57 protein-coding genes, 1 tRNA gene and 2 pseudogenes (1 of these 60 running past the window's edge) are annotated in these 55,226 nt (G+C 63.7%); 35 read left to right on the top strand and 25 right to left on the bottom strand.

The annotated features are described in order from the left end of the window. The 3 genes from hflC to AC1D0I_RS13580 form a co-directional block, all read left to right on the top strand. Window positions 1–462 carry the final stretch of a protease modulator HflC gene (hflC, locus tag AC1D0I_RS13590; protein ID WP_477395649.1) on the top strand. Its footprint begins 528 nt before the window's first position, so the window shows 462 of its 990 coding nt (coding positions 529–990); the start codon falls outside the window, past its left edge; its stop codon occupies window positions 460–462. 6 nt (window positions 463–468) lie between these two features. After that, window positions 469–657, top strand: coding sequence for a DUF2065 domain-containing protein (locus AC1D0I_RS13585; RefSeq protein WP_477395648.1), 189 nt, complete (start codon window positions 469–471; stop codon window positions 655–657). Between the two features lie 214 nt (window positions 658–871). Then, a complete protein-coding gene (locus tag AC1D0I_RS13580) occupies window positions 872–2,389 on the top strand; it encodes a DegQ family serine endoprotease (RefSeq protein WP_457153337.1) in 1,518 nt (505 codons plus the stop codon). A 47-nt stretch (window positions 2,390–2,436) separates the two neighbouring features. On the opposite strand, the gene AC1D0I_RS13575 is transcribed toward AC1D0I_RS13580, so the two are convergent. Both AC1D0I_RS13575 and serB read right to left on the bottom strand, forming a co-directional pair. After that, window positions 2,437–3,009 (bottom strand): GNAT family N-acetyltransferase, encoded by a 573-nt coding sequence (locus AC1D0I_RS13575; protein WP_477395646.1) that lies wholly within the window; start codon window positions 3,007–3,009, stop codon window positions 2,437–2,439. After that, entirely contained in the window at window positions 3,006–3,893 is an 888-nt protein-coding gene (gene serB / locus AC1D0I_RS13570) for a phosphoserine phosphatase SerB (protein ID WP_477395644.1), read from the bottom strand. The genes AC1D0I_RS13575 and serB overlap by 4 nt, the downstream gene beginning before the upstream one ends. Here serB and miaA point away from each other — a divergent pair. After that, on the top strand, window positions 3,883–4,827 hold the full coding sequence (gene miaA / locus AC1D0I_RS13565) for a tRNA (adenosine(37)-N6)-dimethylallyltransferase MiaA (protein ID WP_477395720.1): 945 nt from the start codon (window positions 3,883–3,885) through the stop codon (window positions 4,825–4,827). The genes serB and miaA overlap by 11 nt on opposite strands. Window positions 4,828–4,956: 129 nt before the next feature. Next, a complete protein-coding gene (locus AC1D0I_RS13560; protein ID WP_095087133.1) occupies window positions 4,957–5,748 on the top strand; it encodes a GGDEF domain-containing protein in 792 nt (263 codons plus the stop codon). A 220-nt stretch (window positions 5,749–5,968) separates the two neighbouring features. Here the strand turns inward: AC1D0I_RS13560 and AC1D0I_RS13555 are convergent, their stop codons facing one another. Next, on the bottom strand, window positions 5,969–7,801 hold the full coding sequence (locus AC1D0I_RS13555; RefSeq protein ID WP_477395642.1) for an ATP-binding protein: 1,833 nt from the start codon (window positions 7,799–7,801) through the stop codon (window positions 5,969–5,971). A 155-nt stretch (window positions 7,802–7,956) separates the two neighbouring features. On the opposite strand from AC1D0I_RS13555, the gene AC1D0I_RS13550 reads away from it, so the two are divergent. The 3 genes from AC1D0I_RS13550 to AC1D0I_RS13540 are packed head-to-tail and all read left to right on the top strand — an operon-like array spanning window position 7,957 to window position 9,405. After that, a complete protein-coding gene (locus tag AC1D0I_RS13550; protein ID WP_477395641.1) occupies window positions 7,957–8,520 on the top strand; it encodes a helix-turn-helix domain-containing protein in 564 nt (187 codons plus the stop codon). Window positions 8,521–8,524: 4 nt separating this feature from the next. Beyond that, window positions 8,525–8,833 carry a hypothetical protein gene (locus tag AC1D0I_RS13545; RefSeq protein ID WP_477395639.1) on the top strand — a complete coding sequence of 103 codons (309 nt, stop codon included), beginning with the start codon at window positions 8,525–8,527 and terminating at the stop codon, window positions 8,831–8,833. Between the two features lie 44 nt (window positions 8,834–8,877). Then, the gene (locus tag AC1D0I_RS13540; RefSeq protein ID WP_477395638.1) at window positions 8,878–9,405 is read left to right on the top strand and encodes a GNAT family N-acetyltransferase; all 528 of its coding nucleotides are present in this window, start codon (window positions 8,878–8,880) and stop codon (window positions 9,403–9,405) included. Window positions 9,406–9,409: 4 nt separating this feature from the next. Here AC1D0I_RS13540 and AC1D0I_RS13535 read toward each other — a convergent pair whose 3' ends face one another. Further along, entirely contained in the window at window positions 9,410–10,294 is an 885-nt protein-coding gene (locus tag AC1D0I_RS13535) for a LysR family transcriptional regulator (protein WP_477395636.1), read from the bottom strand. A 119-nt stretch (window positions 10,295–10,413) separates the two neighbouring features. Here AC1D0I_RS13535 and tmpA point away from each other — a divergent pair, with 119 nt between their 5' ends. The 3 genes from tmpA to AC1D0I_RS13520 all read left to right on the top strand — a co-directional run bounded on the left by tmpA (window position 10,414) and on the right by AC1D0I_RS13520 (window position 13,878). Then, window positions 10,414–11,565 carry a 2-trimethylaminoethylphosphonate dioxygenase gene (gene tmpA, locus AC1D0I_RS13530; protein ID WP_477395634.1) on the top strand — a complete coding sequence of 384 codons (1,152 nt, stop codon included), beginning with the start codon at window positions 10,414–10,416 and terminating at the stop codon, window positions 11,563–11,565. Beyond that, window positions 11,562–12,146, top strand: a complete 585-nt coding sequence (gene tmpB, locus AC1D0I_RS13525; RefSeq protein ID WP_477395632.1) for a (R)-1-hydroxy-2-trimethylaminoethylphosphonate oxygenase — start codon at window positions 11,562–11,564, stop codon at window positions 12,144–12,146. Before tmpA ends, tmpB begins: the two co-directional genes overlap by 4 nt. 571 nt (window positions 12,147–12,717) lie before the next feature. Continuing rightward, window positions 12,718–13,878, top strand: a complete 1,161-nt coding sequence (locus AC1D0I_RS13520) for a PcfJ domain-containing protein (RefSeq protein WP_477395630.1) — start codon at window positions 12,718–12,720, stop codon at window positions 13,876–13,878. A 64-nt stretch (window positions 13,879–13,942) separates the two neighbouring features. Here AC1D0I_RS13520 and AC1D0I_RS13515 read toward each other — a convergent pair whose 3' ends face one another. Beyond that, entirely contained in the window at window positions 13,943–15,745 is a 1,803-nt protein-coding gene (locus tag AC1D0I_RS13515; protein ID WP_477395629.1) for an NAD(P)-binding domain-containing protein, read from the bottom strand. A 443-nt stretch (window positions 15,746–16,188) separates the two neighbouring features. Between AC1D0I_RS13515 and AC1D0I_RS13510 the strand changes: the two genes are divergently transcribed. The 9 genes from AC1D0I_RS13510 to AC1D0I_RS13470 all read left to right on the top strand — a co-directional run bounded on the left by AC1D0I_RS13510 (window position 16,189) and on the right by AC1D0I_RS13470 (window position 27,021). Continuing rightward, window positions 16,189–17,985 carry an acetolactate synthase 3 large subunit gene (locus tag AC1D0I_RS13510; RefSeq protein ID WP_457151508.1) on the top strand — a complete coding sequence of 599 codons (1,797 nt, stop codon included), beginning with the start codon at window positions 16,189–16,191 and terminating at the stop codon, window positions 17,983–17,985. 84 nt (window positions 17,986–18,069) lie between these two features. Continuing rightward, window positions 18,070–18,645 carry an acetolactate synthase small subunit gene (ilvN, locus tag AC1D0I_RS13505; RefSeq protein ID WP_013894763.1) on the top strand — a complete coding sequence of 192 codons (576 nt, stop codon included), beginning with the start codon at window positions 18,070–18,072 and terminating at the stop codon, window positions 18,643–18,645. Between the two features lie 120 nt (window positions 18,646–18,765). Beyond that, window positions 18,766–19,362, top strand: coding sequence for a LysE family translocator (locus tag AC1D0I_RS13500; RefSeq protein WP_477227053.1), 597 nt, complete (start codon window positions 18,766–18,768; stop codon window positions 19,360–19,362). A gap of 241 nt (window positions 19,363–19,603) precedes the next feature. Continuing rightward, complete coding sequence (locus AC1D0I_RS13495) at window positions 19,604–20,875, top strand: efflux RND transporter periplasmic adaptor subunit (protein WP_477395627.1); 1,272 nt, start codon at window positions 19,604–19,606, stop codon at window positions 20,873–20,875. After that, window positions 20,872–24,033, top strand: a complete 3,162-nt coding sequence (locus tag AC1D0I_RS13490) for an efflux RND transporter permease subunit (protein ID WP_477395625.1) — start codon at window positions 20,872–20,874, stop codon at window positions 24,031–24,033. Before AC1D0I_RS13495 ends, AC1D0I_RS13490 begins: the two co-directional genes overlap by 4 nt. Before the next feature lie 73 nt (window positions 24,034–24,106). After that, complete coding sequence (gene nthA / locus AC1D0I_RS13485) at window positions 24,107–24,718, top strand: nitrile hydratase subunit alpha (RefSeq protein WP_477395623.1); 612 nt, start codon at window positions 24,107–24,109, stop codon at window positions 24,716–24,718. Further along, window positions 24,715–25,374 (top strand): nitrile hydratase subunit beta, encoded by a 660-nt coding sequence (gene nthB, locus AC1D0I_RS13480; RefSeq protein WP_477395621.1) that lies wholly within the window; start codon window positions 24,715–24,717, stop codon window positions 25,372–25,374. Before nthA ends, nthB begins: the two co-directional genes overlap by 4 nt. After that, on the top strand, window positions 25,361–25,750 hold the full coding sequence (locus AC1D0I_RS13475; RefSeq protein ID WP_477395619.1) for a nitrile hydratase accessory protein: 390 nt from the start codon (window positions 25,361–25,363) through the stop codon (window positions 25,748–25,750). Before nthB ends, AC1D0I_RS13475 begins: the two co-directional genes overlap by 14 nt. A 143-nt stretch (window positions 25,751–25,893) precedes the next feature. Continuing rightward, window positions 25,894–27,021 carry an ATP-dependent DNA helicase gene (locus AC1D0I_RS13470; RefSeq protein ID WP_477395617.1) on the top strand — a complete coding sequence of 376 codons (1,128 nt, stop codon included), beginning with the start codon at window positions 25,894–25,896 and terminating at the stop codon, window positions 27,019–27,021. A gap of 34 nt (window positions 27,022–27,055) precedes the next feature. On the opposite strand, the gene AC1D0I_RS13465 is transcribed toward AC1D0I_RS13470, so the two are convergent. Beyond that, window positions 27,056–27,472, bottom strand: coding sequence for a SpoIIAA family protein (locus AC1D0I_RS13465; RefSeq protein ID WP_477395615.1), 417 nt, complete (start codon window positions 27,470–27,472; stop codon window positions 27,056–27,058). Between the two features lie 113 nt (window positions 27,473–27,585). On the opposite strand from AC1D0I_RS13465, the gene AC1D0I_RS13460 reads away from it, so the two are divergent. From AC1D0I_RS13460 to AC1D0I_RS13450, 3 genes are all read left to right on the top strand, one after another. Beyond that, window positions 27,586–28,326, top strand: coding sequence for a pyridoxine 5'-phosphate synthase (locus AC1D0I_RS13460; protein ID WP_477395613.1), 741 nt, complete (start codon window positions 27,586–27,588; stop codon window positions 28,324–28,326). A 97-nt stretch (window positions 28,327–28,423) separates the two neighbouring features. Next, window positions 28,424–30,337, top strand: coding sequence for a potassium transporter Kup (locus AC1D0I_RS13455; RefSeq protein ID WP_477395612.1), 1,914 nt, complete (start codon window positions 28,424–28,426; stop codon window positions 30,335–30,337). 35 nt (window positions 30,338–30,372) lie between these two features. Then, window positions 30,373–31,413 carry an SDR family oxidoreductase gene (locus AC1D0I_RS13450; protein WP_477395610.1) on the top strand — a complete coding sequence of 347 codons (1,041 nt, stop codon included), beginning with the start codon at window positions 30,373–30,375 and terminating at the stop codon, window positions 31,411–31,413. A gap of 43 nt (window positions 31,414–31,456) precedes the next feature. On the opposite strand, the gene AC1D0I_RS13445 is transcribed toward AC1D0I_RS13450, so the two are convergent. Then, window positions 31,457–32,347, bottom strand: coding sequence for an SDR family oxidoreductase (locus tag AC1D0I_RS13445; RefSeq protein WP_477395608.1), 891 nt, complete (start codon window positions 32,345–32,347; stop codon window positions 31,457–31,459). A 134-nt stretch (window positions 32,348–32,481) separates the two neighbouring features. On the opposite strand from AC1D0I_RS13445, the gene AC1D0I_RS13440 reads away from it, so the two are divergent. Both AC1D0I_RS13440 and AC1D0I_RS13435 read left to right on the top strand, forming a co-directional pair. Then, entirely contained in the window at window positions 32,482–32,892 is a 411-nt protein-coding gene (locus tag AC1D0I_RS13440; protein WP_477395606.1) for a winged helix-turn-helix transcriptional regulator, read from the top strand. 63 nt (window positions 32,893–32,955) lie between these two features. Continuing rightward, entirely contained in the window at window positions 32,956–34,221 is a 1,266-nt protein-coding gene (locus tag AC1D0I_RS13435) for an FAD-dependent oxidoreductase (protein ID WP_477395604.1), read from the top strand. Here AC1D0I_RS13435 and AC1D0I_RS13430 read toward each other — a convergent pair. Further along, window positions 34,184–34,897 carry a glutathione S-transferase family protein gene (locus AC1D0I_RS13430; protein WP_477395602.1) on the bottom strand — a complete coding sequence of 238 codons (714 nt, stop codon included), beginning with the start codon at window positions 34,895–34,897 and terminating at the stop codon, window positions 34,184–34,186. The two genes, AC1D0I_RS13435 and AC1D0I_RS13430, sit on opposite strands and share 38 nt — an antisense overlap. 1 nt (window position 34,898) lies before the next feature. Next, on the bottom strand, window positions 34,899–35,204 hold the full coding sequence (locus AC1D0I_RS13425) for a Rieske (2Fe-2S) protein (RefSeq protein ID WP_477395600.1): 306 nt from the start codon (window positions 35,202–35,204) through the stop codon (window positions 34,899–34,901). Window positions 35,205–35,300: 96 nt separating this feature from the next. Here AC1D0I_RS13425 and AC1D0I_RS13420 point away from each other — a divergent pair, with 96 nt between their 5' ends. After that, window positions 35,301–35,759 (top strand): MarR family winged helix-turn-helix transcriptional regulator, encoded by a 459-nt coding sequence (locus AC1D0I_RS13420; protein ID WP_477395599.1) that lies wholly within the window; start codon window positions 35,301–35,303, stop codon window positions 35,757–35,759. A gap of 35 nt (window positions 35,760–35,794) precedes the next feature. Here the strand turns inward: AC1D0I_RS13420 and AC1D0I_RS13415 are convergent. Next, a pseudogene (locus tag AC1D0I_RS13415) lies at window positions 35,795–36,208 on the bottom strand (anthrone oxygenase family protein); the annotation flags it as partial. Window positions 36,209–36,381: 173 nt separating this feature from the next. Between AC1D0I_RS13415 and AC1D0I_RS13410 the strand changes: the two are divergent. Then, complete coding sequence (locus AC1D0I_RS13410) at window positions 36,382–37,035, top strand: TetR/AcrR family transcriptional regulator (protein WP_477395597.1); 654 nt, start codon at window positions 36,382–36,384, stop codon at window positions 37,033–37,035. Window positions 37,036–37,059: 24 nt separating this feature from the next. Continuing rightward, on the top strand, window positions 37,060–38,079 hold the full coding sequence (gene ilvC, locus AC1D0I_RS13405) for a ketol-acid reductoisomerase (protein WP_095087167.1): 1,020 nt from the start codon (window positions 37,060–37,062) through the stop codon (window positions 38,077–38,079). Window positions 38,080–38,275: 196 nt separating this feature from the next. Here ilvC and AC1D0I_RS13400 read toward each other — a convergent pair whose 3' ends face one another. Beyond that, window positions 38,276–38,833, bottom strand: a complete 558-nt coding sequence (locus tag AC1D0I_RS13400) for a BA14K family protein (RefSeq protein ID WP_457150243.1) — start codon at window positions 38,831–38,833, stop codon at window positions 38,276–38,278. 186 nt (window positions 38,834–39,019) lie between these two features. Here AC1D0I_RS13400 and AC1D0I_RS13395 point away from each other — a divergent pair, with 186 nt between their 5' ends. Together AC1D0I_RS13395 and AC1D0I_RS13390 are read left to right on the top strand one after the other, a co-directional pair. Beyond that, entirely contained in the window at window positions 39,020–40,132 is a 1,113-nt protein-coding gene (locus AC1D0I_RS13395; protein ID WP_477228784.1) for an endonuclease/exonuclease/phosphatase family protein, read from the top strand. 7 nt (window positions 40,133–40,139) lie between these two features. Further along, window positions 40,140–40,856 (top strand): hypothetical protein, encoded by a 717-nt coding sequence (locus tag AC1D0I_RS13390; RefSeq protein ID WP_477395595.1) that lies wholly within the window; start codon window positions 40,140–40,142, stop codon window positions 40,854–40,856. Here the strand turns inward: AC1D0I_RS13390 and AC1D0I_RS13385 are convergent. Continuing rightward, window positions 40,853–41,095, bottom strand: a complete 243-nt coding sequence (locus tag AC1D0I_RS13385; RefSeq protein WP_477395593.1) for a hypothetical protein — start codon at window positions 41,093–41,095, stop codon at window positions 40,853–40,855. The two genes, AC1D0I_RS13390 and AC1D0I_RS13385, sit on opposite strands and share 4 nt — an antisense overlap. A 165-nt stretch (window positions 41,096–41,260) precedes the next feature. On the opposite strand from AC1D0I_RS13385, the gene AC1D0I_RS13380 reads away from it, so the two are divergent. After that, window positions 41,261–41,629: an ArsR/SmtB family transcription factor gene (locus AC1D0I_RS13380; RefSeq protein ID WP_477228792.1), complete on the top strand. Its 369-nt coding sequence runs from the start codon at window positions 41,261–41,263 to the stop codon at window positions 41,627–41,629. A gap of 4 nt (window positions 41,630–41,633) precedes the next feature. After that, on the top strand, window positions 41,634–42,122 hold the full coding sequence (locus tag AC1D0I_RS13375; protein ID WP_477228781.1) for an SRPBCC family protein: 489 nt from the start codon (window positions 41,634–41,636) through the stop codon (window positions 42,120–42,122). A gap of 101 nt (window positions 42,123–42,223) precedes the next feature. On the opposite strand, the gene AC1D0I_RS13370 is transcribed toward AC1D0I_RS13375, so the two are convergent. Genes AC1D0I_RS13370 through AC1D0I_RS13360 form a run of 3 tightly spaced genes read right to left on the bottom strand, consistent with a single transcriptional unit; the run spans window position 42,224 to window position 45,448 of the window. Next, window positions 42,224–43,441 (bottom strand): ABC transporter permease, encoded by a 1,218-nt coding sequence (locus tag AC1D0I_RS13370; protein ID WP_477228780.1) that lies wholly within the window; start codon window positions 43,439–43,441, stop codon window positions 42,224–42,226. Between the two features lie 2 nt (window positions 43,442–43,443). Further along, a complete protein-coding gene (locus AC1D0I_RS13365; protein ID WP_477395592.1) occupies window positions 43,444–44,151 on the bottom strand; it encodes an ABC transporter ATP-binding protein in 708 nt (235 codons plus the stop codon). A 4-nt stretch (window positions 44,152–44,155) separates the two neighbouring features. Further along, window positions 44,156–45,448 (bottom strand): efflux RND transporter periplasmic adaptor subunit, encoded by a 1,293-nt coding sequence (locus AC1D0I_RS13360; protein WP_477395590.1) that lies wholly within the window; start codon window positions 45,446–45,448, stop codon window positions 44,156–44,158. 101 nt (window positions 45,449–45,549) lie between these two features. On the opposite strand from AC1D0I_RS13360, the gene AC1D0I_RS13355 reads away from it, so the two are divergent. Next, window positions 45,550–46,458, top strand: a complete 909-nt coding sequence (locus AC1D0I_RS13355; RefSeq protein ID WP_477395588.1) for a PhzF family phenazine biosynthesis protein — start codon at window positions 45,550–45,552, stop codon at window positions 46,456–46,458. Between the two features lie 106 nt (window positions 46,459–46,564). Further along, window positions 46,565–46,640 (top strand) — tRNA-Lys (locus tag AC1D0I_RS13350). Between the two features lie 147 nt (window positions 46,641–46,787). Here the strand turns inward: AC1D0I_RS13350 and AC1D0I_RS13345 are convergent. From AC1D0I_RS13345 to cbiE, 8 genes are all read right to left on the bottom strand, one after another. After that, window positions 46,788–47,057, bottom strand: a complete 270-nt coding sequence (locus AC1D0I_RS13345) for a hypothetical protein (RefSeq protein ID WP_477395586.1) — start codon at window positions 47,055–47,057, stop codon at window positions 46,788–46,790. Window positions 47,058–47,149: 92 nt separating this feature from the next. Beyond that, the gene (cobT, locus tag AC1D0I_RS13340) at window positions 47,150–48,160 is read right to left on the bottom strand and encodes a nicotinate-nucleotide--dimethylbenzimidazole phosphoribosyltransferase (protein ID WP_477395584.1); all 1,011 of its coding nucleotides are present in this window, start codon (window positions 48,158–48,160) and stop codon (window positions 47,150–47,152) included. 41 nt (window positions 48,161–48,201) lie between these two features. After that, window positions 48,202–49,020, bottom strand: coding sequence for an adenosylcobinamide-GDP ribazoletransferase (locus AC1D0I_RS13335; protein ID WP_477395582.1), 819 nt, complete (start codon window positions 49,018–49,020; stop codon window positions 48,202–48,204). A gap of 3 nt (window positions 49,021–49,023) precedes the next feature. Next, window positions 49,024–50,337 (bottom strand): cobyrinate a,c-diamide synthase, encoded by a 1,314-nt coding sequence (locus tag AC1D0I_RS13330; RefSeq protein WP_477395580.1) that lies wholly within the window; start codon window positions 50,335–50,337, stop codon window positions 49,024–49,026. Further along, a complete protein-coding gene (gene cobA, locus AC1D0I_RS13325; RefSeq protein ID WP_477395578.1) occupies window positions 50,334–51,152 on the bottom strand; it encodes a uroporphyrinogen-III C-methyltransferase in 819 nt (272 codons plus the stop codon). Before cobA ends, AC1D0I_RS13330 begins: the two co-directional genes overlap by 4 nt. Then, window positions 51,149–51,913: a precorrin-4 C(11)-methyltransferase gene (cobM, locus tag AC1D0I_RS13320; protein ID WP_477395576.1), complete on the bottom strand. Its 765-nt coding sequence runs from the start codon at window positions 51,911–51,913 to the stop codon at window positions 51,149–51,151. Before cobM ends, cobA begins: the two co-directional genes overlap by 4 nt. After that, window positions 51,910–52,296 carry a cobalamin biosynthesis protein gene (locus AC1D0I_RS13315; RefSeq protein ID WP_457150227.1) on the bottom strand — a complete coding sequence of 129 codons (387 nt, stop codon included), beginning with the start codon at window positions 52,294–52,296 and terminating at the stop codon, window positions 51,910–51,912. Before AC1D0I_RS13315 ends, cobM begins: the two co-directional genes overlap by 4 nt. After that, on the bottom strand, window positions 52,293–53,534 hold the full coding sequence (gene cbiE / locus AC1D0I_RS13310) for a precorrin-6y C5,15-methyltransferase (decarboxylating) subunit CbiE (protein ID WP_477395574.1): 1,242 nt from the start codon (window positions 53,532–53,534) through the stop codon (window positions 52,293–52,295). The genes AC1D0I_RS13315 and cbiE overlap by 4 nt, the downstream gene beginning before the upstream one ends. Window position 53,535: 1 nt before the next feature. On the opposite strand from cbiE, the gene AC1D0I_RS13305 reads away from it, so the two are divergent. Further along, on the top strand, window positions 53,536–54,288 hold the full coding sequence (locus AC1D0I_RS13305) for a cobalt-precorrin-6A reductase (protein ID WP_457150225.1): 753 nt from the start codon (window positions 53,536–53,538) through the stop codon (window positions 54,286–54,288). Here the strand turns inward: AC1D0I_RS13305 and AC1D0I_RS13300 are convergent. Together AC1D0I_RS13300 and AC1D0I_RS13295 are read right to left on the bottom strand one after the other, a co-directional pair. Beyond that, a complete protein-coding gene (locus tag AC1D0I_RS13300) occupies window positions 54,276–55,040 on the bottom strand; it encodes a precorrin-3B C(17)-methyltransferase (RefSeq protein ID WP_477395572.1) in 765 nt (254 codons plus the stop codon). The two genes, AC1D0I_RS13305 and AC1D0I_RS13300, sit on opposite strands and share 13 nt — an antisense overlap. After that, window positions 55,037–55,226 (bottom strand): annotated as a pseudogene (locus AC1D0I_RS13295) (precorrin-2 C(20)-methyltransferase); the annotation flags it as partial. The gene AC1D0I_RS13300 and the pseudogene AC1D0I_RS13295, both read right to left, overlap by 4 nt.

Below are 55,226 nucleotides of genomic sequence, written 5' to 3'. Positions count from 1 at the left end.
ACCGCGGAAGTCTCGCAGCAGACATACGACCGCATGAAGGCCGAACGCCTGGCAGAGGCTGCGCGGCTGAGGGCACGCGGCAACGAAGCGGCACAGCGCATCACGGCTCGCGCCGATCGCGAAGTGGTCGAGATCGTTGCCGAAGCGCGCAAAGAGTCGGAAATCCTGCGAGGCGAGGGCGAAGCCCAGCGCAGCGCCACCTTCGCGGAAGCGTATAAGCGCGACCCGGCCTTCTTCGATTTCTATCGGTCGATGAACGCCTATGGCACGGCGCTGGACAACACCGGGACGACCATGGTGCTGTCGCCGAACTCCGAGTTCTTCCGGTTCTTCCGCGATCCTGATGGCAAGGAGGCGCCGGCGAAGCCGGTTTCACCGGCACCTGCCGCGCCTGCGACGGCACCTGCCGCGCCTGCGACGGCACCAGCCGCGCCGGCGGCACAGCCCAGCACCAGCCCGTAGCGGCAGGTGCAGGACTTTCTCGCCGCCATGGGCCTTGTCCTTGTGATAGAAGGTCTGGTCTATGGCGGCTTTCCAGGCCTTGCCAGGAAGCTCGCCACTGAAGTGTTGTCGCTGCCCGAGAATGCGTTGCGGATCGCCGGGCTGGCGGCGATTGCCGTCGGTGTCGGCATCGTCTGGCTGGTGCGAAGCGGGTGAGGGCGGCGAGCTTCGATCCCGGGGATACGAACTTCGATCCTGGGGGATACGAGCTTCGATCCTGGGGGATACGAGCTTCGATCCCGGGATAACGGATGATTTATCCTCTGCCGATAGTCATAGCCGCAAACGTGCCGTATTTTTTGCCAACATGGCGCGACGCGGCGTTTTCGTCGAAGCGCTTTTCTTTTCAAGAATACCGGGAGGCTTCTCGATGACATCCAATACCCTTTTGCGCGCGGCACGGCGGACGCTCATCGCCGGTGCGGCAGCCCTTCTTGTCAGCGCCGTCGCTGCCCCGTCCTTCGTGACGCCGACATTGGCCGCCGACGGCCCTGCTTCGGTCGCCGACCTGGCGCAAGGCCTGCTCGGCGCGGTGGTCAACATCTCGACCTCACAGACTGTGAAGGGTACGGAAGGTCCGGGAGCGGTGCCGATGCCGCAGTTGCCCGAGGGTTCGCCTTTCCAGGATTTCTTCGACGATTTCTTCAAGAACCGTGGCGGCGACAAGGACAATGGCGGGCAGAAAGTGCAGTCGCTGGGTTCCGGCTTCGTCATCGACGCGGAGCAAGGCATCGTCGTCACCAACAACCACGTGATCGCCGATGCCGACGACATCGAGGTCAATTTCTCGGACGGCATCACCTTGAAGGCGACGTTGGTCGGCACCGACACCAAGACCGATGTCGCGGTGCTGAAGGTCGACCCGAAGGGCCACAAGCTGACGGCAGTGAAATTCGGCGATTCCACGAAGATGCGCGTCGGCGACTGGGTCATGGCGATCGGCAATCCGTTCGGCCTCGGCGGCACGGTGACGGTCGGCATCGTTTCGGCCCGCAACCGCGACATCAATTCCGGCCCCTATGACGATTTCATCCAGACCGACGCCGCGATCAACCGCGGCAATTCCGGCGGTCCGCTGTTCAACAGCGCCGGCGAGGTTATCGGCATCAACACCGCGATCATCTCGCCGTCGGGCGGTTCTATCGGCATCGGCTTCTCCATCCCCTCGCAACTCGCCTCCGGCGTCGTCGACCAGTTGCGCCAGTTCGGCGAGACCCGGCGCGGCTGGCTCGGCGTGCGCATCCAGCCCGTGACGGACGACATTGCCGAGAGCCTCGGCATGGCCACCGCCAAGGGCGCGCTGGTCGCCGGCGTCATCAAGGGCGGCCCGGTCGACAACGGCACCATCCAGGCCGGCGATGTCATCCTTAAGTTCGACGGCAAGGACATCCATGAAATGCGCGACCTGCCGCGCGTGGTCGCCGAAAGCCCGGTCGGCAAGGCGGTCGACGTGCTGATCGTGCGCAAGGGCGTCGAGCAGACCGTGAAGGTCACGCTCGGCCGGCTTGAGGATGGCGAAAAGCTTGCCAGCGGCGAGGACGGCAGCAACACCGACCAGAACAAGGGCGACAAGGCTCCGGCGGTCTCGACGGCTTCGGTGCTGGGCATGACCGTCGGCGAACTGAACGACGAGACACGCAAGAAGTTCAGCATTGCCGCCGATGTCTCCGGCGTCGTCATCACCGATGTCACCAAGGATTCGGCTGCCGCCGAACGCGGCATCCAGCCGGGCGAGGTGATCACCGAGATCGCACAGGAATCGGTCGCCACGCCCAAAGACGTCATGGACCGGATTGGCGCCTTGAAGGAGCAAGGGCGCAAGAACGCGCTGCTGATGCTGGCGTCGAAGACCGGCGAACTCAGGTTCGTGACGATCCGGATGGACTGAAGTCCGGAAAGGCTTGTAGTGCCCTGATTTTGAGACGAAAAAGGCGGCTATTGAGCCGCCTTTTTTCTTGCCTGCCAGTCCTTGCGCGACAATCTGTAGAGGACATGCCGCTTGAGCGCCGGGTGGCTGTCAGGGACGTCGGGATGGTCGAAGTCGCCAGCCGGGTCGACCCTCATGCCGAGGCGTTTCATGACGGCGGTGGAGCGATGGTTTTCGTAAACCGCGAAAGACACGATTTCGTCCAGGTCGAGCGTTTCGAAACCGTAGGCGAGCCAGGCCTCGGCCGCCTCGGTGACGTAGCCCTTGCCCCAGAATTCGGGGGCGAGACGCCAGCCTATCTCGATCGTGCCGGCGGGCAGGACGTCGATGTCTTCTGTCCCGGTTATCCCGACAAAGCCAATGCACTCGCCGGTGGCCGCAATCTCGGCCGCGGCGAAGCCATAGCCGTCCTCATCGACCCAGGCGCGGACCTCGTCCATCTTGGCGTCCGCCTCCGCGCGGGTGCGGCGGAACGGAAAGAATTCCATGACCTGTTCGTCGGAGTTGATCCGGTGGAACAGTTCGCGATCGCGATCCTCCCAGTTGCGCAGGATCAGGCGCTCGGTACGCATTGGTTTCATTGCACAAACTCTTCCTGTCTGTAGCCTTGCACATAGAGCAATGCTGTCAGGTCGCCATGGTCGATGCGAACCTTTGCCTGTGCCGCCACCGTCGGCTTGGCATGGAGGGCGACACCGGTGCCAGCCAGCCGGATCATGTCGAGATCATTGGCGCCGTCGCCGACAGCAATGGCGTCAGTCGGCGTCAGGCCGAGGCGTGTGGAAATCTCGATCAGCGCATCGGCCTTGGCGGCGCGGCCGAGTATCGGTTCGCCAACCAGCCCGGTGAAGCGGCCGTCCTGTTCGAGCAGGCGATTGGCGCGATTCTCCTGGAAGCCAAGCATGGCTGCGATGCGCGTCGTGAACACCTCGAACCCGCCGGACACCAGTGCCGTCCAGGCGCCATGGGCCCGCATGGTGCGCACCAGCGCGCCGCCGCCGGCGGCCAGCGTCAGGCGATTGGCGACGATGCGGTCGACCACGGCGGCGTCGAGGCCCTTCAACAACGCCACCCGCTCGCGCAAGGCCGGTTCAAACGCGATCTCGCCGTTCATCGATCGCGCGGTGATGGCGGCGACATGATCCTTGACGCCGATCTCGTCGGCCAGCTCGTCGATGCATTCCTGGTCGATCATGGTCGAATCCATGTCGGCGATGAGGATCTTCTTGCGGCGGGTTTCCGCCTGCTGGACGATCACGTCGACCGGTTCGGTGGCGAGTGCTGTACGCAGGGCGGCACTTGTCTCGGCGGCGTCAGCCTCCTGCGACAAGGCAAGATCGCAGGCAATCCCGTCGGCAAGCCAGACAACAGTGCTTGCGCCGACCGACCGTGACGCCATATTCGCAAGCGACTGCGACAAAGCGCGATCGGCGGGACGGGAAAYAAGCGTGGCGATGAGCGGCATGGACAATTCCGGCGGACAAGCGGGCGAGGGCCGCGTGAAGGACGCGATCCTGATAGCCGGGCCGACCGCCAGCGGCAAGTCGGCCCTTGCCTTGGAGCTGGCCGAGCGCAAGGGCGCCGTTGTCGTCAACACCGATTCCATGCAGGGCTATTCGGTGCTCGACGTGCTGACCGCCCGGCCGGGGGCGGCCGACCTCGCCCGCGCGCCGCATTTTCTCTATGGCCATGTCCACCCGGCCACAGCCTATTCCACCGGCGCCTGGCTGCGCGACGTGATGAAGCTGATCGATCAAGGTACGCTCTCCGGACAGCCTGTTATTTTTGTCGGCGGCACCGGGCTCTACTTCCGTGCGCTTGCCGAGGGCATTTCGGAAATGCCCGACATTCCTCAGCGAATTCGTGACCGCTGGCGCTATGAGTTGAAGGAGCAGGGCGCCGTCAAGCTGCACAGCCTGCTGCTGCGCGAGGATTCGGCGGCTGCCATGATGCTGAAGCCGACCGACAGCCAGCGCATCGTGCGGGCACTGGAGGTGCTCGATGCATCGGGCCGTTCGATCCGAGAATGGCAGGCGGAACGCGGCCGGCCGCTCATCGACAGGCAGAGCGCGCGTTTCTTGGTCATCGAGCCGGACCGGGCGGCGCTGGTCGACCGCATCGAAAAGCGCTTCGACCAGATGCTGGACAAGGGGGCACTGGACGAGGTCAAGCGGCTATCGGCGCTCGGCCTCGACCCCGAATTACCGGCGATGAAAGCGATCGGTGTTCGCGAACTGCAGGCCGCGATGGCTGGAGAGATTGGCTTTCCCGAGGCGATCGAGCGCGCCAAGATCGCAACCAGGCAATATGCCAAGCGGCAAACGACCTGGTTCAGGCACCAACTGGGCTCGGAATGGCAAAGATTGCGGCCCGGTGACGATCTGGAAACCACGATTTGATCGCCTGTTTCCATTGCAACCTAAAAAGTTTATCTGCAAGGTAAGGTTCCCGTTGCGGTTGTCCTAATTAACCCTCCGTAAGCCCGCCCATGCCATAAGGTCAGTGGGCACTTTTCCATTGGGGAGCAGATGCGTTTCCATAAGGCGGAATCAGCATTTTTCGTCTTTATCTTCGTGATCCTGGCCGCCGGCCTGGTGACGCTGCATGCCTATGGACTGCTGCAATCCTTCGCCACCGAGCTGCATACGGCTTCGGGCATGGACAAGGTCATCTATCTCAACAAGCTGCTGTTCGCGACCGGCGTGCTTTTGGCCACTGCGCTGTTCTTCGGCATTTTCTTCATCTATCCGCTGATCCGCAAACAGGCGACGGAGGAAGGCAAGCTGCGCGCCATGACGGTATCGCTCAGTGCCCGCTCCGAGACACTCGAGCATGCCGCGCTGACCGACGGCCTGACCGGCATGCAGAACCGGCGCTATTTCGACGACGCGCTGAAGGAATATCTCGAGGAGTTCCGGCGCATCGAAAAGCCCGTCGGGCTGATGATCCTCGACCTCGACCATTTCAAGCAGGTCAACGACACCCATGGCCATGATGTCGGCGACGAGGTGCTCAAGGCCGTCGCGAGCTGCCTCAAGGACATGACACGCTATCACGACGTGGTGGCGCGGCTGGGCGGCGAGGAATTCGCCGTGGTCACGCCCAACATGGACTCCGAACTGCTGGGCAAGTTTGCCGAGCGCATCCGCAAGGCGGTCGCCAACATGTCGGTGCTCTCCGGCAATGTCCGGCTCAAGATCACCACCAGCGTCGGTCTGGCTGTCTGGGACCGCAAGGAAACGGCGGAGGAGTTCTATCGCCGCGCCGACCGCCAGCTCTACGAGGCGAAGAGGCAAGGCCGCAACCGCGTCTGCGCCTAAAATCCCGAAGAAGAATTCATGAGGCCGGTCGCCTGACGCGGCTTTCTCGACTTCCGGTGCTCACGGACTAAATGTCCGCTCCGCTCCGGCTTCTCGAAACCCACGTCATTCAACTCGGCCTGATGAATTCCCTTTCGGGATTTACCCCCGGCATACCAACGAAGCAGGAAGCCTGACGTGGCTTCCCAGTCGGTCGGCCGAATGGCGTAACGTTGCCGGCTCAGTCGTTTTGCGGGCGCAGGCCGAAGGTCGCGGGCTTGAGGCCGTAGCGCATGTCGAAATCGTCATCCGATTGCACCCGGCTGGTGGCCGGCGGCTTGCGGTAGTCGGGATCGCCGGCCTGGCGGCTTGAATCGACGACTTCGGCGAAGGCCATCGCCTGCTGCGTTGATTTCGGCACGTTGCGCAGCCGCTCGACGATCGCCACCAGGTCGACATCCTCGCCGGCTTTCGACTCGGCCTCTTCGCGTTTGTTGGTGCCGGGGATCAATTCCGAGGATAGTTTCTCGAATTTCAGCCGCATCGTCGTCGCCACGCCTTCGCCAAAGGCAATGGCCTCGCGCTGGCCCATGGACGACAGGAAAGCCAGCGTCGAGGCCGAGGAGTCGGCAATCGCCGAACGGATGATCGCCTGGTCCTGCTCGTTGGCAAGTCGCATGGCGAAGAAGGTCGAACATTGCGACAGGATGGTCGGGTCGAGTTCGCCCGGTCGCTGGGTGACGACGCCGAGATAGCAGCCATATTTGCGGCCTTCCTTGGCGATGCGCGACAGCGCGTGCCTTGTCGGCGCAAAGCCGAGACGCGGATCGGCCGGCATGTAGCGGTGAGCTTCTTCGCACAAAAGCAGAAGCTGCAGCTTGCCCTCGCTCCACAAAGCGAGGTCGAAGGCCAGGCGCGCCAGCACCGAACAGACGGAATTGACCACTTCGGACGGCATGCCGGCCATCTCGAAGCAGGTCACCGGGCGGCCATGATGCGGCACGCGAAAGAGGTTGCCGATCGTTTCGTGGATGGTGTCCTCGATCAGGCGCGAGTTGAACATGAAGCGGTAGCGTGGGTCGGCAGCCGCCGATTCGACGCGCGTCTTCAGGGATTTCAGCGTCGGGCGGTCGGTCTTGCTTTCGAGCATGCCCATACGCTCGTCGATCTGCTTGATAAGGTCGGCGATGCGGTAAGGCACCGGCGTATCGGCGGTCAGCGCATCGCTGCCGCGCCTGATGTAGCTGCCCGAATTCGGGTTGCGGTAAAGGTTCTTGGCGGCGGGGATGAGGTCGCGCAAGGCGTCGATCTCTTCCGGCACCGTCTCGCGGCCGCGGAACAGCACCTCGGCGAACTCCTCCAGCCTGAACATCCAGAACGGAAGGTCGAGCGTCTTGGAATCGACCCTGACGCAATATTCGGGCAGCGACGCTGCGAACTCGTTGTGCGGATCGAGGATCAGGATGCGCAGGTCCGGCCGCGCCGCAATCGACTTGCGCAGCAGCAACGAGACGGCGGTGGATTTGCCGACACCGGTGGTGCCGACCACGGCGAAGTGACGCGCCAACGTATCGTCGATGGCGATGTTGGCGGCGATCGTCTCGTCCTGTGAGAGTGTGCCGATGGTGATCGAATGACGCCCGGCGAGATCATAGACCGCCTGCAGGTCACGGGTGCGGATACGATGGGCGATGGCGCCGATATGCGGATAGGTGGTGATGCCGCGATCGAAGATCGGCTTGGCGCCCGGCTCTGCTCCGTCGCGGACTTCGCCGATCAACTCGATGCTGACCTCGATCGGGTTTTGACCTTCATTGCTCCAGGCGCGGTCCGACTTGCCGATCCCGTAGACCAAGCCGACGGTTCGCGTGGATCCCAGATTGATGGAAATCATCTTGCCGACTGTCCACAGGCCGGTCACCGCGCCGTCAACATCGTCCGCAAAGGCGCCGATGGTGGCGCGCGCACCGTCGCATTGCACGACGTTGCCCAGAATGCGCCTGTCGTTCTGCTCCGCGTTGCGACGCTCCTGCGATGTCGGTTCTCCAACGGAGGCTTCGCGTTCGACATACATGGACAGACCAACCCCCATTTTCCCTGGAGCATCGACCCTACAGGAACGGGGTTAAGGCTGGATGAGGTCGGATGGTGTAGAGACGATTAAGGGGTCCGTGAAAATTGTCGCGAGAGGGCTCTTCTCCATCGCCGGCATTTCGCTATAATGGACATATGGATGATATAGCGAACGATATTTCCTCGACCATCGGCAGAAGAATACACGCCGAAAGGACCATGCGGGACTGGTCGCTGGCCGAGCTTGCGGGGCGCTCCGCCGTGTCGAAGGCGATGCTGAGCACGATAGAGCGCGGCAAAACCAGCCCGACGGCGGCCCTCCTGGTGCGCATCGCGTCGGCCTTCGGCATGACGCTATCGACGCTCATCGCGCGCGCCGAGTTGCAAGGCGGCGGGCTGCTGCGCGAGGCCGATCAACCGGTGTGGCGCGACCCTGGTACGGGCTATGTCAGGCGGCATCTGTCGCCCGCCTCGGACATGCCGCTGGACCTGATCAGGGTTCAGTTGCCGGCGGGCGCCAGGGTCAGCTTTCCCGCCTCGTCCTATGCTTTCATCAAGCAGCAGATATGGCTGATTTCGGGGCGGCTCGAGTTCGCCGAGGGCGATGTGGTGCACCGGCTCGACCCCGGCGATTGTCTGGCGCTCGGCGCGCCATCGGACTGCACTTTCCACGCCCTGGAACCCGGTGCCGACTATCTCGTCGCGCTGGTCAGGGGTTGAAGTCATGGCCAGACGACCAAAACGCTCCCACAATGGGGGGCCGCCTCTTGACGAGTACAAGGGGCCGCCATGGGGCAAGGGCGACCCCTACATCTTCCTTGCCTGGCAGGCCGCCCATGCCAAGGCGTGGAAGGCGCCAAGCCGCGAGGTCATGCTGCTGCGCATGGACAAGGCCGAGCGGCTGGGCCTGACCTATGAGGAATATACGCTCGAGATATTGGAGCGCGGGCGGCATCTCAGGGAAGAAGACACCGAACGCATTGGCGCCATCAAGGCGGCACGAAAGCGCCGCCGCGCGCGCTATCTCGACTGACGACCGCTTCAGTCGTGCCATCGCAATCACAGGACATCACGCGCATGAACTCGATCGAGATCGGAACACTGACCCCAGCTGAACCGACGCAGGAGATGCTGGCCGAATTGCTGGTCGCAACGGTAGCGGCCGGTGGATCGGTCAGTTTCATGCATCCGCTGGCACCGGAAGCGGCTAGCGCATTCTGGCAGAAATCCCTGGCAGCAGCGGCAAGAGGGGAAAGGGCGGTGCTTGGTGCCTGGGACGGCGAGGTCCTAGCCGGTACCGTCACCCTGTTGCTCGACTGCCCGCCCAACCAGTCCCACCGGGCCGAGATCGCCAAGCTGATGACCCGTTTCGATTACCGGGGCAGGGGCGTGGGATCGCGCCTGATGCGGGCCGCTGAGAGCCTGGCCGTGGAAAAGGGCCGCACGCTGCTGGTTCTCGACACGGCGACGGAGGAGGGTGCTTCAGGGCTCTACGAGAAGCTCGGTTTCACGCTGGCAGGCGAGATACCGGACTATGCCTTGAAGCCGCATGGCGGGCTGACCGGTACACTCCTCTACTGGAAGCGTATCGGGCCAATCTCGTAACCAGTCACGCAGGACCGTAGCCGGAGAGGCGCGACAGCAGCCACCGGCGGAAATCCTGCTCGGCGCTGGTCAGGCGCGCGGTCGACGCCTTGGTCAGGAAATGCCCAGAGGTGCTGGAGAGTTCGAAGTCGGAAAGCCTGACCAGGGTCCTGCTGTCGAGCGCGGCATCGACCAGCGGCCGCGAGCCCAGCAGCACGCCGGCACCGGCCCTGGCCGCCTCCATCGCCGCAACGAAACTGTCGAAGCGATGCGATCGCCGGAGGTGGCCGGCCAACCCTGCGGCCGCGAACCATTCAGCCCACATCTCGCGTGCGCCGGCGACCAGAAGCAGCGGCAGGGAGGTCCAGTCGGCGTCGCCAGCCAGGGCCGGGGCAGCCACCGGCACGAGCCGCTCGGCGGTCAGCCTGTCGGCGTCACGTCCGGGGAAGGATCCGTTGCCGAAACGGATGTCGAGCGTTGATCCCGGCAGGTCGTAGTCGGTCGGTCGGTGGATCGTCACCAGATCGAGCTGGATGCGCGGCAATGCCGTGGCCAGATCGGGCAATGCCGGGACGAGCATCAGCAAGGCAAAGGAGATCGGCGCTCGAACGGTCACGGTCTGGACGGCACGCGGCTCAAACAGTTCAGCCGTGCTGCTGCCGATGGTGGCGAAAGCCGACTGGATGTGGGGCAGGTAAGCCGCGCCTTCCGGCGCCAGCGCGACGCCACGCGCCAGCCGTAAGAACAGGCGCGTCTTCAGCCGTTCTTCGAGAAGCCGGATGTGCTGGCTGACCGCCGCCTGGGTCAAGCCAAGCTCGGTTGCCGCGGCGGTGAAATTCGACAGCCGCGCCGCGGCCTCGAAACTGCGCAGCCAGTCAAGCGGAGGCAAGGGTGGGATTGTTCGAGCCATTAGTTGATTGAGGTCATTGGCCAAAAAAGGATAATTTGAGTTATGCCTTTCGTGCGGTCAACATGCAATCGAAACCCACGGCCGAGCCGTGGGAATAATACGAACAGGAATGGATCTCCATGCTCACCCACGCGCTGATCGGCGACGAAGGCAGAACCATCGAACTTGGCTGGAAGGACGGGACGCGCACCCGGTTTCACGCCATGTGGCTGCGCGACAATGCGCTGGACGAGAAGACGCGCAGTGCGGGCAACGGCCAGCGGCTCATCACCATCCTCGACATTCCAGCCGCGACGAAGATCGGCGCGGCGTCGATCAAGGGCGACGCCCTCGAGGTCAGCTTCGTGCCGGAAGGAAAGACGGTGAGCTTTCCTTCAAAGTGGCTGAGCGCCAATGCCTATGATCGCGACGCGGCCCGCCAGGCTGGCTGGACAGGCGAGGACACAGTGCGCTGGACCAAGGCGACGATGCAGAATTCCGTGCCGCGTGCCGGCTACCCTGCTGCCAGCCGCGACCGCGACGTCTTGCGGCAATGGCTGTCGGCGGTGAAAGCCTATGGCTTCGCGGTGATGGACGACCTGCCGGCCGAATCCGGGGCGCTTTGCAAAGTGTCCGATCTGTTCGGCTATATCAGGGAAACCAATTACGGCCGCTGGTTCGAAGTGCGCGCCGAGGTCAATCCCAGCAATCTCGCCTACACCAATCTCGGCCTCCAGGCGCACACCGACAATCCCTATCGCGATCCCGTGCCGACGCTGCAGATCCTGTCCTGCATCGAAAATACGGTGGAGGGTGGCGAGTCCAGCGTCGTCGACGGGTTTGCCGTCGCGGCCGCCTTGCAGGCTGAGAACCCCGAAGGCTTTCGGCTGTTGAGTTCGTGCCCGGCGCGGTTCGAATATGCCGGCTCGGCCGGCGTGCGGCTGCAGGCGAAGCGGCCGATGATCGAGCTCGGGCCAGACGGCGAGCTGATCTGCATCCGCTTCAACAACCGTTCGTTGGCGCCGATGGTCGACGTGCCGTTCGCCGACATGGAGGCTTACTATGCCGCCTATCGCCGATTTGCCGAGCTGATCGAGGATCCATCCTTCGAAGTGACCTTCAAGCTCGAAGCGGGCCAGGCGTTCATCGTCGACAACACCCGCGTCATGCATGCCCGCAAGGCGTTTTCCGGCACCGGCAAGCGCTGGCTGCAGGGTTGCTACGCCGACAAGGACGGCCTGCTGTCGACGCTTGCGGCGATCGAACACGGGTTCAACGAGGCGGCGGAATGAGCGGCCAGGACCTGAACGCGGACAACATCGTCGAGTTCATCGCCGACATCTTTGAACGCCGGGGTGCCGAATCCTATCTCGGTGAGCCCGTCACCATGTCGGAGCACATGCTGCAGGGCGCATGGTTCGCCGAGCAGGACGGCGCGCCGGACGAGCTGGTGGCGGCGGCCCTGCTGCACGACATCGGCCACTACACCAGCGAGTTTGGCACCTATTCGCCCGAGGATGTCGAGGACAAGCATCATGACGAAGCCGGCGGCGAGGTGCTGGCGCCGTTCTTTCCGCCTGTCATCGTCGAATGCGTCAGGCTGCATGTTTCGGCCAAGCGCTATCTCTGCGCCACCGACCCGACCTATTTCGGCAAGCTCTCGCATGCATCGGTGCATACGCTGTCGCTGCAGGGTGGGCCGATGAGCGCGGACGAGGTGGCCGAGTTCCGCAAGAATCCCTTCCATGAAGAGGCGGTCCGGGTCCGTATCTGGGACGAGAGCGGCAAGGTCGCCAACATGAAGACACGGACATTCCGCGACTACGTGCCGTTGCTGCAGCGGGTCGTTCGCGACTATCGCGATCGCGCCTGACGCAACTCCGTCGAGGTCGAGCACGCTCGCCGTCTTGCCGCTGCGCTTGTTCCGATGTATCAGCCGCGCCCACCATGCGGCCCGCATTTTCATTGGCCGCACCGTATCGACCACGCTTTTGATGGAGGCGACGATGAAATCTTGTTCACGCATTTTGCGCCTCCGCGGCGGACGAACGGGCTGACCCCGCGCCACAGCGGTTCCAATACCCTGGCACTCTGAGGACCGCCGTGCTGCGATGTGCGGTGGGAGTTGTCGTCTACACGAGCTGCATAACCCGCGACGGCGTTAAGCCGCATTGTCCATAAAACGGTGGGAAGCCTAGCTCCCGGCCAACGATCGCGGCTGCCTGAAAATCAAAGATGCAGCTTTGCAACACTCCGGCAGGCCATTGTAAACATTGATGGAATGGCACTTGCGCTGAGTTTCTTGTGAGCCTAGATACCGCGCCGTTCCCAACCCGTCATCCTGAAAGGAGACCTGTCCATGTCACGCCAACCCAGATCGACACATTCCGTGCCGACGCTGGAATTGCGTGCGGCTGACAGGGTTCCAATCAGGAAGAACGGCCATGGCAAAGTCCATGATCCAGCGCAGGCAGGRCGCCGAGCGCGAACGCATTGAAGCATATCAAGCATCGCTGAGGCGGGTTTCCGCCATGCCGCGTCCCGCTCCGGATTTCGAGCGGGCGCTCGAGGAGGTACGCCGCGGCTATGCAAACATGGCGATCCGCGACGGCGCGTTGTGGCGTCCAAAGCTGAAGACGCGCGACCCGGCGCGGCTGCGGCTGGCTGCCGCCCGCTATCTCTTTGCGCGTTATCCGGTTTCGGCCGCGCTCGAGGCCATCTGGCTGGATAGGTCGGGGCTCGATGGTCAGGAGATCGCACTTCGCCTGGTCTGGTACGTCACGGCTGCAGGTGGCGGCTCGCTCTACAAGGCGGGCGCCAATGCGTGGCTGTCGCGAAAGGAGGTGCATTGCTTCCTGAACGTGTCTGGCGATTTCACCTTCGACGAGGCGTTCTGGTTCGCGATCGCGCGGTCCTACACGGATGATCCAGGGATTGCGGCTCGGCTCGCGCGCACGAAAATCGCGCGCACGCCGCGTGGCGAGTTGGCCTTCTGGCGCGAGGTGGCGCGCTTCTTCTGCGAGCATCCTGCTTTGAAGGAGGAGATCGACGATCTCTGTGACTATGTCGGCGCTAAGCACCGGCGCGATGGTGCCTATAGCCTGAAGGGCCGCACGCTCGCCTCGCTGCACCGGCAGATGTCGGACTGGCATCGCGATCTTGCTGCGATCGAACGCATCGAGGCGATGCGCCGGCGGGCCGCCGCGCGGGCTCAGCCCGTCGCCGGCGCACCCGCGCAGTGCAGCGCCTGGGACGGCTCGCGTCTGCAGGATTGGGAATGGCATCCGCCGCCCAAGGAGGCGAAGGCGCATGGCGAGTGGTTCTTCATCCGCCAGTTGAAGACCGCAGAGGACCTCGTTGCCGAGAGCCGGGCGATGCATCATTGCGTATCGTCCTATGCGACCAAATGCATTGCCGGCAATGCCTCGATCTGGGCGCTGCGGCGCAAGGCGCTCGGCAAGACTGAACGCTTGCTGACGATCGAGCTCGATCGTCAGCATCGGGCGGTCCAGGTGCGCGGTTTCGGCAATCGTCTGGCAACGACGGACGAGCGCAAGATCCTCGAGCGTTGGGCCAAGGCGAAGTGCGTGACGCTGCAGGACTGAACAGAAAGAGCCCGCGCGGCGGAATCGCCGCGCGGGTTTAAAAAACGGGCGGATGTACGAGGCGCTATCCCTTGTGGTGCACCTGCTGCAGCCCGTAGACCGGCGTCGGCAGGCCTGCCTGCCTGGCCTTCAACTGCAGCGACAGGAACTGCGAATAGTGGCGTGACTGGTGCAGATTGCCGCCATGGAACCACAGTGCTTCCTGCTGCGTCGGTTTCCACATGTTGCGCAATTCGCCCTCCCATGGACCGGGATCCTTGGTGGTGTTCGAACCGAGACCCCAGCATTTGCCGACCTTGTCGGCGACGTCCCTGGAGATCAGGTCGGCCGCCCAGCCATTCATCGAACCATAGCCGGTGGCGTAGATGATGACATCGGCGGGCAACTCGGTGCCGTCACTGAGGAGCACCGAATGCTCCTTTATCTCAACCACGTTGACACCGCTTTTCAGCTTGATCGAGCCATCGATGATCAGATCGGAAGCGCCGACGTCGATATAGTAGCCCGAACCACGTCGCAGATACTTCATGAACAGGCCCGAATCGTCATCGCCCCAGTCGAGCATGAAGCCGGCCTTCTCCAGACCCGTGTAGAATTTTGCATCGCGCTTCTTCATCTCGGCGTACGCCGGAATCTGGAATTCGTGCAGGATCTTATAGGGCAGGGAGGCAAAGACGAGGTCGGCCTTGGCCGTGGTCATGCCGCTCTGCACCGCCTGTTCCGAATAGAGGGACCCCAGCCCGATTTCCATCAAGGTGTCGGACTTGACGATATGCGTGGTCGAGCGTTGCACCATGGTGACATCGGCGCCTGCTTCCCAAAGTGCCGCGGCGATGTCGTGGGCGGAATTGTTCGAGCCGACGACAACGGCTTTCTTGCCGGCATAGCCATCGGGACCGGGGTGCTTCGAGGAGTGATGCTGATCGCCCTTGAAGTTTTCCATGCCTTTGAATTTCGGCATATTGGCCTTGCCGGATTGTCCCGTAGCCAGCACCAGCTGCTTCGGCTTTAGCGTAATGTCCTTGCCGTCGCGGTGGACGACGACCGTCCATTCCTTCTTCCTGTCGTCATAGGACGCGCTCTTGGCCTCGGTCGAGGACCAGTAATTCAGCTCCATCACCTTTGTGTACATTTCCAGCCAGTCGCCGATCTTGTCCTTGGGCGAAAAGACCGGCCAGTTCTTCGGGAAATCGATATAGGGCAAATGGTCGTACCAGACCGGGTCATGCAGGCAGAGCGACTTGTAGCGCTTGCGCCAGCTGTCGCCGGCCCGCTCGTTCTTCTCGATGATGATCGTGGGAACGCCGAGCTGCCGCAGGCGCGCGGCGAGCGCGATGCCGCCCTGGCCGCCGCCAATGATCACCGTGTAGGGCTGCGTCTTGAAGCCGAGCTCAGCGGCTTCCTTCTCGCGTTCTTCCTTCCATGTCTGACGGTTCTTGCCCGAGCCGTGTTTGGCACCCATCGGCCGCGCGAAACCCGCCGGCTCCTCGTGGCCCTTCAATTCGACCATGGTGGTCAGCAGCGTCCAGATCTTGCCATCCTTCAGCCTGACATGGCCGAAGCCGCGCGCCACCTCTGTCTCGAAGCTGATCCAGCCATCTATCAGTCCGCCGCTCTCGGTCGCGTCCTCACCCTTGGCGATGGCGAAGTGGGATGGCTTGGTCTTCGACAACTGGCTCTTCAGCATGTCGCGGACCTGGTCGCGACCCTCCATGGTCTTGATGTTCCAGGTGAAGGTGACGAGGTCACGCCAGTAACAGTCCTCCTGAAAGCAATCGACCGCTTTTTCGATGTCATTGGCGACCAGGGCGGCGCCGAATTGGTCGAGCAGGTCGGACAGTTTCTTGTTAGGGGCCTTGTCGAGCATCAGCTTTCCTCCTTGGATTGTGATCGCTTCTCGATCGAGCGATTTTGGCCGGACTGAGTTGTCCACGATGAGCGGAGTATTTCTTCAAAAGCTCCGCAGCGTCACGCCCTCCAATAGTTTGGCGTGTTTTCAATACCTTATCGGAAACCTATGGGATTTTTCCGGTGATGGCTTGCCGGTGCCGAGGAGGAGAGCCGGCCCCTTTTGCTGCGGGTTCATGTCACTCAGATTCGCCGTTGACAGCGGCGTAAAACCAATTCTATTGTCCGCCACCATGAAAACGGCACTCATTCTCGTAGGAAAGCGCGTGGGCAAGGCGGTGTAACCGCCGGGCGAAAACCTCCCATGCGCACACACAGGCTCCTTCGGGGGCCTTTTTTATTGCCTGAAACACGACTAAACGACCAGCAATCGCCAGATGGCGGCAGTACGGGACCAGACCGATGAGCAACGGACAGAGTGAGCGGCGCGAAATGCCAAGAACCGAAATGACGGGCGCCGAAATGGTGGTGCAGGCGCTGAAGGACAATGGCGTCAAGCATGTCTTCGGCTATCCGGGCGGCGCGGTACTCCCGATCTACGACGAGATTTTCCAACAGGACGAGGTCGAGCACATCCTGGTGCGCCACGAGCAGGGCGCCGGCCATGCGGCCGAAGGCTATGCGCGCTCGACCGGCAAGGCCGGTGTCATGCTCGTGACGTCGGGACCCGGCGCCACCAATGCGGTGACGCCGCTGCAGGATGCGTTGATGGATTCGATCCCGCTGGTCTGCCTGACCGGGCAGGTGCCGACCTCGCTGATCGGCTCCGACGCTTTTCAGGAATGCGACACGGTCGGCATCACGCGCCCCTGCACCAAGCACAACTGGCTGGTGAAGGACGTCAACGAACTCGCCGCAACCATCCACGAGGCCTTCCATGTCGCCACCACCGGCCGTCCCGGTCCGGTCGTGGTCGACATTCCGAAGGACGTGCAGTTCGCCCGGGGCTTTTACGTGTCGCCGCAGATCGCGCCGCGCACCAGCTATCAGCCCAAGGTTCAGGGCGACCTGGACAAGATCAAGGCGGCGGTCGAATTGATGGCCAGCGCCAAGAAGCCGATCATCTATAGCGGCGGCGGCGTCATCAATTCGGGTGCGGAAGCAAGCCATCTGCTGCGCGAACTGGTTGATCTCACCGGCTTCCCGATCACTTCGACGCTGATGGGGCTCGGCGCCTATCCGGCATCGGGCAAGAACTGGATGGGCATGCTGGGCATGCACGGTACCTATGAAGCCAATATGGCCATGCATGATTGCGATGTGATGATCTGCATCGGTGCGCGCTTCGACGACCGCATCACCGGGCGGCTGACCGCGTTCTCGCCGAACTCGAAGAAGATCCACATCGACATCGACCCGTCATCGATCAACAAGAACGTCCACACGGAAGTGCCGATCATCGGCGATGTCGGCCGGGTGCTGGAGGATATGGTGCGGCTGTGGCGGGCCACCGCCAAGGCCGACAAGAAGGCGCTCTACCCCTGGTGGGAGCAGATCGCAAAATGGCGTGCGCGCGATTCACTCGCCTACAAGATGAACAACGACGTGATCATGCCGCAATACGCCATCCAGCGGCTCTACGAACTGACCAAGGGCATGGACACCTACATCACCACCGAGGTCGGCCAGCACCAGATGTGGGCGGCGCAGCACTATCATTTCGAGAAGCCGAACCGCTGGATGACGTCAGGCGGGCTGGGCACGATGGGTTATGGCCTGCCGGCGGCATTGGGCGTGCAGATCGCGCATCCCGACGCGCTGGTCATCGACATCGCCGGCGACGCCTCGGTGCAGATGACGATGCAGGAGATGAGCGCCGCCGTACAGCACGACGCGCCGATCAAGATCTTCATCCTCAACAACCAGTATATGGGTATGGTGCGGCAGTGGCAGCAGCTGCTGCACGGTAACCGGCTGTCGCATTCCTACACCGAGGCGATGCCGGACTTCGTCAAGCTGGCCGAGGCCTATGGCGGCCACGGCATCCGTTGCGAGAAGCCGGACGAGCTGGACGATGCGATCAAGGAGATGATCGCGGTGAAGAAGCCGGTGCTGTTCGATTGCCGCGTGGCAACGCTTGCCAACTGCTTCCCAATGATCCCGTCGGGCAAGGCACACAACGAGATGCTGCTGCCCGACGAGGCGACCGACGAGGCGGTGGCCAACGCCATCGACGCCAAGGGCAGGGAACTGGTGTAGTCCGCTCAGCCGAGGCAGGGCTGTCGCGAGAAGCCGTGCGAAAACAGAGAATTAGCTCAATAGTTTGAAATCGAGATTCATGTCATGAACGCACAGCACCTTCAGCCCACCGGCTCCGCCTACTTCATCGCCAAGGAGACGGAAAGGCCGGAGAACCACACGCTTTCCGTACTGGTCGACAATGAGCCGGGCGTGCTCGCCCGGGTCATTGGCCTGTTCTCCGGGCGCGGCTACAACATCGAGAGCCTGACCGTTTCCGAGACCGAGCATGAGAAGCACCTGTCGCGCATCACCATCGTGACGCGTGGCACGCCACATGTGCTGGAGCAGATTAAGCATCAGCTCGAACGCATCGTGCCGGTCCACCGCGTCGTCGACCTGACCGTGCGCTCGCACGAATTCGGCCAGGAGCGGCCGCTGGAGCGGGAACTGGCGCTGGTCAAGGTTGCCGGTACCGGCGAGGCCCGCGTCGAGGCGCTGCGGCTGGCGGACGCCTTCCGCGCCAGCGTCATCGACGCCAACACCGAGCATTTCATCTTCGAGATCACCGGCAAGGGCTCCAAGCTCGACCAGTTCATCGCCATCATGAAGCCACTCGGCCTGGTCGAGATCTGCCGCACCGGCGTGGCGGCGATGAACCGCGGTCCACAGGGGATGTAGGCACGGCCGGGCCTTCCAAATCTTTGACAAGCGTAGGTCTGGCTCGGTCATAGACCGGCCACTGGTCTTTGTGCAGTCGCCGAGAAGAGACAATAATGCTGACGTGTCTGGGAGGATATCATGTCGCTTGACGCATTCCTTGCCCTGCTCGTCTATGCCTTGGTGACGTCGATCACGCCCGGGCCGAACAATTTCATGCTTCTGGCATCGGGAGTGAATTTCGGCATCGTCAGGACGGTTCCGCACATGCTGGGCATCAGCATCGGTTTCCTGGTGCTGCTGGTGGCGGTTGGGCTTGGCCTGGGTGCGGTGCTGACCGCGTTTCCGATCCTGCATACGGCACTCAAGGTCGCGGGCGGCGCCTACCTGCTCTATCTCGCCTGGAAGATCGCCATGTCGCGTTCGCTTGCCGGCAAGGGTGAGGCGAAGGGGCAGCCCATGCGCTTCATCGACGCGGCGGCGTTTCAGTGGGTCAACCCCAAGGCATGGGTTATGGCGATCACCGCCATGGCCGTCTACACCAATCCGGAGCATCCGTTCCTGTCGGTAGTGTTGATCTCGGTGGCCTTCACCGTCGTCAACTTGCCGAGCGTCTCGGTGTGGGCGGGTTTCGGCACCGCGCTGCGCGGTTTCCTGTCGGACCCGGTGCGGCTGAAATGGTTCAACGTCGCCATGGGCGTGCTGCTGGCGGCGACGTTGTGGCCGATGCTGCGCTAGGCGTGTCGACATTCCGATGATGCGGGCAGGTGATGCCGGCCTGACCTGAAACCCGGCCCACCTCGGTCGGCTGCACATCCATTGTGCAGTGCACATTAAATCTTCGTAATGCCGTGTTTTGGCCCTTTTCCGACAAAGGCGTGTCCTATCTATTCGGCGAAATGGCGGCAACGGGCCGTGATTTGCGCTAGAATGCGAACCATCGGCCCATCGCGTGTCGGATGGAGAGGGCCTTTTGACCATGCGTGGAAAAGTCGTTCTTTCGTTGCTTGCCGTCGCTTGCCTCGGCGCGGCGGGCTGGCTCTATGTTTCGCCGAACGCGCTGGGCAGGGTCGAACAGATCATCGGCGCAAAGCAGGTGGCCGCGGCGGACCAACCGGCCGCGGCTTCGGACAAGAAGGGCGCCACGGCGGCGCGCTCCGCCTCCATCCTCTCGGCCGTCGCTTCGACGGCCGATTTCCCGATCCGGCGCTATGCGATCGGGTTCGTCTCGTCTCCGGCCGTCGTCAGCATCAATGCACGGGTGTCCAGCCAGATCGTATCGATTGACGTCAAGGACGGGCAGATGGTGAAAACAGGCGACGTTTTGTTTTCACTGGACGACCGGGCGCTGAGGGCGCAACTGGCCAAGGACCAGGCGGCGCTCGCCAAGGACCAGGCGATGCTCGCCAGCTCGAATTCGGATCTCCAGCGCGCCAAGGACCTGGTCGCCAAGCAGGCCGGGACGCAACAGACCTACGACCAGGCGGTTGCGGCGCAAAAGGCGGCGGTAGCAACCGTCGATGCCGACAAGGCGACGATCGACGCCGACAACGTCCAGCTTGGCTTTGCCACGATCACCGCGCCGATTTCCGGCCGGCTTGGCGCCGTCAATGTCGCGGTCGGCGACCTGGTCACCACCAGCAATGGCAACAACAGCAGCACGGCGACCCCGCTGGTGACCATAACCCAGATGGATCCCTTGCAGGTCAACTTCAACCTGCCGGAAAGTAACCTGGCGCTTCTGCATAAGGCGCTTGCCGCGCCGCAGCAGGGTGCCGTGACGCTGACCAAGGACGGCGATCCGGCGCCGATCGGCAAGGGGACGCTCGATTTCGTCGACTCCAGCGTCGACACCGCTTCCGGCACGATCGCGACGCGGGCGAGCGTGCCGAATGCCGATCTCTCCTTGTGGCCGGGCCAGTATGTGAATGTCGTGCTCGACGCCGGCATCATGCCGAAGATGACATCGGTTCCAACGGTTGCGGTGCAGCCCAGCCAGAAGGGGCCGTTCGTCTATGTGGTCAAGCCGGACAACACGGTCGAGATGCGGCCGGTGGAGGTGGCCCTGACCGAAGGTGACAACAGCGCCATCAGCCAGGGGCTGAAAAGCGGTGAGAAGGTAGTCACCGAAGGCCAGACAAGGCTGAAGGACGGCGCCGCCGTGCATGAAGGCAAGGCCGCGACCGGTGGCGGCGGCCAAGCCGCTCCCAAGGTCGCGCAAGCCGACAAGGCCGGCGAGGCGGCCCAATGATCTCCGAATTCTGTATTCGTAGGCCAGTCGCCACCCTCCTAATGTCGTTCGCCCTCGTGCTGGGCGGACTGTTCGCCTACAAGTTCCTGCCGGTGGCGGCGCTGCCCAGCGCCGAATTCCCGGTGGTCAACGTCTCGGCGCAGTTGCCCGGCGCCTCGCCGGAAACCATGGCCACGTCGGTGGCGACGCCACTGATCAAGCAGTTCGCCACCATCGCCGGCATCGATTCCATTTCGACCACCAACTCGCTCGGTTCGACCTCGATCGCCATCCAGTTCGTGCTCAACCGCGACATCGACGCGGCAGCGGCCGACGTGCAGGCGGCGATCGCGCGTACGCAGAAATCATTGCCGCCGCAGATGACGGCACCGCCGAGCTATCGCAAGGTCAATCCGGCCGATGCGCCGATCCTGCTGATGTCGCTGGTCAGCGACACGGTTCCGCTGACCGATCTCGATGCTTTCGCGGAAAACGTCATCTCGCCGTCGCTCTCGACGATCGATGGCGTCGCGCAGGTCTCGATCTTCGGCCAGCAGAAATATGCGGTGCGCATCCAGATCGATCCGACCGCGCTTGCCGCGCGCGGCATCTCGATCGATCAGTTGCAAGCGGCGATCGCGTCAGCAAACAGCAACACGCCGCTCGGCGTGCTGCAGAACGACAAGCAGCAGCTCACCATCACGGCCAACACGCAACTGACCAACGCTGCCGGCTTCTCCAACCTCATCATCGCCACCAAGAACGGTCACCCGGTACGGCTGGGCGAGGTGACCCGCGTCGTCGATTCGGTGCAGACGACCACCACCGCAAGTTGGTACGATGGTACCCGCGCGATCATCATGGCCGTGCAGCGCCAGCCCGACGCCAACACGGTCGACGTCGTCGACAAGGTCAAGGCGATGTTGCCGTCCTTCCAGGACCAGATGCCGGCCGCCGCCTCGATCAAGCTGCTCAACGACCGTTCGACCTCGATCCGCCAGGCTGTCGATGACGTGCAGTTCACGCTGCTGTTGACCATCGCGCTGGTGGTCATGGTGATCTTCGTGTTCCTGCGCCGGGTAACGGCGACCATCATCCCGGCCGTGGCGGTGCCGATCTCGCTGATCGCCACGCTTGGCGCGATGTTCCTGTTCGGCTTTTCCATCGACAACATATCGCTGATGGGCCTGACGCTTGCGGTGGGCCTTGTCGTCGACGATGCCATCGTGATGCTGGAAAACATCTTCCGCCATATGGAGGAGGATGGGTTGTCGGCCTTCGATGCGTCGCTGAAGGGCGCGCGCGAAATCGGCTTCACCATCATCTCGATCTCGATTTCGCTGGTGGCCGTGTTCATCCCCGTGCTTCTGATGGGCGGCGTGATCGGGCGCATCTTCAACGAGTTCGCCGTCGTGGTGACGGTCGCCATCCTGGCCTCGATGTTCGTGTCGCTGACGCTGACGCCGATGCTGTGCTCGCGGCTGCTGTCGGTTACGAAGGCTGATCGCGACAAGCATGGCCCTGGTCACAAGCAGGACTTCATCACACGCGGCTACGACCAGATCTTGAGCTTCTGCCTGCGGCACACCTTCCTGGTGTTCCTGGTCTTCATCGGAACCGCGGCAGCGTCGGTATGGCTGATCCAGGTCTCGCCGAAGGGCTTCTTCCCGCAGGAGGATATCGGCCAGATATCGGTGACGACCATCGCGCGCCAGGACATCTCGTTTGACGCCATGGCCAAGCTGCAAGGGCAGGTGGCCAACGTCTTCTCGCATTCGCCGTATGTCGACCATGTGGCGTGGTCGGCTGGCAGCGGCAACAATGCGCTCAACCAGGGGCAGCTGTTCGTCCAGCTCAAGGGGAAGGACCAGCGTCCCGATATCGAGAAGGTGCTTTCGGATCTAAGGCGACAACTGGCCGGCGTGGCGGGTATCGAGACCTACATGCAACCGGTGCAGAATTTGAGGCTGGGTTCGCGGTCGTCGGCCAGCGCCTATCAGCTCGTGGTTCAGGGCCTGGATACCGGCCAGACCGATATCTGGGCGCAGAAGATGAACGACGCGATGGCGGCCGACCATGCGACTTTCGCCGACGTGACCAGCGACCTGCAGAACAATGCCCTGCAGGCGACGCTGGTGGTGGATCGCGACAAAGCCGCCCAGCTCGGCATCGATACCGACACGCTGCGCTCCGCTCTCTATGGCGGGTTCGGCACGGACCAGGTTTCGACAATCTTCGGTTCGGCCGACAGCTACGAAGTCATCACCGAGCTCGATCCCAAGATCGAATGGTCGCCCGAGCGGATGCTGGCCATCCAGATGAGGACGGCGGGTGGCAGTCTGGTGCCGCTTGGCGCCTTTGCCCGGGTCGATCGCACGGCCGGCGCCTTGACGGTCAACCAGCTTGGCCAGCTGCCCGCGGTGACCATCTCCTACAATCTGCCGCAAGGCGTGGCTCTCGGTGACAGCGTGACGCGCATCAACGCGCTCAAGGAGCAGATCGGCATGCCGACGGCGATCTCGACGACCTTTGCCGGCACGGCCAAGACCTTCCAGGATTCGCTGGCCAACCAAGGCCTGCTGATCGGCGGCGCCATCCTGACCATCTACATCGTGCTTGGCATCCTCTACGAAAGCTTCATCCACCCGCTAACCATTCTTACCGGCCTGCCATCGGCGGTGCTTGGCGCCGTCGTTGCGCTGCGCTTCGCCGGCATGGATCTGTCGGTGATCGCGGTGATCGGCATTCTGATGCTGATCGGCATCGTCAAGAAGAACGGCATCATGATGGTCGACGTGGCGCTGGAATTGCGACGAGACGGCTTGTCGGCCACCGAGTCCATCCACAAGGCCTGCCTCATGCGTTTCAGGCCGATCATGATGACGACGCTGGCCGCACTGATGGGCACGTTTCCGATCGCGCTCGGCACCGGCGCCAGCGCCGAGCTGCGCCAGCCGCTGGGCGTTGCCGTTGTCGGCGGCCTGCTTGCTTCGCAGGCGCTGACCTTGTTCGTGACGCCGGTGATCTATGTCTACATGGAGAATTTCTCGGGCTGGCTGGTCGGGCTGATGCCGAAGCGCAAGGCTGAAGAGATCCCGAAGGAACCTGTAAGGCAGCCCTCTCTGTTCGATGTCAACGAGGAGCAGCAGCTCGAACCGCAGAAGACGGCCGCCGAATAGAATTCAAGGTCGCCAGGATCTGGCCCAAGGCGTTGCGCTTGCGGTGGCATCACCGGAAACGTAATTTGCGGTCATGTCACACGACCACGACCACGACCACGACAACGAGCTCGATCCCTTTGCCGCGCGGGTACGTGCGCTGGAGACGATCCTCACTCGCAAGGGGCTGATCGATCCGGCCGCGATCGATGTCATCGTCGACACCTACGAGACCAGGATCGGCCCGCGCAATGGCGCCAGGGTGGTGGCGAAGGCCTGGAGCGATCCTGCCTATGCCGACTGGCTGAGGCGCGATGCGACGGCAGCGATCGAATCGCTCAGCTACACCGGCCGCCAGGGCGAGCATATGCTGGCGGTCTTCAACACCGAGGACACGCACAATCTCGTCGTCTGCACGCTGTGCTCCTGCTATCCGTGGTCTGTGCTCGGCCTGCCGCCGGTCTGGTACAAGGCGCCGCCCTACCGCTCGCGCGCGGTCATCGATCCGCGTGGTGTGCTGGAGGAGTTCGGGCTGACGCTGCCGGCCGACAAAAAGATCCGCGTCTGGGATTCCACCGCCGAGTTGCGCTATCTCGTCGTGCCGATGCGTCCCGACGGCACCGAGGGCTGGAGCGAGGAGCGGCTGGCCGATCTGGTGAGCCGCGACGCGATGATCGGCACCGCTTTGGCGAGCCAGCCGGCATGAACGGGCCGCAGGACCTCGGCGGACAGATGGGCTTCGGTCCGGTCGCGCCGGAAATTGACGAGCCGTATTTCCATGCCGCCTGGGAAAGGCGGGCGCTGGGCGTGACCCTATGCGCAGGCGCGATGGGCGCATGGAACATCGACGAGAGCCGGCATGCCCGGGAATCGCTGCATCCTGCCGACTATTATGCCTCCAGCTACTACGAGATATGGATCAAGGCGCTGGAAGTGCTGCTCAAGCGCCATGGTTTTGTCAGCGAGCGCGATCTCAAGGCGGGCACCGCGGTCGATCCGGCGGCGGCGCCGAAACGGGTGCTGAAGGCCGAAAACGTGCCCGCGGTGCTGGCCGACGGCGGTCCTTGCGACCGGCCGGTGGCGCAACCAGCGCGGTTCAAGGCCGGCGATCCCGTGCGGACCAAGAACTTCAACCCGACCGGCCACACGCGGCTGCCGCGCTATGCACGCGGCAAGCATGGAACGATCGAGGCGGTGCGCGACGGCTTTGTGTTTCCAGACAGCAACGCGCATGGCCAGGGCGAAAACCCGCAATGGGTCTACACGGTGGTTTTCGAAGGGTCGGAAATCTGGGGCGAGGGCGCCGACCCGACGCTGAGCGTGTCGATCGATGCCTGGGAGAGTTATCTTGAGCCGGCGTGAGGCAAACGGACCCGCCGCCGATTTGCCGCTTGGCGTCGATGCCCCGGTCTTTGCCGAGCCATGGCAGGCCGAAGCATTCGCCATGACGGTTGCGCTGCATGACAAGGGCCTGTTTTCGTGGGACGAATGGGCGCAGGCACTGTCGGCGCAGGTGAAGAAGCCAGGTGCCGCGGTTGACGGCCATGGCTATTACGAACATTGGCTGGCGGCGCTGGAAAGCTTGCTTGTTTCGAAAGGGCTGACCGCCAAGGCGGATGTCGATGCCATGGCTGAAGCCTGGGAGCGCGCCGCGCACGCCACTCCGCATGGCAAGCCGATCCTGCTGGAGAACGACCCCAGGCCGACCAGACAGGTCGTGGCGGCAGGCCGACCATAATCGCGGCGTTGCCACGTCTGTTCTCTTTACGTTCTTGTTTGCGCCTGATAGCCTGACCCGTCCGTGGCGCTGAAGCGCCCCGACACGTCGATGGTGGTGGCGGCTATCTTGTCTTTCCCTTGCGAATCCGGTCTCTCGCGCTGATGGAATTCTCTCCCCAACAGGACGAGGCGCTGCAAGCGGTTGCCCGCTGGTTGAAGACCGGAAAGCCGCAGCTGTTCCGGCTGTTCGGCTATGCCGGCACCGGCAAGACGACGCTGGCACGCTATTTCGCCGAGCATGTCGACGGTCAGGTCCAGTTCGCCGCCTTCACCGGCAAGGCGGCGCAAGTGCTGCGCTCCAAGGGCGCGATCAACGCCCGCACCATCCATTCGCTGATCTATCGGCCGAAGGGCGAGGAATCGGTATCGGACGAGGTCACCGGCAAGACCTCGATGTCGCCGACCTTTTCGCTCAACCGGCAAAGCCCGATCTCGCGGGCGAAACTGGTCGTCATCGACGAATGTTCGATGGTCGACGAACAGCTTGGCCGCGACCTGATGAGCTTCGGCACGCCGATCCTGGTGCTCGGCGACCCCGGCCAGCTGCCGCCGATTTCGGGCGGCGGCTTCTTCACCGACCACGAGCCGGATTTCCTGCTCACCGAAATCCACCGGCAGGCGCGCGACAATCCGATCCTGCGGCTGGCGCTCGATGTTCGCGAGGGCCGCGAGTTCATGCGTGGCGACTATGGCACGGCCCAGGTGATCGGCAAGGAAGACGTCACCCGGGAGCTGGTGCTGAAGGCCGACCAGGTGCTGGTCGGCACCAACCGCACGCGGCGCCGCTACAATCAGCGGCTGCGCGAACTCAAAGGCTTCAATGCCGACTATCCGCAGGCCGGCGACAAGCTCGTCTGCCTGCGCAACGATCCGGCCAAGGGCCTGCTCAACGGCTCGCTATGGAAGGTGATGACCTCGTCGCGCGAGACGGTGAAGCCCGGCATCAACCTTCTGGTGTCGCCGGAAGAGGACGATCCGGATCGCGGCGTCGCCAAGATCAAGCTGCTCAAGGCAGCCTTCGAGGATCCGGATGCCGACATCCCCTGGCAGCAGAAGAAGCGCTTCGACGATTTCGACTATGGCTACGCGCTAACCGTGCACAAGGCGCAGGGCTCGCAATGGAACGAGATCGTGCTGTTCGATGAAAGCTGGGCCTTCAAGGAAACCCGCCAGCGCTGGCTCTACACCGCCATCACGCGCGCGGCCGAGCGGCTGACGATCGTCAGGTAGCAGCCATTCGACGGCCCTGCGGGGCTGTCGTGTTTCAGCCTCGACCCTGTTGCTCTTCGGTCGGCCGGGCTCCAAGCCATTGCCAGGCCGAGGCTTCGTCCTCGGTCTCGAAATGCTTGAATTCGATTGACGGCGCATCCCGCAGGACATGTCGCGCGTCGGCGGTCCAGTCCGGCTCGCCGATCGTCGCGCAACGGCCGACATGTTGCATTGCATGGGCGGTCCCCTGCGTCAGGGTCTCTTCGGCAATATTGGCCCAGTCGACGCCATCGTGATCGACAAGGCGCACCAGCACGTCGATATGTGGGTGAAGGGCATAGGCTGCCTCCATCAACCCGAAAAGGTTTTCGCCATCGGCCGCCGAGACGTGGCCGACGACATCGATGGCGAGAAGATCGTCACGGCTGGTCTCGAGACGACGGATAGCCGGTACGGCATCGAGAAAATTCATGGCGCTTCCTTTCGCGGACTCACTTCATCACGCTTGGAACACTCGAAACCCCCTGTCTGTTCCCCCCAAAGGCATTATAGGTGGCGCGTCGAATGATCTCCGAGGCCGCTTCCATGCCCGCAAAACTCTCCGTCAATCTCAATGCCGTCGCCATGCTGCGCAACAGGCGTGACCTGCCGTGGCCGAGCGTGACGGGCCTCGGCCGCATCGCGCTCGCAGCCGGGGCGCATGGTCTGACGGTGCATCCGCGCCCCGACGAGCGGCACACGAGACACTCGGATCTGCCTGAGATACGGTCCCTGATCGACGACGAATTTCCGCGCGCGGAATTCAACATCGAGGGCTATCCGACCGAGGATTTCCTGGTGCTTGTGGAAAAGCATCAGCCCGAACAGGTGACGCTGGTGCCGGACGATCCGGCGCAGGCGACGTCGGACCATGGCTGGAACTTTGCCGCCGAGGCCGCGTTCCTTACTCCGATCGTCAGACGCCTGAAGAAGAGCGGCTTTCGTGTGTCGCTGTTTTCTGACCCGGACCCTGCGGGCGTGACGGCAGCGCGGGACACCGGCGCCGACCGCATAGAGCTTTATACAGGTCCGTATGGTAGTTATCATTCCGATCCCGCCGGAGCGGCCAAGGAATTGGAAAGACTGGGAAAAACCGCTGATGCCGCGCTTGCCGCCGGTCTTCAGGTCAATGCCGGGCACGATCTGGTGGTCAGCAACCTTCCGGCACTGGCAAAGCGCATTCCGGCATTAGCCGAAGTGTCGATCGGACATGGATTGACAGCCGACGCGTTGGAGTATGGCATGGCCGGCACGGTGGGGCGGTTCCTGAAGGCCTGCGGGTGGTAGGGTAGAGCCGCGCATTGAAAGTATGGCAGCCATCGCGTGCAATTGATATCGTATCGCAGCATGCATAGAGCGCCGCGCGCTTGTCGGAGAGTGGTCGATGGCCCTTGCCAGTAGCGGTAGCGAGGCTGGAACCGTCGAACAATCGAGCCATTCCGAGGTCGAAAAGCACAGCACCAAGGTTCTGATGCTGGGCGCACTCGGTGTCGTCTATGGCGATATCGGCACCAGCCCCATCTACGCCTTCCGAGAGGCGCTCCATGCTTCTCCCGGCACCGATACGCGCAGCGATGTGCTGGGCGTTCTGTCGCTGATCGTCTGGGCGCTGACGATCATCGTCACCATAAAGTATGTCGCCTTCGTGCTTCGTGCAGACAACAAGGGCGAGGGCGGTACGCTATCCCTGATGGCGCTTGCACGAAGCGCCTATCCGAAAGGCGCCCGACTAATTCTCGGGATCGGGCTTTGCGGTGCGGCGCTGTTCTTTGGCGACGCTATCATCACACCGGCCATCTCCGTGCTGTCGGCGGTCGAAGGCCTGGAGGTGGTGACCCCGACACTGGATGCCTATGTCGTGCCCATCACGCTGGTCATCCTGGCCTTTCTGTTTTCGGTGCAACGCTTCGGCACCGGAAAGGTCGCGGCGGTGTTCGGGCCGGTGACAGCGCTTTGGTTCCTGGCCATCGGCATCGCAGGGCTCTATCACCTGACGGACGATCCATCGGTCCTGATGGCGATCAATCCTTACTACGCCGTCTATTATCTCGCCGGCACTCCGACCGCCGCCTTTGTGACCGTCGGTGCGGTGTTCCTGGCCGTGACCGGGGCCGAGGCGCTCTATGTCGATCTCGGCCATTTCGGGCGCAAGCCGATCGTGATGGCTTGGTTTTCCGTGGTTTTCCCGTGCCTGCTGCTCAACTATTTCGGGCAAGGCGCTTTTGTCCTGGCCAATGGTGGCAGGCCGACCAATCCGTTCTTTCAGATGCTGCCGGACTGGGCACTGATGCCGATGGTGGGCATGGCAACGGCCGCGACCGTTATCGCCAGCCAGGCGGTCATCTCAGGCGCTTTTTCACTGACTCGTCAGGCCGTGCAGCTCAACCTTCTGCCGCGCATCGAGGTGCAGCATACCTCTGAAATGCAGCTCGGGCAGATTTACATGCCCCGCGTCAACCTGCTCATCGCGATCGGGGTGATGCTGCTGGTGGTTGGTTTCGGCAGCTCGAGTGCGCTGGCCTCCGCTTACGGAATTTCGGTGACCGGCGAAATGCTGATGACGACCATTCTGCTGTTCGTGGTGATGCGCAAGCTGTGGAAATGGAAGCTGGCGCTTGCCTTGGCTCTGGCCCTGCTGTTCGGCATAATCGACAGCGGTTTTTTCTTGGCAAACGTCGTCAAGATCTTCGAAGGCGGATGGGTATCAATTACTGTCGCCTGCATAATGGGGCTGATCATGTCGACATGGATTCGCGGCACCCGCTATCTGTTCGACAAGACCCGGCGCAACGAGATTCCGCTCGATTTCCTCGCCGGCAATCTGTTGAAGAAGAAGCCGCAGCTGGTGTCCGGCACCGCCGTGTTCCTGACCAGCGATCCCTTGAGCGCGCCAACGGCACTGATGCACAGCYTGAAACACTACAAGGTGCTGCATGAGCAGAACGTCATCCTTTCGGTGGTGACCGCGCCGCAGCCGGTKGTGCCCGACAGCGAGCGGGTCAAGATGGAGACGGTCAACGAGCTGTTCATGCGGGTGACSCTGACCTTCGGCTACATGGAGCAGCCCAACATCCCGCGCGCGCTGGCGATCTGCCGCAAGCAGGGCTGGAAGTTCGAYATCATGACGACCTCGTTCTTCCTGTCGCGACGTTCGCTCAAGGCCTCGCCCAATTCCGGCATGCCGGTGTGGCAGGAYCGGTTGTTCATCGGCCTGGCGCGCACGGCGGCCGACGCGACCGAATATTTCCAGATCCCGACCGGCCGTGTGGTAGAGATCGGTACGCAGGTGGCGATCTGACGAGCCCTTGCCGATGAACGGTTGAGGAGACGGGAATGAGCGGCGAATTGGTGCTTGTTACCGGTGGCTCCGGCTTCCTCGGCGCGCATTGTATTCTCGAACTGCTGAACGCCGGCTATCGTGTTCGCACGACCGTGCGCTCGGCCAAACGCGAAGCCGATGTTGTGGCCATGCTCAAGGCCGGCGGCTCCGAGCCTGGAGCGGCGCTCTCGTTTGCCGTCGCCGATCTGATGGCCGATGCGGGCTGGCCGGATGCGGTGGCCGGTTGCGACTATGTGCTTCATGTCGCCTCGCCATTTCCGCCCGGCGTGCCGAAACATGAAGACGACCTGATCATCCCGGCCCGTGAGGGCGCGCTCAGGGTGTTGCGCGTGGCGCGGGATGCGAACGTGAAGCGCGTCGTGCTGACCTCGTCCTTCGCCGCAATCGGTTATGGCAAGCTGCCGCCCGGCGGGCAGCCGTTCACCGAGGAGAGCTGGACCGATCCGACGGCCAAGGTCAGCGCCTATGTGAAATCGAAAACGCTCGCCGAACGCGCCGCCTGGGATTTCATTGCCGCGGAGGGTGGCAAACTGGAACTCGCGGTCGTCAATCCGGTCGGTATCTTCGGGCCGGTGCTCGGCCCGGACCATTCGACCTCCACAGAATTTGTCCAGCGTATGTTGAACGGTGCCATGCCGGGGCTGCCGCGCCTGTCTTTCGGCGTTGTCGACGTGCGCGACGTGGCGGACCTGCATGTGCGTGCCATGACCAATCCTGCCGCCAGGGGCAAACGATTCCTGGCGGTTGCCGGCGATTTCATGACCGTGCGGGAGATCGCGCAGACTTTGAAAACGCGACTGGGCGATGCCGGGGCGCGCGTCTCGACGCGGGAACTACCCGATTGGCTGGTGCGGATCGTGGGCTTGTTCAACCCGGAAGTCGCACAGTTGGTGCCGGAACTGGGCAAGGTCAAGAATGCGACCAAAGCGAGGGCCGTGCGCCTGCTAAGCTGGGCGCCGCGATCACGCGAGGACGCGCTGGTTGCCACCGGCGAAAGCCTCATCCGGCTCGGTCTGCTCAAAAAGGCGAAGTAGCGCCGGAAGCCGGGGTTCGGCTTCCGGGACCACTCACTGACCGTCAGCCTGCCAAGGCAGCCTTGTTGGTCTCGAGGAACTGCTTCAGCGACACCGACTTGCGGCCGGAGAGCGTTTCCACGGCGTCCGTTACCATGCCAAGACCGCCGCCCCGCGTGGTGGCGTCGAAGGACACCAGAAGCTTGGCGAAAGGCTCAGGCAGGCCGGCTGACTTCATGCCCTCGGTCAGAGCGTCGTCGGAAAGCTGCACGACCTGGATGGGCTTGCCGGTGACTTCGGTGACGAGGGCCGCGACCTCGGCGGTCGTATAGGCCTGGGGTCCGGTCAGCGTGTAGGTCGCGCTCTCGTCGGTGCCGGAGGCGAGCCCCGCGGCGATCGCCGCCGCGAGATCGTCGCGCGCGCCATAGGAAATGCGGCCATCTCCCGCCGACGTGTACCATTGGCCCGACGCCAGGATTTGCGGCGTTGCCATGAACAGGTTCTCGTCATACCAGCCATTGCGGAAGATCGTATAGGGAATGCCGCTCGCCTTGATCGCTTGTTCGGTGTCGTAGTGGTCGGGCGCGAAATGGACCGGTGAACCTGGCTCGGGGTTAGGCATCGAGGTGTAGAGCAGGTGGGCGACGCCGGCCTTGCTGGCCGCGGTCACGGCCGCGAGCTGCTGCTCACGGCGCTTTCCCTGCACCTCAAGTTCGTTGGTCGAGATGATAAGCGCCCGGCTGGCGCCCGCGAAGGCCTTGGCAAGCGATGCCGGATCGTTGAAGTCGGCGGCCCTGACGACAACGCCGCGCGCCGCCAGGTCGGCAAGGTTGGCCGGCGTGCGTGTGGTGGCGATGATCTGCGCCGCCGGGACGTTGAATGTGTCCAGCAGGTGGTTGATGACGCTGCGGCCGAGTTGGCCTGAAGCGCCGGTGACGAGGAGGGTTTTGCTCATTGGAGATCCTGGCATGGGTCGGAGAGGAGGGACTAATGGTGGTCTCAAAAAGAGACCAGCACTAAAATAGGAATTGACCCGTGGCCGTAAAGAAGGCAGTTTTTCGGGAGGTAGGCACAGCCAGGGAACCAGCCGTGGACAGCACCATCGTCAATCTCAGATCCAAGCTCGAGATCTACAAATCCTTGAGCGATGGCGGCAACATCGCCGATTGCCCGGTTCGGGACGTGATCCAGGGGCTGAACGGCAAATGGAGCTCACTGTTGATGGCGGCACTGGCCGAGCAGCCCTATCGCTTCGGCGAGCTGCGGCGGCTGGTGCCCGACATTTCACAGCGCATGCTCACCCAGACGCTCTACGACCTGCAGCGCGACGGCTATGTGCATCGCGAAGTGTTCCCGACCAAGCCGCCAAGCGTTGAATACAGCCTTACCGACCTTGGACGGTCGATGTTCGGCGCCTTGCACCAGCTGATCCTGTGGGCCGAGCTCAACCATGACGCGGTGCGCAGCGCGCGCGCCGGTTTTGATGCGGCCCAAGGGTGAGCCGGCCCGCGAAGCGGACAAAGCCAAAGGGCCGCGGCTTGATTTAGTCCGCCCGCTGAAGGATTGTCCGGCGAGTTCGGCGTTGGGGGCATTGGCATTTCCTACGATATCGCGATTGCCGGGGCCGGCCCGGCGGGGCTCGCCGTGGCGCTCTATCTCAAGCGCGCCGGGCACAAGGTCACCATCTTCGAGCGCTTCGAGGAGCCGAAGCCGGTCGGTTCCGGGCTGATCCTGCAGCCGACCGGGCTGACGGTGTTGGCTGATCTCCGCCTGCTGGACGAGATACTGGCGCTGGGCAGCCGCATCGACCGGCTGCATGGCGCGGATGCCTCGACAGGCCGCACTGTTCTCGACGTCCGCTATGATGCCCAGCGCGGGCACCGCTTCGGGCTTGCGGTACATCGGGCCGCTCTGTTCGGCGTGCTCTTTCGTGCTGTGCAGCACGAAGCGATCGCCATCGAGACAGGTGTCGAGATCGAGACTCTGGAGACCGGCGAACGGGCAACGCTGGTCTGTGGCAACGGCCGCAGGGAAGGGCCGTTCGACTTCGTCGTCGACGCCAGCGGCTCACGCTCGAAGCTGCGGCAGTGCACGGGCAATGCAGGCGCGCCACGGCCGCTCACCTACGGCGCGTTCTGGGCCTCGCTGCGCTGGCGCGATGAAGGTTTCGACGAGCACGCGCTATTGCAGCGCTACGACAAGGCCAGCGTGATGATCGGGGTGCTGCCGATCGGCCGGCCGCAGCCGGGCGCTGAAAAGATGGCGGCCTTCTTCTGGAGCCTGAAGCCGGCCGACGCCGATGAGGTGCGCAACCGGGGCCTCGAAGCCTGGAAGGAGAGGGTGGTTCGGTTGTGGCCCGAGAGCGAGGCATACACCAGCCAGATCGAGGATTTCGACCAGCTCTCGCTGGCGCGCTACGGCCACCACACGATGAAGTGGCCGGCCGGCCGGGGGCTGGCCGTCATCGGCGACGCGGCGCATTCGACCAGTCCGCAACTCGGGCAAGGGGCGAACATGGCGCTGCTCGACGCCGCGGCGCTCAGCCATGCGCTGGCGCGGACGCCAAACGTCGAGGCGGCACTTCAAGCCTATGCGAAGGCACGGCGGTGGCACGTGCGTGTCTTCCAGGCGCTGTCGCTGGCGTTCACGCCCTTCTACCAGTCGGACTCCATGGCGCTGCCCTTCATCCGCGACAGGCTGGTGGCGACGGTGGCAAGAATCCCGCCGGCGCCACAGTTCCTTGCCTCGATGGTGGCCGGCACGGTGGTCGATCCGTTCAGGCGTATCGGGCTCAAGGAAGCGCGATGGCCAGATCGTTCCGCTGAATAATCGTCGAGAGTTGCGACTTCTTCGCCTGCAGAAACGCATGCAGGCGCAGCGGGTAGTCCGGCGCGACGGCGTGCCTGATCGACGGACGCTCCCTCAACGCCTGACGCCAGGCCCGGACGAACGGCTTGCCGTCCAGAATGCCGAAATCGCCGATCCGGTCGAACACGTCGAGATATCTGAAAACAGGGCCGTGGACGGCGTCGACAAGCGAGAAGTGCTCGCCGGCGAACCATGGTCCGTTCCGTTCGGTGTCCGCCAGCTCGGCTTCGAGATGATCGAACATCGCCGACAGCGCGCTGGTTTCGGCGAGGAAGCCGGCCTCCGTCGAGGCCGAATAGAACCGGCCGATGGCGTTGAGGATTGCCGAGCCGAACTCGATCCAGGCACGATGCCGGGCACGGGCATAGGGGTCGGCGGAGTGGAGGGGATGGGCTTGTGTCTCTTCGAGGAATTCGAGAATGACAGCGGATTCGAAGATCACCGTTTCTTCGCCATTTCGCTGCACGCGCAGCAGCGGCACCTTGCCGAGCGGCGAGATCGCTCTGAACCAGGCCGGCTTGTTGGCGAGGTCGATATCGACGCGCTCGAACGGCACGCCCTTTTCGGCCAGTGAAATTGCCGCGCGCTGCACATAGGGGCAGAGAGGATGGCTGACGAGAATGAGCTTGTCGGTCATCTCACTCTCCCCAGACATAGTTCAACGCGCCGTGCTCGACGCGCGTCGACAGGAACATCAGGCGGGAATCCTTTGGCGCCGGACCATCGACGCGGTCACCACTGGCCATATCGAACGAGGCGCCGTGCCATAGGCAGACCAGTCTGCCGTCCTTGCAGTCGAGCGGGCCACCAAAGTGCAGACAGACATTGGCGGCGGCGCGGATACGCTCGCCGCTGCGGTAGACATGGACCTCGCGGCCGAAGAACGGGGCGATCAGGCTGCCCGTCTGAGGAATGTCGGCAACCTTGCAGATTTCGTGTTTCATGACGCGTCCTCAACATTAATGCAATTGCATCTATATAGATGCACCTGCATTGACTGTCAAGCTTGATGCAGTTGCATCTATCGCCTATGGTGGGCCATGACTGAGAAAGCCATGCCTTCGCCCGAAGCCATCACGGCCTGGGCCCGCCTGATGCGCGTTTCGCGCCAGCTCGTGGAAAGTGCTGAAGACGCGCTGAAGGAAGGCGGCCTGCCACCACTTGCCTGGTACGACGTGCTGCACGAACTCGCCGAGGCGGGTGAGGGCGGCTTGCGGCCGTTTCAACTGATCGAGCGCACTTTGTTTGCGCAATACAACGTCTCGCGGCTGCTGGCCCGGCTCGAGGCAGACGGGGTGGTCGAGAAACTGCCGGTGGCCGATGACGGCCGCGGCCAGACCATCCGTATCACGGCCAGGGGCCGCGAGATGCGTCGCCAGATGTGGGCTGTCTATGGGCGGTCGATCAGCGAACTGGTCGGCGCCAAACTCTCCGCGGATGAGCTGAACATGGTGTCGGCACTCCTGGGTCGATTGCGCCATCCGCCCGTTGTGGACTGACGTTTTAGCGCCGGTCTGGCCGAATGACTGCCCCAAAGAAAGGCCAGTGTCGCCAGCACGCCAAGGCCCACGCGAACCCGGTGCAGATCGCCCCACTTGACGATCAGGGACCGGGCTTGCGGATTGCCGGCGCCTGCGTCCATCGCCTCCAGCACCCTGTTGGTCGGCATCATGGCGATCAGCGTCCACGGCCAGGGCAGGATGATCAGCACCGCGCCGACCAGAAAGGCGAAACCGCCAGTCTGCCACCAGGCAATGAGACCGAGAACACAGGCGACGATGGCAATCGACGCCTGCATTGCGGCGCCCCGCTTGTAGGAAGGCTGCCATTCCTGCAGCAGCGCCTTGTCGTCGAGACGAAGCCGCGCCGGTTGCTCGGCGACACTGACGTAGATCGCGGCGCCAGAGAATACGGCGGCAACCATCAAGGCCAACAATCCGATCAGCATCTTCGTTCCCCGCGCAGGCGTCCGGCACGACGCCATGTGGATAGAAATAGGACTTGCATGGATCGGGACAATACGCCATAGAAGTGCCGAACCGTAACGTACGGTACGGCTTGCCGGAAATAACCGGCCGGCCTTGCCTGCCGAGACCGGCCTTTGCCTGCCGAGAGAAGAGCGTGTTGGACATCGTGCCCGAGATCGACACCAGCGAAGCGCTGACGGGGCGGCAGAAAGCCGTGCTCGACGCAGCGCTGCGCCTGCTCGTCGAGGAGGGCGATCAGCTGACCATGACCGCCGTGGCGCGCCGGGCAAGCTGCTCCAAGGAAACGCTCTACAAATGGTTCGGCGACCGTGACGGGCTGCTGACGGCGACGGTGCAGTGGCAGGCGTCCAAGGTGCGGGTGGCGCAAGTCGATGGCAAGGGGCTCGATCTTGTGTCGCTGACAGCGAGCCTCGAACGCTTTGCTTCCGACTGGCTGCAGGTCATTTCGAGCGACACTTCGATCGCGCTCAACCGGGTGGCGGTGAGCCATGCTGGTTCCGGCAAGGATAACCTTGGCGCCGTGGTGCTGGAGAATGGCCGCTTCGCCCTGGCCAAGCGGCTGAAGCCGGTGCTTGAGGCCGGACGGCAGGCCGGACTGCTCGACTTTGTGGATGCCGAGACGGCGTTCCGCACCTTTTTTGGGCTGGTCGCCCGCGACGTGCAGATCCGTCTGCTGCTCGGCGACCGGCTGGAATTGACTGAGGCGGCGATCGGCGGCGATGCCGCGCGGGCGACGCAGCAGTTTCTCGCTCTTTTCAAGAGCAACAACCGGCCGCAAGGCCTCTGATTCATAACCGGGAAGGAAGACAAAATGCGTGTCTATTACGATCGCGATGCCGATCTCAACCTGATCAAGGGCAAGAAGGTTGCTATCATCGGCTATGGCAGCCAGGGCAGGGCGCACGCGCTCAACCTCAAGGATTCGGGCGCCAAGGACATCGCTATCGGCCTCAAGGCCGGCTCGGCGACCGCCAAGAAGGTCGAGGCCGACGGTCTCAAGGTGATGAGCGTGGCGGACGCGGCCAAATGGGCCGACCTGATGATGATGGCGACGCCTGACGAACTGCAGGCCGACATCTATCGCAACGAGATCGCGCCGAACATTCGTGACGGCGCTGCAATCGCCTTCGCGCACGGCCTCAATGTGCATTTCGGCCTTATCGAGCCGAAGGCCTCGGTCGACGTCGTCATGATTGCGCCGAAGGGCCCTGGCCACACGGTGCGCGGCGAATACCAGAAGGGCGGCGGCGTGCCGTGCCTGGTCGCGGTCAACCAGGACGCTTCGGGCAATGCGCTTGACCTGGCGCTGTCCTATGCCTGCGGCGTCGGCGGCGGCCGTTCGGGCATCATCGAGACCAATTTCCGTGAGGAGTGCGAGACCGACTTGTTCGGCGAGCAGGTCGTGCTTTGCGGCGGCCTGGTCGAGCTGATCCGCGCCGGCTTCGAGACGCTGGTGGAAGCCGGCTACGCGCCGGAAATGGCCTATTTCGAATGCCTGCACGAGGTCAAGCTGATCGTCGACCTGATCTATGAAGGCGGCATCGCCAACATGAACTATTCGATCTCGAACACCGCCGAATGGGGCGAATATGTCTCGGGCCCGCGCATCATCACCGCCGAGACCAAGGCCGAGATGAAGCGCGTCCTGAAGGATATCCAGACCGGAAAATTCACTTCGGAATGGATGCAGGAATATCGCGCCGGCATGTCGCGCTTCAAGGGCATTCGCCGCAACAATGACAGCCACCAGATCGAGGAAGTCGGCGCCAAGCTGCGCGCGATGATGCCGTGGATTTCCAAGAACAAGCTGGTCGACAAGGCCAAGAACTAAGTTAAATCCACGTTCTTGCCTTTGCGTGTCCTCGGGCTTCGCCCTGCGGGCACGCGGGGATTTCCAAGAACAAGCTGGTCGACAAGGCCAAGAACTGAACCTTGCGCTCGAAGTCCTTGGGTTCGAAGAGCTGAAAATGAAAAACGGCGCCACATGGCGCCGTTTTTCATGTCAGGGCTCCGCTACAGCTAGCTCGTCAATAGGGCGAGTAGCACTGCTGACGCGGGCCGCCATAGGGCTGGAACGTGTTGTCCCAGGCGCGATACGACCGGTAGCGGTTATAGCACCATTGGACATGGGCGCTCGAAACCCGCGTGCGGTAGTAGCGGCGCGGTGGCGCGTCGTAGTAATTGTAGTTGTTGTACATGCTGCCGATGCCGAGCCCAAGGCCAAGGCCTAGAAGGGCAGCCGCGCCGTCATCGTAGTAGCCGCCGCCGTGATAATGATGGCGACCATGGCGCCAACGCCAATTGTCTCCATTGTTCCAGTTTCCGCCGCCGCCATTCCAGTGTCCGTGGCCACCGTTCCAGTGTCCGTTTCCGCCATTCCAATTGCCCGACCGGCGCCATCTCCAATTGCCGCCATTGTTGCCGCCCGCCCAGCCTTCGCGAACCACCATCGGCGCCGCAGTGCTGGCGGGGATCGACACGTCGGGCTGCATCATCGGCCCTGCGGCGGACGGCGCCGTGACGCCGGACAGGATACCGAGGGCAATCAGCCCGGATTTGACCGTGGAAGAAAAGAGCGAGTTCATTGCACTCTCCAAGAGATACAGGCCCCACGCCTATTTTAGGGGGCCTATTGTGGATGTTTGCATCTGAACGGCGGATGAACGGAAAGGTTCCGTCAACCATGGCGCGAGTGGCGTCAGGACCGATCGATCTCCGCTGGCGGTCCTGCGACCTTGTTTTCCGCCGCGCTTGCGGGCAAAGGTCATGACATGTCGCTGCGCCTCGCCACCTTCAATGTCGAGAACCTGATGAACAGGTTCGATTTTTCCGGCTATCGCAACCAGCTCAACGAGGATCGCACGCTGGCGCTGTTCGATATCCAGAGCGAGGCGGAATACAAGATGCTGGAGCAGGCGCGCGCCATAGCCCAGTCCGACGATACGCGCCAGCTGACGGCGCTGGCGATCGCGGCAACCCGCGCCGACATCATCTGCATGCAGGAGGTCGACAACATCGAGGCGCTGAAGGCCTTCGAATATGGCTATCTGTTCAAGATGGTGGGGCAGGGCTACCGGCAGAAGTACACCACATCGGGCAATGATTCTCGTGGCATCGACGTTGCCGTGATGATGCGCAACGAGACCGCGCAGGGCCAGGCGATCGAATTCGTGCGCATGACCAGCCATGCCTACGTCACCTACGAACAGTTCGGGCTGCACACGCCGGAGCTCGAGGCACTCGGCAACCAGGCCAATGAGCGCATCTTCCGGCGCGACTGCCTGGAAGTCGACGTGACCGTGGGCGGCGTGCCGCTGACGCTTTATCTGGTGCACTTCAAGTCGATGGGCTCGCCCCGCAACGGGCTCGACGGACGCGAAGCGACGATGCCGGTGCGCATCGCCGAGGCTCAAGCCGTGCGCCGGATCATCGAGGAGCGCTTCGGCAAGGACCACGCTGCCGACAAGCGATGGGCGGTCTGCGGTGACATGAATGATTACCGGCAACGCGTGAAGATCGCCGGCGACGCGATCGACGGCCACCGCTTCGAGGTGGTCAACGAGAACCAGTCCTGCATCAACGTGCTGACAGAAGGCGGCTTCTGCGAAAACGTCGTCGAGCGGCGGCCGGAGATGAACCGCTGGAGTTTCTACCACACGCGCGGACCGGAAGAACGGCATCTGTGCCAGCTCGACTACATCCTGTTGTCGAAAGGGCTCGCCGCCAGCAATGCGACGGCTGTTCCAGACATCATCCGCAACGGCCAGCCCTGGCGCACGATTTTCCCGCCCGGCCAGGAGGTCGACCGGTTTCCGCGCGCCGGCTGGGACCGGCCGAAGGCATCCGATCACTGTCCCGTGGCGATCACCTTGGACATGACTTGAGACGCCGATGAGTTTCGACCTGCCGCGCAATGTCATCCTGCCGGTCGATGCCGTCGACGTGCGGCTCGATCCCAGCACGCACCCGTTCGCACTGGATAATGCGGAGGCAATCGTCGAGAACTGGCAGCGCGAGCTGGCAGCCAGGCCGGCGCTGTTCGACGGCACGGTGGTGCTGCTGTCGCAACTCACCTATCGCGACAACCGTCTTGTCGGCCGCTGCCATGCGGTCAACTACTCCACCTTCATGCTTTGGCGTAAGCGGCGCGAGAATTCGGGCGCCGAACATGCCTATGCCCATGCCGTGCTGGTGGCCGGCGACAATGCGCTGGTGGCGATCCGCATGGGCTCGCACACGGTCAATGCCGGGCGCGTCTATTTCGCCGCCGGCTCGTTCGAGCCCATCGACTTTCGCGACGGCCAGGTCGACGTCGATTTCAACATGATCCGCGAGGTGCGCGAGGAGACCGGTCTGGATCTGTCGGACGCGCCACGCGGCAAGCGCTACCACGTCCTGTCGACGGCCAGCGGTACGGTGATCTTCCGCCGCTATCGCGAGACCGCGCCGGCCGACGAACTTGCCCGGCGAATCTCAGCCTTCGTCGCCACAGAGACCGAGCCGGAAATCGAGGGGCCGGTCATCATCCGCCACGCCGCCGACCTGCCGGACGGGTTGGCGGCACATATGAAGCCGCTGGTCGAGTGGCATTTTGCGGGCGTGGACTAACGACGCGTCTTGCCCTGCGCCGCCTTGCGATCGTTGCGGGCGGCGACGAAGAACAAGATAAAGCCAAGACCCAGCAAGCCGCCCATCGCCATTCCCATGGTCTGTCCGACGACTGCCTGGAAATCGGCGGCGACCCGATCGGGATTGGCCATGCCGAAGCGGGCGAGATACCACCAGATGCCTGCAAGGACTGCTTCGATGACGACCATCGCCAGGATCAGTCGTGTCTTCTTGCTCATGCTTTGTTCGCCCCCGACCAGAGATATCTTGCCTTAGGGCGTGGAGATCGCCGAGTCGATCGAATCTCATCGAAATGAGGTCGATTTGGGAGTGAAGGCGGCGGCACGCAACGCGCGGCCCCCCCCCTTGCATGCCGCCAATCCGCCTGCTACATACTGAACCATATGGTTCAGTATTATTCTCAGACCCGCTTGGATGCCTCGTTTGCCGCGCTCTCGGACGCCACCCGACGCGGCGTTCTGGAGCAGCTCGGGCGTACAGACGCTTCGATCACGGAGCTTGCCGAGAAGTTCCACATGACCCTCACGGGCATGAAGAAGCACGTCGGCGTCTTGGAGCAGGCCGGGCTCGTCACCACGGAGAAGGTTGGGCGCGTGCGGACCTGCAAGCTCGGCCTACGCGGACTGGAGGAAGAGACGGCTTGGATCGAGGGGTACCGCCAGCTCTGGGACGCACGCTTCAACGAGTTGGACCAGATTGTCGAGAAATTGAAACGGAAGGAGAAAGCCGATGGACAAAAGAAGCGAGAGTGAGCCCATGAACAACCGTACGACGGTCGAACGGAAGTCCGACCGAGAGCTGGTCGTTACGCGAACCGTCAACGGCCCGGCGCGCATCGTGTTCGAGGCGTGGACCAAGCCCGAACTGTTCAAGCAGTGGTGGGCGCCGAAGTCGATGGGCATGTTCCTGCGTTCCTGTGAGATGGATGTTCGTACCGGTGGCACCTACCGTCTGGTGTTCGGCCACGATGCCTCAAACTCTGACGAGTTCTTCGGCAGGTATATCGAAGTGACACCACACTCGCGCCTCGTCTGGACCAATGACGAAGGTGGTGACGTTGGACCCGTCACCACGGTGACCTTCGAGGAAAAGGGTGGCAAGACGCTGCTGGTCCTGCACGAACTCTATCCCTCGAAGGAAGCTCTCGACGCTGCCGGGACCGGGGCGGCGGATGCGATGGGCGAGCAGTTCGAGCAACTGGACGAGCTTCTCGTCGCCCTGGGCGCGGTCGGGGGACGGTCATGAGGTTGTCCGCGCATGGAGTAGCGTCGACCGGTCGTTGATCGGACGGCGACAGCAAACATCCCAAGCTTGTGGATGGAGGTCCCCGTCGGGCTGGCCCGGGCTTACTCGTGCCGCAGCGCGTCGATCGGGTCGAGCCTGGCGCCACGCAGGGCCGGGAAGAAGCCGAACACCATGCCGATCAGTGCCGAGAAACCGACGGCGAGGAGGATGACCGCCGGGCTCGGTGCGAAGGGTATCGTCAGCGTCACCGCGGCAAGGCCGGCCAGCGCTAGGCCAATCAGGATGCCGATGATGCCGCCGAGCAGCGACAGCACCGTCGCCTCGACCAGGAACTGGATGAGGATGTGCTTTTCATGCGCGCCGATGGCGAGCCGGATGCCGATCTCGCGCGTGCGCTCGGTGACCGAGACCAGCATGATGTTCATGATGCCGATACCGCCGACCAGCAGGCTGACGCCGGCGACAGCACCCAGCATGCCGGTCATGGTGGTGGTGGCGCTGGCCATGGCGTCGGCGATCTGGGTCATGTCGCGGATGGCGAAATCGCTCTCGCGGTCGGGGGTGACGCGCCTGATATCGCGCAAGATATCCTCGACGCGCGGCTGCAGTTCGCTGGTCGGCGTCGTGTCGTCGGCGGCGATGTAGATGTTGTCGATGTCGCGGTTGCCGGCGATGCGGCGTTGATAGGCATGCAGCGGCATCAGCACCACATTGTCCTGGTCCTGGCCGAAGCCGGTATAGCCCTTGGGCTCGAGCAGCCCGATGATCTTGCAGGAGGTGCGGTTGACGCGGATGAACTCACCTTCCGGGTCGCCGGCGCCGAAGAATTGCTGGCGCACCGTCTCGCCGATCAGGCAGACGCCGGTGCCGGAGCGGGTTTCGGAATCGCTGAACGGACGGCCGGAAACCAGCTTCCAGTCGCGCGCATCGAGATAGGCGCTGTCGGTGCCGGTGACGCCCGAGGTCAGGCTTTCGGTGCCGAAGATGACGCGGACCTGCTTTTGCGAGGCCGGCGAAATGGCGCGCGCGCCAGTCAGATGCGCGACCAGTGCCGCGAGGTCCTTTTCGGCCAGCGGACGGACCACCTGGTCGAGCCCGCCCGGACCGCCCGGCCCGGCCGGGCGGCCGGAGCGGACGACCAGCAGGTTGCTGCCGAGCTTGGAGATGTCGGCCTTGACCTTTTGCGTGGTGCCGGAGCCGATGGTGAGCATGGCAATGACGGCGGCAACGCCAATGACGATGCCAAGCAATGTCAGGAACGAGCGCAGCACGTTGCGGCGGATCGAGCGCAAGGAGAGGCGGACGGTTTCCCAGATCATGGTTACGCCGTCTCCAGCTTCATGGAATCGGAAGCGACGTGGCCGTCGAGGAAGCGAATGGTGCGCTCGGCATAACCGGCGACGTCGGCCTCATGCGTGACCATGGCGATGGTCAGGCCAAGTTCGGTGTTGAGCTGCGTCAGCAACTCCATGATCTCGTGCGTGCGCGCGGTGTCGAGATTGCCGGTCGGCTCGTCGGCGACGAGCAGCGTGGGCCTTGTGACGATGGCGCGCGCGATCGCCACGCGCTGCTGCTGGCCGCCGGACAGTTCGGCCGGCGTGTGGTGCTCGCGGCCGACAAGGCCGACCTGGGACAGCGCCTGCATGGCAAGATCGCGGCGCTCGCGAGCGGCAACGCCGCGATAGATCAGCGGCAGTTCGACATTTTCCGCTGCCGTGGTGCGGGCCAACAGATTGTAGCCCTGGAAGACGAAACCGACATAGAGGTTGCGCAGCATGGCGCGGCGGTTGCGGTCGAGCCGGCCGGCGTCGATGCCCATGAAGGAATAGGTGCCGGCCGTCGGCGTGTCTAGGCAGCCGATGATATTCATCGCCGTCGACTTGCCGGAGCCGGATGGGCCCATGATGGCGACGAATTCGCCGCGCCGGATGGCAAGATCGACGCCGGCCAGCGCATGGACCTTGGCTTCGCCCTGGCCATAGCTCTTCCAGACCTTGTCGAAGGTGATGAGGGCAGCACCGGCAGCCACGGCCTCAGCTCCGCTGCTGCGATGCGGTGATGACCTCAGCGCCTTCCTTCAGGCCCGAGGTGATCTCGGTCAGCTCGCCATCGGTTGAGCCGATCCTGACGTTGACCGGATGCGGCCGCCCATTCTCCAGCACATAGAGCGTGCGCGAGCCGTCGGTGGGCGTCGTCGCGGCCTGACGCTGGCGGTTGCCGCCGGGGCGACCCATGCGGCCAGTGAACAGGTCGCTGAGGCTCCAGCCGCGGGCCGCCTGCTGGGCCGGGCGATAACGGAAGGCGGTGGCGGGTACGGTGAGCACGTCCTTGCCCTGCCGTGTGACGACCGAAACGGTTGCGGTCATGCCGGGCCGCAGCAACAGCTCGTTGTTGTCGACCTCAAGCCGTGCATTGTAGGTGACGACGCCGTCGGTGGTGACCGAGGCATAGGAAATGTCGCGGATCTCGGCGTCGAACGGCCGGTCCGGGAAGGCATCGACGGTGAAACGGGCATGCTGGCCGGTCTTGACCGCGCCGATGTCGGCCTCGTCGACCGCCGCCACCAGCTCCATGTTTCTGAGATCGGCGGCGATGATGAACAGCACCGGCGCCTGCAGCGAGGAGGCGACCGTCTGGCCGGGGTCGACCGAGCGCGTCAGCACGATGCCGTCGATCGGCGCATAGATGGTGCTGTTGGCGAGGTCGGTCTGCTGTGATTTCAGATCGGCATTGGCGATGGCGAGATTGGCCTCAGCGCTGTCGAGTGCCGCCTTGGAGCGGTCGCGCGTCGCGGTCGCCGCCTCGAGCGACTGGTCGGTCGCCATGCCACGATTGGTCAGCGAGGCCGCGCGGACAAGCGCCTTCTCATTCTCGGCGAGCGTCACCGTGGCGTCCTCGACATTGGCGGCCGCTCCCTTGGCGGATGCCTCAGCCCGCTCGATCTGGACCTGCAGCTTGGCGGTATCGAGGGCGGCCAGCACATCGCCCTTCTTGACCTGCTGGTTTTCCTCGACGGACACCGAACGGATGATGCCTGACAACTGGCTGGAAATATCGACCTGGGTGAGCGGCTGCAGCGTGCCGGTCGCCGACACGGCGACGGTGAGATCGGCCTTGGCGGCAGGCACGGTGGTGTAGTCGATCTTGCCCGGCGAGCCGGCATACCATTGATAAAGGCCAAGACCGGCGGCGAGCACGATCAGTGTCAGCAGCGCATAGAGCCAGCCACGCCGGCGCGTCTTGCGCAGACCTTGCCTGTCGAGCCCGAGCRCCGTCTCGATGGCGGAATCCGATTCCGTCTTTGGCAGATTGACAATCTGGTCCACGTCGGACCCCTATGATGCGCAATGTCCCTATCTGTGCACAGATCAGGCTGACTGGTTCAAATATCAAATTAAATTTCGCCCATGTTGGGATTGAGGCAGGCATGCAAACCCGGAATTACTTACTTTACGACGTGTTTACGACCGAGCGACTGGCCGGCAACCCGCTGGCCGTGGTGTTGGATTGCAAAGGTCTGGACACGGCCGCGATGCAGGCTATCGCACGCGAGTTCAACCTGTCCGAAACGGTCTTCGTGCTGCCGCCGGACAATCCCAAGCACAAAAACCGCATCCGTATCTTCACCCCCGACTATGAAATGCCGTTCGCGGGCCATCCGACGGTGGGCTCGGCGATTGCGCTGGCCGAACTGGCGGGAGAGGGCGGCGCCGGCATCTTCGTGCTGGAAGAAAACATCGGTCCGGTGCGTTGCGCCGTCAGCAAGCATGATGGCAACATTTTCGCCGAATTCGACCTGGCAAAGCTGCCGGAGCCGTTGGGGCTCGAAGCCGATCCGGAGGCGATCGGTGCGGCCCTTGGGCTGGCGCCGCACGAGATCGGCTTCGAGAATCACCGCGTCTCGTTCTGGTCGGCGGGTGTGCCCTATGTCACCATCCCGGTCGCCAATCTCGAGGCAGCGGGCCGAATCCGGCTGGACAACCAGGCGTGGTCGGAGCTGGCGCCGCGTAAGAGCGAGTGGGCCTTTGCCAGCCCCTATGTCTATTGCCGCGAGACGGTGAACCACGAAAGCGCGTTCCATGTCCGCATGATCGTGCCGGGCACGCCGTCCTATGAGGATCCGGCGACCGGCTCGGCGGCGGCCGCCTTCGCCGGCGCCATCATGCATTTCGACGCGCCGACCGACGGTGTTTCGCAACTGTGGATCGAGCAGGGGCTGGAGATGCACCGGCCGTCGCGCATCCGCCTCGAACTGACCGTGCAAGGCGGAAAACTGGCCTCGGCGCGTATCGGCGGCAACGCGGTCAAGGTGGCGGAAGGCAGACTGTTCGTCTAACCGTAGACGGGCTCGGTCGATTTGTCGGGAAATGATTCCGGCAGGGCTGGACAGGACCGATGGTGGCGGCTATATGCCCGCCAACGCCGGTTTTCGCCGGCCGAGTGGGTGCGTAGCTCAGTTGGTAGAGCAGCTGACTCTTAATCAGCGGGTCCACAGTTCAATCCTGTGCGCACCCACCAAATTCTTCAAAGACTTGGTGGAAAAGACCTGAAAGCGAGACGCGTTGACGCGTCTCGGGCATGCGCCGGATATGGTGCGGTCTTCCCAAGACTGGTTGTGAACCTGGCCTTCATGGCGATTTGACCGGCGGCACCCTCAACGGGGCATCAAAGGCTGCGATTGCCGCGCCGAAAAATGCGGTTCAGAAACCTGCCGAGCCGAAATGCGATGCCGTTGTCCGAACTTTGATGGCCATCGGCATCAATGCTGGCCTTGCCGCCCGAAAAATCACTGATGAGCCACCAGAAGAAAACCAGGAAAACCGCCAGAATCGCAGTGTCGATCGGGCCGTTACTTGAATATCCATTACGCCGAAGCACAACTGCAAGCAGCACGGCGATAGTCACAGCAGCGGCAGCAGGATGAAGTTTTTTCATCCACCAGGCCTATTCGAGAATCGTTACAATTGAAAGATACCGCCCTTGCTGTGATGACTGTGGCTTGTCCGATCTAAGCGGGAACTCGGCGTTTACTTCTCCGACACCCCAGCCTCGGCAAAACTTGCCATGCGGGCATGGCACTCCAGCGCCGAGCGGACGATGTTGACGGCGAGGCAGGCGCCGGAGCCTTCGCCAAGCCGCATGCCGAGATCGAGCAGCGGCGGCAGGCCGAGCGCTTCGAGCAAGCCGCGATGGCCCGATTCGGCCGAGACGTGTGCAGCGATCGTATGGGCGAGCCCTGTAGGGTGCAGCCTTGCCAGCGGGGCGGCGGCGGCGGTGCAGACGAAGCCGTCGAGCAGCACGGGTATGCCCAGATGGCGGGCGGCGAGCGTGGCGCCGAAGATGGCGGCGAGTTCGCGCCCGCCGAGTGCGGCGGCAACTCCCAGCGGATCGGCAAGGGCGGCGGTGTGGCGCTTCAGGCCGGCTTCGATGGCGACCACCTTGCGCTTGAGGCCGGCGTCGTCGACGCCGGTGCCGCGCCCGGTCCATTTTTCAGCGCCGCCCCCGAACAGCGCTGCCGAAATGGCGGCTGCCGGCGTGGTGTTGCCGATGCCCATTTCGCCGAAGCAGACCAGATCAAGGTCCTTCGTCACCGCGTCATAGCCGGCTGACACGGCTGCGAGAAACGCCTTGTCGTCCATCGCCGGCCCTTGCGTGAAGTCGCCCGTGGGATGATCGAGATCGAGCGGGATGACATCGAGGTCGGCGCCGGCGATGCGGGCGAGCTGGTTGATGGCGGCACCGCCGCCGGCGAAATTCGCCACCATCTGCACCGTGACTTCGGAAGGATAGGCCGACACGCCTTGCGCGGTGACACCGTGGTTGCCGGCGAAGACAAAGACCTTCACCCGGTCGAGTTTTGGCATATCGCGGCCCTGCCAGCGTGCCAGCCATGCTGCGATTGTTTCCAACCTGCCGAGGCTGCCTTGCGGCTTGGTCAGCGTGTCCTGGCGGCGGGCGACCGCATTTGCGGCGGCATCGCTTCCGGCGGGTAGATCGACGCAGGCGGCGCGCAGTTCATCGAGCGATTTGAAGGACATGGGGGCAAAGTCTCCGAGAAGGGAATCGGGCCAAGGGGGAATCAGGAAAGAGCTACGGAAGCGACGAGCAGCACGGCGATTTCACTCAACTGCTGCAAGGCGCCGATCGTGTCGCCGGTCTGGCCATCGATCTGGTTGAGGCAAAGGGCGCGGAAGGCGGCAAACAGCAGGCCGAGCAGGATAAGCGCGACAATGGCGCCGCCGAGCCCGAGCAACAGCAGAGGGATCGCGCCGAGCACGGCACCGGCTATGGCGGTTTCGAACGAGACGGTACCGGCATCCGCCGAGAGGCCCTCGGGCCGGGCCGGGGGCAAAAGGTGCATGAAGACGCCCAGCACGCCGCGCGAGGCGGCATGTGCGGCCACGAGGGCGAAGAGGGCCTGGGTGGGTTCTGTGAATTCCTGCAGGGCGCTCCAGCGGATCAGCAGCGACAGAGCGAGTGCTGCGGCACCGTAGGCGCCGATGCGGCTGTCGCGCATGATGTCGAGCTTGCGGCCGCGCGATTTGCCGCCGCCAAAGCCGTCGGCGACATCGGAGAGCCCATCCTCATGCAGGCAGCCGGTGGTGAGCAGGGTTGCCACAAGGGCAAGGGCCGCCGCCGGGCCCGTGGCGAGGCCAAACCGTTCCGCCGTGGCAAAGACGATGGCGCCGATCAGGCCGACGACAAGGCCGGCGACCGGGGCGGCCCAGATCGCGGCGGCAAGGCTGCGACCGCGAAAGTCGAAGACGGGCAGCGGCAGCCGGGTGAAGAAGACCAGGCAAAGCGCAATATCGCTAGGGATTTGACGGGGCGAACGGCTGAAGTTCTGGAATTTGAGCCGGATTTCTTCCCAAAGCCGGTTGCCATTTTTCGGGATCATGCTCTAGCCCCTCGCAATGGCGTGGAAGAAGGTGCCGCTGACATGGCCGCGCCGGTAACCCGAGGCGCCAATGGGGTTGCCCTGGCCGTCGGCGAGGTCGGCCAGCGGCTCGTCATTGCCCGTCGCGATCATCTGCGCATAGTGGAATTCGTGGCCGCGGATCAGTGCACCTTGCGCGCCCAACGGACAATCGGCGCGCAGCCGCGCCTCGCGGTAACCGAGATTCATCTTGCGTTTGGCAAAGCTGGTGGAATGGCCGAGTAGGCCGAGCATTCCATGGGTTTCGCCCGACGCGTCCTCCAGGGCTTCGCCCAGCACCATGAAGCCACCGCACTCGCCATGGATGGGCTTCGTCGCGGCGAATCCTGTCATTCCGGCACGGAAATTCGTCGCGGCGGCGAGCTTGCCGGCATGGAGCTCGGGATAGCCGCCGGGCAGCCAGCAGACATCGCAGCCTTCGTCGGGGGCTTCGTCGGCGAGCGGCGAGAACGGGATGATCTCAGCGCCGGCCTTGCGCCAGTGGGTCGCCACATGCGGATAGAGGAAGGTGAAAGCGGCATCTTCAGCCAGTGCAATGCGCTGGCCGGGCGGCGATAGCGCTTCGTCAAAGCCGCCGGGCGTCGGGGTGAGGGGGGTCGCCAAGGCCATGATGGCATCGAGATCGAGCGACTTCTCGGCCATGTCGGCCAGTCGGTCGAGATGCGCCATCAGGTCGTCATATTCGCCGGCCTGGACGAGGCCGAGATGGCGCTCGGGCAGGTTCAGCGTCGGGTCGCGCAGGATGGCGCCGACGACGGGCAGGCCGATCGCCTCGATGGCGTCGCCGGAGAGCCGGCGGTGGCGCTCGCTGCCCAGCCGGTTGAGCACGATTCCGGCCATGCGCACCTCCGGATCATAAGTGGCAAAGCCCTTGGCGACGGCGGCCGCCGTGGTCGACTGGCCGGAAACGTCGAGCACCAGCAGCACCGGCAGGCCATAGAGCCGGGCGAGGTCGGCTGCGGAGCCGGTGCGGCCGGGAGCCGCCGGAATGCCGTCGAACAGCCCCATGGCGCTTTCGAGGATGACGAAGTCGGTATCGTCAGCCGCTTGCGCGGCCAGTGCGTTGAGCAGCGATGGCGGCATCGCCCAGCTGTCGAGATTGACGCCGGACAGACCGGTAGCGGCGGTGTGGAAGCCGGGATCGATATAGTCGGGGCCCGACTTGGCGCCGCGTACTTTCAAGCCCCGCCGGGTCAGCGCGCGCAGGATGCCGATCGTGACGCTGGTCTTGCCCGAGCCGGAGCGCGGAGCGCCGATGATGATGGCGCGGGCGCTCACGGGTTGCCCGCCAGTGCCGCGCGCATGGCGACGATGCCGCCAACGACGATCAGCGCCGGCGAGGTCAGCCCGGCGGCGGCGGCTTCCTCGGCAATGGTGGCGAGCGTGGCGACGACGGTCTGTTCCTGCGGCGTCGTCGCGGCAACGATCACTGCCGCCGGCGTCGACGGCGCCAGCCCACCGTCGAGCAGTGCCGCGGCGATGAGGGGCAGATTGGCCATGCCCATATAGACGACGACCGGCTGGCCGGTGCGGGCGATTGCGCCCCAGTCGATATCGTCATCGGAACCGGCGGCGTGGCCGGTGGCCAGGATCACCGCCTTGTTGATGCCGCGCATGGTGGCGGGGATGCCGGTAGCGGCCAGCGCGCTCAGCCCCGATGTCAGGCCGGGCAGTACGCGGAACGGGATATGCTCCCGCGCCAACGCCAAGGCTTCTTCACCGCCACGACCGAAAATATAGGGATCGCCGCCCTTCAGCCTGACGACGCGGCGACCTTCGCGCGCCAGCCGGACCAGCAGGGCGGTGATGTCGTCCTGCTTCATCGACGGTTTTCCGCCGCGCTTACCGGCGAAGAAAAGCTCGGCGTTTGCGGCAACGGCTACGACATCGGAGGAGACCAGCGCGTCGTAGACCAGTGCATCCGCCTCGGCCAGGGCCGCCAGCACTTCCAGGGTCAGGCAGCCGGGGTCGCCCGGGCCGGCGCCGGCCAGCCAGACATGGCCGGGCTCTAGCCGGCGCGGCTTGAAATTCAGCCGGGACAACGCCTGCTCGAGCGTGGCGTTCTCGCCCTTGTTCCTGGTGCTGGCGCTCACAATCCGTCCCGTCCGCGAAAACGCCGCTGGTAGTGGGCGTCGTATAATGAACTCTCGCCAAAGCCTTCCGCCGCCAGCGAACGGCCGACGAAGATGATCGCCGTGCGCTCCATCGGATCGGCAGCGAGTTGTGCCTCGATTGTTTCCAGCGTGCCAGTCAGCACGCGCTCGTCCGGCCAGGAGGCGCGGAAGACGATCGCCACCGGGCAATCCGCACCATAGTGCGGCGTCAACTCGGCGACGACGCGATCGATGGCGTGGATGGCAAGATGTATGGCGAGCGTGGCGCCGGTGCGGCCGAAGCCAGCCAGCGTTTCACCAGGCGGCATCTTTGAGGCGCGGCCGGAGATGCGGGTCAGCACCAGGCTTTGCGCGACTTCGGGAATGGTCAATTCGCGGCGAAGTGCTGCGGCCGCGGCGGCGAAGGAGGGGACGCCCGGCGTCAGCGTGTAGGGAATGCCGTGCTTCTCCAGCCGCCGGATCTGCTCGGCAACCGCGCTCCACACCGAAAGGTCGCCGGAATGCAGACGGGCGACATCATGGCCGGCCTTGTGCGCCTCGAGACACGCGGCCTCGATCTCGTCGAGCGACATCGGCGCGGTGTCGATCAGTTTTGTCCCAGGCGCACAGTGCTGCAGCAATTCGGGCGCGACGATCGAACCGGCATGCAGGCAGACCGGGCAGCTTGCCAGCAACCTGGCGCCACGCAGCGTGATGAGATCGGCGGCGCCTGGACCGGCACCGATGAAATGCACGGTCATGGCGCGTCTCCGCTGATGGCGATGGCGCAGGTCACGGGGCCGTGCACTGTACGGGCTCCAAGCAGCCTCGCGCCCCTGCCGGCGACGGCAAGCGCGGATGCTTCGGAAACCGATGGCGTGCCGGCCAGATCCTGTGAGAGAACGGATTGGCTGAGCGTGGCCGACGAGGCTGCCTCGATCGCGGCCTCGTTGGCGATGATGATCGGAAGATCGAGCTGATGTCCGGCGGCGAAAATGGCCTTTTCGTCCTGCTTCAGGGGAGCTGTCGCCAAGGCAGACAACGCTGTCATCGTCAGCCCGTGCGTTTCCAGCGCGGTTTCTATCGCCGCGAGTACGTCTTCGACTGTCACGCCTTTTCGGCTGCCGATGCCTGCGACCATCATGGCTTCACCCAATTCCATTGGGTGACCGGCATGGCAGGCCGCCACGCCTGCATCGAGCCCACCGGCGACGCGCGGGATATGTTTATGCGGGTAAGGTCGCCGCCGAGCGAGACGTGGCGCGCGAGAAGCAGGGTTTCCATCTCCAGTGTCACCGCGTTGGCGACGAGACGGCCGCCGGCGCGCAGGGCCTTGATGGCAGCGTTCAACACGCCGGTATCGCTGCCGCCGCCGCCGATGAAAATCGCGTCCGGCGTGTCCAACCTGGCGAGCGCCTTGGGTGCACTGCCCTCCATCACGATCAGGCCGGGAACGCCACAAGCAGCAGCGTTGCGGCCAATGCGGGCGGCTCGGATCGGGTCCGCCTCGATGGCGATGGCGCGCATCGAGGGATGGGTGAGCATCCATTCGATGCCGATGGAGCCGGAGCCGGCGCCGATGTCCCACAGCAACTCGCCGCGACGTGGCGCCAGCGCCGACAGGGTGATGGCGCGGATTTCGCGCTTGGTGATCTGGCCGTCATGGTCGAACAGATGATCGGCAAGGCCAACCGTGAGCGGCAGGACGCGCGCATCAGGACCCGATTCAACGTCGATCGCCAAAACATTGAGCGGATTGATGTTTTCGAGGTCGAAGGCATCGGCGCGAGCCGAGCGCAGGTTTTCGTTCGGACCGCCTAGCGCCTCAAGAACCGTCAGCCGTGATGCGCCGAAGTCGAGTTCGGTCATCAGGCGCGCGATTGCAGCAGGCGCTGCGGCGTCCGACGTCAGCGCCAAGATGCGCGCTTTCGGCTGCAGCAGCGGCCGGATCAGGTCGAGCGGCCGGCCATGCAGCGACACGGTGTCGATATCCGGCAGCGGCCAGCCAAGGCGGGCCGCTGCCAGCGAAACGGCCGATGGTGCCGGGATGACATGCATCTCCCGCGCCTTCACCTTGCGGGCGAGAGTGGCGCCAACCCCATGGAAGAACGGATCGCCGGAGGCGAGCACACAGACGTTTCTGCCGGCAAGCGCCAGCACATCAGCCATCTCGGCATCGAAAGGAACCGGCCATGGGCGCGCCTCGCCCTTGGCGAAGGAGGCGACAAGGGCGAGGTGCCGCTTCCCACCGAAGATAATCTCCGCCTTGGCGATCAGCCGCTTGGCCTCGTCGCCGAGACCCGCTAAACCGTCCTCGCCGATGCCGACGACTGTAAGCCATCTTGAGTTGAGCTTGGCGCCGCGCGGTCCTTCAGCAGGCATGATGACCCACCGCATTCTGATCCTCGGCGGAACCACGGAAGCCCGGCAGCTGGCCGGAAAACTGACGGCGCGCGCCTCGGTCACGCTGTCGCTGGCCGGCCGCACCGAAAGCCCGGTTGCGCAAGGGGTGCCGGTGCGAACCGGAGGGTTTGGCGGCGCCGATGGGCTGGCTGCCTATCTGCGGGACACTCGCACCGACCTTCTGATCGACGCCACCCATCCCTACGCAGCGCGAATCTCGGCCAATGCGGCGCAAGCCGCGCACGTGGCCGGCGTGCCTATTTTGGCCCTGAGGCGGCCGGGCTGGGAGCCTGTCGCAGGCGACCTCTGGACGCAGGTCGATATCGTCAGCGATGCCGTGCAAGCGCTGGGTCCCGCGCCTCGTCGCGCCTTTCTGGCGCTGGGCCGGCAAGAGGTTGCCGCTTTCGAAGCAGCGCCCCAGCATCACTATCTCATCCGCAGCGTCGATGCGGTCGAGCCGAAGCTGGCCGTTCCCGATGCTCACTATCTTTTGGCCCGGGGGCCGTTCCGCGAGGCGGAAGAACGTACGCTGCTCGAAGAGCATCGCATCGACATCGTAGTGTCCAAGAACAGCGGCGGCGAGGCGACCTATGGAAAGATCGCCGCGGCGCGAGCACTTGGCATCGAGGTGGTCATGGTCCGCAGGCCGGCCTTGCCGGATGTTCCTTCGGCTGAAACCGTCGAAGCGCTGGCCGCCATTGTCAACCAGTTCGGGGCCGATCATCTTCTCTGACCTGTGGACGAGCGCGGCGTGTAGACCAGCGCAGGTCTGTCGTTGCGCTTGATGATCCTGGTTTCTGGCGAGCCGATGATGATGCAGGTCGCCATATCGGCTTTTTGTGCGTCGACATCGGCCAGTAGGAACACGTCGATGCGCTCGTCCGGACGGCCGGCGGCACGGCCGAAAATCACCGGCGTGGTGCCGGGCAGGATGGCGGTCAGGCATTCGAAGGCGCGGCCGAGTTGCCAGGGGCGCGCCTTGCTGATCGGATTGTAGAGCGCGATGACGAAGCCGGCGCCGGCCGCCGCCAGCAGGCGCAGCTCGATCAGTTCCCAGGGTTTCAGATTGTCGGACAGCGAAATGGCGCAGAAATCATGGCCGAGCGGGGCACCGATGCGGGCGGCAACCGCGAGCATGKCGGTGATGCCGGGCACCACATTGACATCGACCGCACGCCATTCAGCCGGGCCGGCCTCGATCGCCTCGCAGACTGCAGCCGCCATGGCGAAGACGCCGGGGTCGCCACCGGAAACGACGGCGACGTCATGGCCTTCCGCGGCTTTGGTCAAGGCGTCCTTGGAGCGGGCGAGTTCCTCGCGGTTGTCGGAGGCAACGCGAGTCTGGTCCGGGCGCAATTCGAGCCGGTCGAGATAGGGCTTATAGCCATAGAAGAACGCTGCCTGCGCCACCGCGTGGCTGGCCTCAGGCGTCACCTGATTGGCATTGCCGGGCCCGAGCCCGATGACGGTGATACGGCCGCTCATGCCTGCGCTCCCAAGGCGCCGGGCCGGCCGGACCAGCCGGCGACCAGCACGATGGCAAAATAAGGCGCCTTGTCGTCCTGCTTGTCGGCAAGTCGCATCGAGACGCTGCCGGCCATGGTGCCGCGCTCGACATAGACGGCGCGCGCCAGCTTGCCGGTTGCCTCCAGCGCTCGCCTGATCTTGGGC

It is taken from the genome of Mesorhizobium sp. P2_D1 (assembly GCF_056404455.1).
Note: the sequence above shows the minus strand (reverse complement) of the source record. Positions and strands in the feature narration are given on the sequence as shown.

Coding starts and splice junctions, on each gene's coding strand:
- AC1D0I_RS13580 (WP_457153337.1), top strand. CDS start 872: ATGACATCCAATACCCTTTTGCGCGCGGCACGGCGGACGCTCATCGCC.
- AC1D0I_RS13575 (WP_477395646.1), bottom strand. CDS start 3,009: ATGAAACCAATGCGTACCGAGCGCCTGATCCTGCGCAACTGGGAGGAT.
- miaA (WP_477395720.1), top strand. CDS start 3,883: ATGAGCGGCATGGACAATTCCGGCGGACAAGCGGGCGAGGGCCGCGTG.
- AC1D0I_RS13560 (WP_095087133.1), top strand. CDS start 4,957: ATGCGTTTCCATAAGGCGGAATCAGCATTTTTCGTCTTTATCTTCGTG.
- AC1D0I_RS13555 (WP_477395642.1), bottom strand. CDS start 7,801: ATGTATGTCGAACGCGAAGCCTCCGTTGGAGAACCGACATCGCAGGAG.
- AC1D0I_RS13550 (WP_477395641.1), top strand. CDS start 7,957: ATGGATGATATAGCGAACGATATTTCCTCGACCATCGGCAGAAGAATA.
- AC1D0I_RS13545 (WP_477395639.1), top strand. CDS start 8,525: ATGGCCAGACGACCAAAACGCTCCCACAATGGGGGGCCGCCTCTTGAC.
- AC1D0I_RS13540 (WP_477395638.1), top strand. CDS start 8,878: ATGAACTCGATCGAGATCGGAACACTGACCCCAGCTGAACCGACGCAG.
- AC1D0I_RS13535 (WP_477395636.1), bottom strand. CDS start 10,294: ATGGCTCGAACAATCCCACCCTTGCCTCCGCTTGACTGGCTGCGCAGT.
- tmpA (WP_477395634.1), top strand. CDS start 10,414: ATGCTCACCCACGCGCTGATCGGCGACGAAGGCAGAACCATCGAACTT.
- tmpB (WP_477395632.1), top strand. CDS start 11,562: ATGAGCGGCCAGGACCTGAACGCGGACAACATCGTCGAGTTCATCGCC.
- AC1D0I_RS13515 (WP_477395629.1), bottom strand. CDS start 15,745: ATGCTCGACAAGGCCCCTAACAAGAAACTGTCCGACCTGCTCGACCAA.
- AC1D0I_RS13510 (WP_457151508.1), top strand. CDS start 16,189: ATGAGCAACGGACAGAGTGAGCGGCGCGAAATGCCAAGAACCGAAATG.
- ilvN (WP_013894763.1), top strand. CDS start 18,070: ATGAACGCACAGCACCTTCAGCCCACCGGCTCCGCCTACTTCATCGCC.
- AC1D0I_RS13500 (WP_477227053.1), top strand. CDS start 18,766: ATGTCGCTTGACGCATTCCTTGCCCTGCTCGTCTATGCCTTGGTGACG.
- AC1D0I_RS13495 (WP_477395627.1), top strand. CDS start 19,604: ATGCGTGGAAAAGTCGTTCTTTCGTTGCTTGCCGTCGCTTGCCTCGGC.
- AC1D0I_RS13490 (WP_477395625.1), top strand. CDS start 20,872: ATGATCTCCGAATTCTGTATTCGTAGGCCAGTCGCCACCCTCCTAATG.
- nthA (WP_477395623.1), top strand. CDS start 24,107: ATGTCACACGACCACGACCACGACCACGACAACGAGCTCGATCCCTTT.
- nthB (WP_477395621.1), top strand. CDS start 24,715: ATGAACGGGCCGCAGGACCTCGGCGGACAGATGGGCTTCGGTCCGGTC.
- AC1D0I_RS13470 (WP_477395617.1), top strand. CDS start 25,894: ATGGAATTCTCTCCCCAACAGGACGAGGCGCTGCAAGCGGTTGCCCGC.
- AC1D0I_RS13465 (WP_477395615.1), bottom strand. CDS start 27,472: ATGAATTTTCTCGATGCCGTACCGGCTATCCGTCGTCTCGAGACCAGC.
- AC1D0I_RS13460 (WP_477395613.1), top strand. CDS start 27,586: ATGCCCGCAAAACTCTCCGTCAATCTCAATGCCGTCGCCATGCTGCGC.
- AC1D0I_RS13450 (WP_477395610.1), top strand. CDS start 30,373: ATGAGCGGCGAATTGGTGCTTGTTACCGGTGGCTCCGGCTTCCTCGGC.
- AC1D0I_RS13445 (WP_477395608.1), bottom strand. CDS start 32,347: ATGAGCAAAACCCTCCTCGTCACCGGCGCTTCAGGCCAACTCGGCCGC.
- AC1D0I_RS13430 (WP_477395602.1), bottom strand. CDS start 34,897: ATGACCGACAAGCTCATTCTCGTCAGCCATCCTCTCTGCCCCTATGTG.
- AC1D0I_RS13425 (WP_477395600.1), bottom strand. CDS start 35,204: ATGAAACACGAAATCTGCAAGGTTGCCGACATTCCTCAGACGGGCAGC.
- AC1D0I_RS13420 (WP_477395599.1), top strand. CDS start 35,301: ATGACTGAGAAAGCCATGCCTTCGCCCGAAGCCATCACGGCCTGGGCC.
- ilvC (WP_095087167.1), top strand. CDS start 37,060: ATGCGTGTCTATTACGATCGCGATGCCGATCTCAACCTGATCAAGGGC.
- AC1D0I_RS13400 (WP_457150243.1), bottom strand. CDS start 38,833: ATGAACTCGCTCTTTTCTTCCACGGTCAAATCCGGGCTGATTGCCCTC.
- AC1D0I_RS13395 (WP_477228784.1), top strand. CDS start 39,020: ATGTCGCTGCGCCTCGCCACCTTCAATGTCGAGAACCTGATGAACAGG.
- AC1D0I_RS13390 (WP_477395595.1), top strand. CDS start 40,140: ATGAGTTTCGACCTGCCGCGCAATGTCATCCTGCCGGTCGATGCCGTC.
- AC1D0I_RS13385 (WP_477395593.1), bottom strand. CDS start 41,095: ATGAGCAAGAAGACACGACTGATCCTGGCGATGGTCGTCATCGAAGCA.
- AC1D0I_RS13380 (WP_477228792.1), top strand. CDS start 41,261: ATGGTTCAGTATTATTCTCAGACCCGCTTGGATGCCTCGTTTGCCGCG.
- AC1D0I_RS13375 (WP_477228781.1), top strand. CDS start 41,634: ATGAACAACCGTACGACGGTCGAACGGAAGTCCGACCGAGAGCTGGTC.
- AC1D0I_RS13370 (WP_477228780.1), bottom strand. CDS start 43,441: ATGATCTGGGAAACCGTCCGCCTCTCCTTGCGCTCGATCCGCCGCAAC.
- AC1D0I_RS13355 (WP_477395588.1), top strand. CDS start 45,550: ATGCAAACCCGGAATTACTTACTTTACGACGTGTTTACGACCGAGCGA.
- AC1D0I_RS13345 (WP_477395586.1), bottom strand. CDS start 47,057: ATGAAAAAACTTCATCCTGCTGCCGCTGCTGTGACTATCGCCGTGCTG.
- cobT (WP_477395584.1), bottom strand. CDS start 48,160: ATGTCCTTCAAATCGCTCGATGAACTGCGCGCCGCCTGCGTCGATCTA.
- AC1D0I_RS13335 (WP_477395582.1), bottom strand. CDS start 49,020: ATGATCCCGAAAAATGGCAACCGGCTTTGGGAAGAAATCCGGCTCAAA.
- cobM (WP_477395576.1), bottom strand. CDS start 51,913: ATGACCGTGCATTTCATCGGTGCCGGTCCAGGCGCCGCCGATCTCATC.
- AC1D0I_RS13315 (WP_457150227.1), bottom strand. CDS start 52,296: ATGATGGTCGCAGGCATCGGCAGCCGAAAAGGCGTGACAGTCGAAGAC.
- cbiE (WP_477395574.1), bottom strand. CDS start 53,534: ATGCCTGCTGAAGGACCGCGCGGCGCCAAGCTCAACTCAAGATGGCTT.
- AC1D0I_RS13305 (WP_457150225.1), top strand. CDS start 53,536: ATGACCCACCGCATTCTGATCCTCGGCGGAACCACGGAAGCCCGGCAG.